Raw genomic sequence first — 41197 nt, 5'->3', positions numbered from 1 at the left:
GCCCTTCATCACACGCTTGCCACAGATACGAATTTTCATTGATTTCACACTCACTTTCAGATGTAGATTTTATGTGTTCACCTCGGGCCGAGGCGTTCTATTAGCAGTGTAAATCAACAAGCGCATTTCCAAGCGCAATGCAAGTTTGACATCTGCGCGATTTTGTATTACAATAAATTGCCTATTGTCAAAAGACAGCAAAGCGGAGCTCCGCTTTTTCAATTTGCAAAAGGAGGTAGCGCAATGGAAGGGAAACACGAAGCCGCCCGTGCGCCTCGAAGAAACCACAGAAGGAGCGGCGCCGGCATGACGGCGCTGAAGGTGCTCGGCACGCTCCTGGCCATCGGCGTCTGCACGGCGCTGATGTTCTTCGGCATTTTTATGAAGTATGTCCACACCACGCTCGAGCCGGTGCTGGACGTGGATATGAGCGCCATCACGCTCAACCAGAGCTCGGTCATCTATTATCAGGACAAGAGCACGGGCGAGTGGAAGGAGCTGCAGAAGATCCACGGCACCGAGGACCGCACGAACATTGAATTTTCCGACATCCCCGACCATGTCTGGCAGGCTCTGGTGTCCATCGAGGACCAGCGCTTCTTCCAGCATCACGGCGTGGACTGGAAATCGACCGGCAAGGCGGTGTTCACCATGCTCACCGGCGGCGGAACGCAGCGCGGCGGCTCGACCATCACCCAGCAGGTCATCAAGAACGCCACCGGCAACGATCAGCCGACCATCAAGCGCAAGGTGACGGAGATCTTCCAGGCGCTGCGCTTCTATAAGAATTACTCGCGTGAGGAGACGCTGACATTCTACCTCAATCTCGTCTACTTCGGCAACCGCTCCTACGGCATTCAGGCGGCCGCCGAGAACTACTTCGGCAAGGACGCCAAGGACCTGACCGTCGCCGAGGGCGCGGCCATCGTCGGCATCACGCAGTACCCCTACCTCTACGACCCCTCCCGTCAGGGCACGCTCGACAGCGGCAAGACCTTCCGTGAGAAGAACAAGGAGCGGCAGGAGACGGTGCTCGACAAGATGCACGAGCTCGGCTATCTGGACGACGCGGAATACGAGGCGGCGGTCAACGAGCCGTTGGTGTTCGTGTGGGACGACAACTATGTGCCCTCCGACAGCTCGAAGGAGAAGGTGGCGGAGACCGCCGCGGAGGAGTTCGATCCGTATCTCGTCGAGCAGGTCTTCAACGACGTGGTCGACGCGCTGCACCGCGAGAAGAATTACTCTGAGGAGGTCGCCAAGAAGCTGCTCTACACCGGAGGCTATCAGATCTACGCGACCATCGACCCCGAGCTGCAGAGCATCGTGGAGAAGGTCTACGCCGATACGAGCAACCTGCCCTATACCTCGTCCAAGGGCGAGCAGCTGCAGTCCGGCATGACTGTCATCGACAACGCCACGGGCAACATCGTGGCGATGGCGGGCCGCGTCGGCGAGCGCGAGGGCCGCTTCCTCTTCAACTACGCGACCGCCACCCGCCCCTGCGGCAGTGCCATCAAGCCCATCGCGGTCTACGCGCCCGCGCTGGATACCGGCATCATCACGCCGGCGACGGTGCTCGACGACTATCCCGTGCGCCTGCAGGCGAACGAGAACGGCACGGAAAAAGCGTGGCCGAAGAACTCCTACAGCGGCTACAAGGGTCTTATCACGCTCCAGACCGCGCTGCGCGTGTCCACCAATACCACGGCGGTGCGCGTGCTCGAGGCGCTCTCTCCGTCCGTGTCCTACGACTTCATGACGCAGAACCTCGGCTTCACCACGCTGGTCAACAGCGATCTCAACTCCGCAGCGCTCGGCCTCGGCGGCCTGACCTACGGCGTGAACACGGTCGAGATGGCGGCGGCGTACTCCGCCTTTGCCAACAACGGCGTGTATACAAGGCCGCGCACCTACATCGAGGTGCGCGACAACAAGGGCAACCTTGTGCTGGAGAACAAGCAGGAGTCGTGGGTGGCGATGAAGGAGTCCACCGCGTACTCGATCAATGAGCTGCTCAAGGGCGTGGTGCGCAGCGGCACCGGCACCGAGGCGGCCTTCTCCGGCATGACCATCGCCGGCAAGACCGGTACGACCTCCAGCAACTATGACCGCTACTTCGTCGGCTATACGCCGTACTACACCGCGGCGGTGTGGATCGGCTACAACCATAATGCCAGCATCCGCGCGAACGGCAATCCCGCCGCGCAGCTGTGGAAGAAGGCCATGAGCGAGGCGCACGAGAACCTGCCCAATCAGAATTTCAATGGGAGTACCGCCGACATGACGCAGGTGACGGTCTGCACCCGCACGGGGCTTCTGCAGGGCCCGGGCTGCACCGATGTGCAGACGGTCTGGGTGGCGGCGAGCAACGCGCCCGCGCTGGTGTGCGACGGTCATGTGGCGGTGAACCTCTGCACCGAGAGCGGCAAGCTCGCGACCGAGTATTGTCCCGCCGAGTGTGTGCAGAGCGTGAATGCGATCGACTTCACGACTGAGAATCTGACGGCGGCGTGGGGCTATGAGCGCACGACGATCCTCCTGCCGCTGAGCGCGGCGGAGTACGAGGCGTATGCCGCGCAGCAGGCCGCCGATCCGACGTTTGTGATCCCTGCGGGCAAGCCCGTTCAGGCGAACGACAGCGGCAGCGTGTTCAGCGATCTGATGATGCTCGGCCCCTGCACGCTCCACCAGTACGTCGAGCCGGAGCCGACGCCGGGCGAGGGCTATTACGACGAGAACGGCAACTGGGTTCCGGCCGGCGAGACCGACCCGACCGACCCGACCGATCCGGAGGGATCGGAGGAGGTGTCGCCGGAGCGGGGAACGGATTTCCTCAACTGGCTGCTCAACACCGCGGCGTAAAATTGAACGGAAAAAGGAAGGCTCACATCGAGCCTTCCTTTTTTGTACGCAGCACCTGGGCGGCGAGCAGCAGGAGCAATGGAAAGAGCACCATGCCCGCTACGCCGAAGGCGCGGGCGCCGAGGTACATCGCCATGAGCGAGGCGATGGGCGGCAGCCCCGCCTGCGCGGCGACGAGCTTCGGCTCGGTGATGCTGCGCACGGTGAGTGTGCAGAGGTAGAGGATGACGAGCGCGGCCCCGCGCGGCATCGAGCCGAGCAGCAGCTCGGCGAGTGCCCATGGAATAAGCACCGTTCCGGTGCCGAATACCGGCAGCGCGTCCACGAGCGTGATGAGAAAGGCGGCGAGCAAGGAGTAGCGCTCGCCCAGCAGCCAGAAGCCGGCGAGGAGCTGGCAGAAGGTGAGGGAGCAGAGGATTGCCTGTGCGCGCAGCCAGCGCGTGAGCGAGTGCGTCACGCCGTCACGCCAGAAGCGCAGCCGCTGCTGCGCGCGAGGACTCAGGCGGCGTTTCGCCGCCGCGCAGAGCGTGGGATAGGAGGCGGCGAGGAAGAAGACGGCAAGCAGCGTTGTTGCGGCGAAGAGTACCAGCGCCGGCACGGCGGCGGCCATCGAGCCGAGCAGGGCGAGGGCGCGGGAGGCGAGACCGGCGAGCGCCGTGCTGCCGTAGGCCGCCCAGTCGGAGAGCTCGGCGGTCAGAAGCTCCCGCAGCCAGTCAGGACAGAGCGCGCCGTAGGCGCGCAGCCGATCGAGCAGTCCGCCGGTCAGCGCGGGCAGCGCGTCGAGCAGCGTCGGGAGCTGGGTGAGGAAGGCGGTCGCCTCGGTGAAAAGCGCCGAGAGCAGCAGCGAGAGGAGACCGCCGAGGAGAAAGAGCAGAAAGAGCGTCAGCAGCGCGGCGGAGAAGCCGCGCTTGAAATGAACGGTCCGCCGCAGGAGGAGAATGACCGGCTCCATCGCGCGGGCCGCGGCGAACGCGAGAAGAAAGGGCAGCAGCCACCAGAGAAGATAGCGGAGAAAGAGATAGAGCGCTGCGGCGAGCACGGCATAATAGGCGCCGGTGAGCAAAAACTCCTTTTTTTGTTCGCTCTGCAAAAAGACCGGCCTCCTTCCTGTCGAATGTTATAGGAAAAAGCTACTTGCTCTCTGTGGATCGTTATGGTATCATATCTCCATAAAAGGACAAATGCCCACGGGAGGAGAACGGGACATGGGGAAAAAGACAAAATTCTATCTGGTCGCTGCGGATGCGCTGCCGGAGATCTTTCTCAAGGTCGCCGAGGCCAAGCGGATGCTTCACGCGGGCGAGGTGAGCACGGCGGGCGAGGCCGCGAGGCAGGTCGGCATCAGCCGCAGCGCCTTTTATAAGTATCGCGACAGCGTGCAGCCCTTCAACGACATGAAGACCGGACGCATCATCACGTTCTACGCTCTGCTCAAGGATAACCCGGGCGTGCTGAGCAACGTTCTTTCTATTTTTGCCGGTTCGGGCGCAAATATACTCACCATCAACCAGAGCATCCCGACAAACGGCTGCGCCGCCGTGACCATCTCGGCGGAGACGAGCGATATGCGCGAATCGCTCGAGGAGCTCATCGCCAGCGCTGCGGAGACGGCGGGCGTGGTCAAGTTTGAGATCCTTGCGGGCTGAACCCGCAGGGAGGGTACGGCATACAATGAGTCAGCAGACTGCTTGCAGTTTGCCGACTCATTTTTTTGCTGGGTAGAGAAGGGGGCTGCTATGGGCCTTATCGTACAGAAATTCGGCGGCAGCAGCGTGCGTGACCGCGAGCGGCTGCTGCGCGCCATGAGGATCGTCCGGCGCACCTGGGAGCAGGGGGACGACGTGGTGGTCGTGCTCAGCGCGCAGGGCGACACGACCGACGCGCTGCTCGCGCGCGCCCGCGAGCTGACGGAGGAACCGCCGCTGCGTGAGCTGGACGCTCTGCTCGCCACGGGGGAGACCGCGAGCGTGGCCCTCGGCGCGATCGCGCTTGCCTCGCTCGGTGTGCCGGCAGTCTCGCTCTCCGGCTGGCAGGTGCCGGTCGGGACGGACGGCACGCACGGCGGCGCGAACGTGAGAAGCGTGGGCGCGGAGCGCATCCGGCAGGAGCTGGCGCAGCGGCGCGTCGTGCTCGCGGCAGGCTTTCAGGGCGTTGACGCGGCGGGAGACGTCACCACGCTCGGGCGCGGCGGCAGCGACACGAGCGCCGTGGCGCTCGCGGCCTTTCTCGGCGCGGAGCGTTGTATCATTTATACGGACGTGGACGGCGTTTATACCACCGATCCGCGCGTGTGCCCGACGGCGCGGCGGCTCGCCGCCGTCTCCTGCGACCAGATGCTCCGCCTTGCCGCGAACGGCGCGCAGGTGCTCCATGACCGTTCGGTCGCGCTGGCGGCAAGGCACGGCGTGACCGTCGAGGTGCGCTCGTGCGAGGAGGGGAGCGTCGGCACGCTCGTCGTGCCCCGCGCGGAGAGCGGGGAGGTCACGGGCGTCACGCGCTCGCGCCGCGGGGAGGTCACGCGCGTGACGGCCATCGGGCGCGCGCTGCCGTCGCTCGCGGCGATCCGTGCGGCGGTCTCGGCGCTGGAGACGGCGGGCATTACGGTCCTCGGACTCGAGGAGGGCGAGCAGCGCGTCACGCTGCTGGTGAAGCGGGACGACGAGGACGCGGCGCTCTGCGCCGTACACGACGCGCTTGTGCCGTGGTGAGGGAAAGCGGCGGTTTGCGCGGCGAAGGCCGCCGCAAACCGCCCTTTCCTGTGCCTGCCCCTGTTGACCGATGGCGAAAAAAACGGATTTTTCATCCGCAGAAAAGAATCCGTTGCAATTTCGACGGGAATATGTTATCCTACGCTAAACCGGTCTGCGCTGCGCGAGCAGCCAATCTCAACAGGCCGGATGCTTAGGAGGTTATCTACTTGGACCCTGCTGACCCGTTATTGCCAAAAATTCTGGTACTGGTCATACTTATTCTCATCAACGCATTCTTTGCCGCGGCGGAGATCGCGGTCATCTCGCTTTCGGAAACGAAGCTGCGCAAGCAGGCGGAGGAGGGCGACAAGAAGGCGAAGAAGCTGCTTGTGCTCATGCAGGCGCCGGACAGCTTTCTTTCCGCCATTCAGATCGCCATCACACTCGCCGGCTTCCTGTCCTCGGCCTTCGCGGCGGACAGCTTTTCCGATCCGCTCGTGCATTGGCTGACGGTGGACAAGGGCTTCACGGCCATTCCCACCTCGACGCTCAACACGATCATGGTGGTGCTCATCACCATCGTGCTCTCGTACTTCAGCCTTGTGCTCGGCGAGCTGGTGCCCAAGCGCATCGCCATGAAAAAGACCGAAGCGGTCGCCCGCTTCACGGTCGGTGCGGTGACGAGCGTGGCGGCGGTGTTCCGACCGGTCATCTGGCTGCTCTCCAAGTCCACGAACGGCGTATTGCGCCTGCTGCACATCGACCCCAAGGCCGATGAGGAGGACGTGAGCGAGGACGAGATCCGCATGATGGTGGACCTCGGCGAGGAGCGCGGCGCAATCGAGTCCAATGAGAAAGAGCTCATTGACAACATCTTTGAATTCAACAACACGACCGCCGAGGACGTGATGATCCACCGCACCGACATGGTGATGCTGTGGGTCGAGGACACGCGTGAGGAGATCCTCGCGACGATCCGCTCGTCCGGCCTGTCCCGCTTCCCGGTCTACGAGGAGAACGCGGACGATATCATCGGCATTCTCTCCACGCGCGAGTATCTGCTCAACGCGCAGGCGGAGGCGCCCAAGCCCATGCGTGAGCTGCTGCGCCCCGCGTATTTCGTGCCCGAGTCCGTGCGCACGGACGTGCTGTTCCGCGATATGCAGAGCAAGAAGGTGCACATGTCCATCGTGGTGGACGAGTACGGCGGCACGAGCGGCTTGGTGACGATGGAGGATCTTCTCGAGGAGATCGTCGGCAACATCTATGACGAGTTCGACCCGCAGGAGGAAAAGGACATCGAAAAGGTGGGCGACAATCTCTGGCGTGTGGCAGGCTCGTGCGAGCTTGAGCGCGTCGCCGAGGCGACGGGCGTGCAGTTCCCCGAGGACGAGGAGTCCGACACGCTCGGCGGACTGGTGTTTGCCCAGCTCTCGTTCATTCCCGAGGACGGCAGCCAGTTCACGGTGGACGCCTGCGGCCTGCACATCGAGGTGCAGAGCTTCAACGAACGCCGCGTGGAATGGGCGCTGGTCTCACGGCTCCCGGAGGAGGAAACGCCCGAGGAGCAGGAGAAATAAACAAAAAAGAAACAGCAGCTTGAAAAAGCTGCTGTTTTTTTGCAGAAAGCACTTGACTTACGTGCTTGACTTTGATAAAATAAGGCGCTTATATGTGAGAGTATGCGCAAAGCGAACCCTCACCCATTGCCACAAGGATAGCACAGGAAACAAAAAAGCACAAGAGCAAATGCAATATTTCTATCAACAAAGCCGTGCGTGTCGCGCGGCACACCAATACATTCCCCGCCGGAGACAGACCGGCGGGAAAGGAAAGGCGTGAAGAGCAAAAATGGCCAAAGACAAGATGTACGGCAAGACCCTTCGCAAAAACTTCGCTCGACATGAGGAGATCATGGAGATGCCGAATCTTCTGGAGCTCCAGAAGAAGTCCTACCGGTGGTTCCTCGACGAGGGACTGCAGGAGGTGTTCACCGACGTCGCCTCGATCACCAACTACGCGGGCAATCTTGAGCTGAGCTTCATCGGCTACAAGATGGATGAGGCCCCCAAGTACGACGTGGAGGAGTGCAAGGCGCGCGACGCCACCTACGCCGCTCCGCTCAAGGTCAACGTGCGGCTGTACAACAACCAGACGCAGGAGATCAAGGAGCAGGAGATCTTCATGGGCGATTTCCCGCTCATGACCCAGTCCGGCACCTTCGTCATCAATGGCGCCGAGCGCGTGGTCGTCAGCCAAATCGTCCGCTCCCCGGGCGTGTACTACGGCAAGGAGATCGACCTCAAGACCGACCTGCCCCTGCTCACCAGCACCGTGATCCCCTACCGCGGCGCATGGCTGGAGTATGAGACCGACACCAACGAGGTGTTCTGGGTCCGCATCGACAAGAACCGCAAGATCCCCATCACCGAGCTGATCCGCGCCATCGGCGGTCAGGCCGAGCAGTACGCCGACCTCAAGACCGACACGGGCATCCTCGACCTTTTCGGCGACGACGACCGCATCAAGGTCTCGCTGGAGAAGGACGCCTGCAAGACCTATGAGGAGGCCATGCTGGAGATCTACCGCAAGCTCCGTCCGGGCGAGCCGCCCACGGTCGAGGCCAGCGAGAGCCTGATCAAGAACCTCTTCTTCGATCCGCGCCGCTATGATCTGTCCATGGTCGGCCGCTACAAGTTCAATAAGAAGCTCTCCCTGTGGACCCGCATCCACGGCCAGAAGCTCGCCTATCCCGTCGCCGACCCGCGCACGGGCGAGATCCTCTTTGACGCCGGCCATGTCATGACCAGCGACGAGGCCCGCGAGCTTGACGCCATCGGCGTCAACGACGTGACGCTCGACCTCGACGGCAAGACGCTGCGCGTCTTCTCGAACAACATGGTCGACCTCTCCCGCTTCGTGGACTTCGACCCCGTCGCCGAGTGCGGCATCAAGGAGCGCGTGTGCAAGAGCGTGCTCGAGGAGCTGCTGGCGAAGTACGAGGGCGAGGAGCTCAAGGAAGCCATCCGCGACAATGCCGACCGCCTTGCGCCCAAGCATATCCTTGCGGACGATATTCTCGCCTCCATCAACTACATGAACGCGCTGGCGCACGGCATCGTCACGAAGGACGATATCGACCATCTCGGCAACCGCCGCCTGCGCTGCGTGGGCGAGCTGCTGCAGAACCAGTTCCGCATTGGCTTTTCCCGCATGGAGCGCGTGATCCGCGAGCGCATGACCATTCAGGACCTCGACATCGTGACGCCGCAGAGCCTTATCAACATCCGTCCGGTCACCGCGGCCATCAAGGAGTTCTTCGGCTCCAGCCCGCTGTCCCAGTTCATGGATCAGACGAACCCGCTCGCCGAGCTGACGCACAAGCGCCGTCTTTCCGCGCTCGGCCCCGGCGGCCTTTCCCGTGAGCGCGCGAACATGGAGGTCCGCGATGTCCATTACAGCCACTACGGCCGTATGTGCCCCATCGAGACCCCCGAAGGTCCGAACATCGGCCTGATCTCCTACCTTGCGACCTACGCCCGCATCAACGAATACGGCTTCATCGAGGCGCCCTTCCGCGCTGTCGATCACGCGACGGGCCATGTCTCCGACGAGGTCACCTACATGACCGCCGACGTTGAGGATCAGTTCATCGTCGGTCAGGCGGCCGAGCCGGTCGATGAGAACGGCTGCCTCGTCAACCCGCGTATCACCTGCCGCCACCGCGACGAGATCGTCGAGGTCGACCGCGACCGCGTCGATTACATCGACATTTCCCCGCGCATGATGGTCTCCATCGCGACCGCGATGATCCCGTTCCTGCCGAACGACGACGCGAACCGTGCCCTGATGGGCGCGAATATGCAGCGTCAGGCCGTTCCTCTGCTCCGCCCAGAGGCTCCCATCGTCGGCACCGGCATGGAGCACAAGATCTGCATGGACTCCGAGGTCGCCGTCCTCGCCGAGGGCGACGGCGTCGTGACCAAGATGGACGCCCGCGCCATCACCGTGGCTTACGACAACGGCGAGACGAAGGAATACAAGCTCACCAAGTTCCTGCGCTCCAACCACGGCACCTGCATCAACCAGCACCCGATCGTCGACGTCGGCGAGCGCGTGCACGGCAAGTATGTCAATGAAAACGGCGAGACCGTCGACCCCACCGTGCTGGCGGACGGCCCTGCCACCGATCAGGGCGAGCTGGCGCTCGGACGCAACATCCTCGTCGGCTTCATGACGTGGGAGGGCTACAACTACGAGGACGCGGTGCTCCTCAACGAGCGCCTTGTCCGCGAGGACCTGTATACCTCCATCCACCTCGAGGAGTATGAGCTCGACTCCCGCGACACCAAGCTCGGCCCCGAGGAGATCACCCGCGACATTCCCAACGTCGGCGAGGACGCTCTCAAGGACCTCGACGAGCGCGGCATCATCCGCATCGGCGCGGAGGTTCACGCCGGCGACATTCTGGTCGGCAAGGTCACGCCCAAGGGCGAGACCGATCTGACCGCGGAGGAGCGCCTGCTGCGCGCGATCTTCGGCGAGAAGGCGCGCGAGGTGCGCGATACCTCCCTCAAGGTGCCGCACGGCGAGAGCGGCATCGTGGTCGACGCCAAGGTGTTCTCCCGCGAGAACGGCGACGACCTCGGCCCCGGCGTGAACATGGTCGTGCGCGTTTACATCGCGCAGCGCCGCAAGATCCAGCCCGGCGACAAGATGGCGGGCCGCCACGGCAACAAGGGCGTCGTCTCCCGCGTTCTGCCGCAGGAGGATATGCCCTTCCTGCCCGACGGCACCCCGCTCGACATCGTTCTGAACCCCCTCGGCGTTCCGTCCCGTATGAACATCGGCCAGGTGCTCGAGGTCCATCTCGGCTACGCCGCCAAGACGCTCGGCTGGAAGGTCGCCACGCCCATCTTCGACGGCGCGACCGATAAGGATATTTCCGAAGCGCTCCAGCTTGCCGGCCTCGATCCCGAGGGCAAGAGCTGGCTGTACGACGGCCGCACCGGCGAGCGCTTTGACAACAAGGTCACGGTCGGCTACGTTTACTTCCTCAAGCTGCACCATCTGGTCGACGATAAGATCCATGCCCGTTCCACCGGCCCGTACTCCCTTGTCACGCAGCAGCCGCTCGGCGGCAAGGCGCAGTTCGGCGGCCAGCGCTTCGGCGAAATGGAAGTCTGGGCGCTCGAGGCCTACGGCGCGAGCTATACGCTGCAGGAGATCCTGACCGTCAAGTCCGACGATGTGACCGGCCGTGTGCGCACCTACGAGGCCATCGTCAAGGGCCACAATGTCCCGCAGCCCGGCGTGCCGGAGTCCTTCAAGGTCCTGGTCAAGGAGCTGCAGTCTCTCTGCCTCGACATTCAGGTGCTCGACCGCGACGGCAACCAGATCGAGCTCAAGGAGGACGAGGATGCGCTCGACACCTTCAACCTCGCCCGCATGGATGCAGACGACGAGCGCAGCCGCAACCCGTTCGCTGACGAGGCGGAGCTGGAGGACGCAGGCTTTGAATACGTTCCCGACGACGAGGTCGAGGCCGACCTTGCCGACGACAAAGACGAGTATTGAGAAAAGGAGGAGCATGAATTATGAGTTACGCAACGTTTGACGCCATCAAGATCGGTATCGCTTCTCCCGAAATGATCCGTGAGTGGTCTCACGGCGAGATCAAAAAGCCCGAGACCATCAACTACCGCACCCTCAAGCCCGAGCGCGACGGATTGTTCTGTGAGCGTATCTTCGGGCCGACCAAGGACTGGGAGTGCCACTGCGGCAAGTATAAGAAGATCCGCTACAAGGGCAAGATCTGCGACCGCTGCGGCGTCGAGGTCACCCGCGCGAAGGTGCGCCGCGAGCGCATGGGCCACATCGAGCTGGCGACGCCCGTTTCCCATATCTGGTACTTCAAGGGCATCCCCTCCCGCATGGGCCTGCTGCTCGACATCAGCCCCCGTATTCTGGAGAAGGTGCTGTACTTCGCGGCCTATATCGTCACCGACCCCGGCGAGACGCCGCTGATCCGCAACCAGATCCTCAGCGAAAAAGAGTATCGCGATATGCGCGAGAAGTATGAGGACGATTTCGACGCCGGCATGGGCGCCGAGGCCGTCAAGAAGCTCCTGCAGCAGATCGACCTCGAAGCGCTCTCCGAGCAGCTCCACGCCGAGCTCAAGGGCGCGAGCGGCCAGAAGAAGGCGCGTATCGTCAAGCGCCTGGAGGTCGTGGACGCCTTCCGCCTGAGCGGCAACAAGCCCGAGTGGATGATCATCGACGTGCTGCCGGTCATTCCGCCGGAGATCCGCCCGATGGTCCAGCTCGACGGCGGCCGCTTCGCGACCAGCGACCTGAACGACCTCTACCGCCGCGTCATCAACCGCAACAACCGCCTCAAGAGGCTCATGGAGCTCAAGGCGCCCGACATCATCGTGCGCAACGAAAAGCGTATGCTGCAGGAGGCTGTGGACGCCCTGATCGACAACGGCCGCCGCGGCCGCGCCGTCACCGGCGCGAACAACCGCGCGCTCAAGAGCCTGAGCGATATGCTCAAGGGCAAGCAGGGCCGCTTCCGTCAGAACCTGCTCGGCAAGCGCGTCGACTATTCCGGACGTTCCGTTATCTGCGTCGGCCCCGAGCTGAAGATCTATCAGTGCGGCGTGCCGAAGGAAATGGCGCTCGAGCTGTTCCGCCCGTTCATCATGAAGAAGCTCGTGGAGGACGGCGCCGCCAACAACATCAAGTCCGCCAAGAAGATGGTCGATAAGGGCCGCCCGGAGGTCTGGGACGCGCTGGACTTCGTCATCAAGGATCACCCCGTCATGCTCAACCGCGCGCCGACGCTCCACCGCCTCGGCATCCAGGCGTTCGAGCCGGTGCTCGTCGAGGGCCGCGCGCTCAAGCTGCACCCGCTGAACTGCACCGCGTTCAACGCGGACTTTGACGGCGACCAGATGGCCATTCACGTTCCTCTGTCCGCCGAGGCGCAGGCCGAGGCCCGCATCCTCATGCTCTCCGCCAACAACCTCCTGCGTCCGCAGGACGGCGGCCCCGTCACCGTTCCGACGCAGGATATGGTGCTCGGCTCCTACTACCTCACCTTCGACCGCTTTGAAAACGGCGTGAGCCAGCTCGACAACGACGAGTTCTGGCCGTCCAACGTCGATTTCTCCCTCGCCGGCAAGAGCCTGAGCGAGCTGACCGACGAGGAGCGCGCGAACACGCACCTCAACGTCTACCGCGACGAGGACGAGGCGATGCTCGCCTTCAAGGATCACCTCATCGGCACCCACCAGCCCATCCGCGTGCGCGTGGAGAAGGCGCTGCCGGACGGCACGATGGGCCACAAGATCGTCGATACGACCATCGGCCGCATCGTCTTCAACCACAACATCCCGCAGGATCTCGGCTTTGTCGAGCGTGTGGACGAGAACGGCAACCCCACCGAGCATTACTTCGATTACGAGATCACGTTCACCTGTGGCAAGAAGCAGCTGGGCAAGATCGTTGACCGCACCATCAAGAAGCACGGCTTCACCGTTGCCGCCGAGGTGCTCGACAACATCAAGGCGACCGGCTACCACAACTCCACCATCGCCGCCATCACCATCTCCATCGCGGATATGACCATCCCCGACGAGAAGTACACCCTCATCGCCGAGACCGAGCAGCGCGTCGTGGACATCGAGGACCAGTTCAAGATGGGCTTCATGACCGAGAACGAGCGCTACCGCGCGGTCGTCGCCGAGTGGGAAAAGACCACCGCCGACGTTACCGACGCCCTGCAGAAGAACATGGACCGCTACAACCCCATCTTCATGATGGCGGACTCCGGCGCCCGTGGCTCCATGAAGCAGATCCGTCAGCTGACCGGTATGCGCGGCCTGATGGCCAACACCGCCGGTAAGACCATCGAGATCCCCATCAAGGCAAACTTCCGCGAGGGTCTGTCCGTGCTGGAATACTTCATCTCCAGCCGCGGCGCCCGTAAGGGTCTGGCCGATACGGCGCTGCGTACCGCGGACTCCGGTTACCTCACCCGCCGCATGGTCGACGTCTGCCAGGACGTCATCATCCGCTCCGACGACTGCGGCGCGGATCGCGGCATCATCGCCAGCGAAATCAGCGAGAACGGTCAGGTCATCGAGAAGTTCTCCGAGCGCATCCACGGCCGCTATCCCGTCCACGACATCCTCAAGCCCGGCACCGACGAGGTGCTGATCTCCAAGGATCACATGATGGACGCCTCCGACGCCGATCTGCTTGAGAAGTTCGACATTCACGAGGTCGAGATCCGCACCGTCCTGACCTGCCGCGCCCATTCTGGCGTGTGCGCCAAGTGCTACGGCATGAATCTGGCGACCAGCAAGCCCGTCGGCCCCGGCGAGGCGGTCGGCATCATCGCCGCACAGTCCATTGGCGAGCCCGGCACGCAGCTGACGATGCGTACCTTCCACACCGGCGGCGTTGCCGGCGGCGACATCACGCAGGGTCTTCCGCGTGTTGAGGAGCTGTTCGAGGCGCGCCGTCCCAAGAAGATGGCGACGCTTTCCGAGATCGCCGGTAAGGTCAGGTTCGAGGAGGCCACGAAGGGCAGCCTGCTGAACATCATCGTGACCGCCGACGACGGCGACACCCGCACCTACTCCGTGCCGCACACCGGCCTGCGCGTGAAGGACGGCGACGTGATCGAAAAGGGCTGCCAGCTGCAGGAGGGCGCGCTCAACCCGCACGACGTGCTGCGCATCCGCGGCGCTTCCGCCGTTCACAACTACCTCATTCAGGAGGTTTTGAAGGTCTACCGTCAGCAGGGCGTTGACATCAACGATAAGCATATCGAGGTCATCGTCCGCCAGATGATGCGCAAGGTGCGCGTGGAGGAATCCGGCGACACCAACCTGCTCTCCGGCGCGATGGTCGACGTTCTAGAGCTGATGGACGCCAACGAGGACATTGCGCGCCGCAATGCCGCCGGTGAGGTCAATGCCGAGACCGGCGAGCCGCTGCGTGAGGCCGAGGCCACCCAGCTTCTCATGGGTATCACCAAGGCGTCCCTCGCCACTGACTCCTTCCTCTCCGCCGCGTCCTTCCAGGAGACCACCAAGGTGCTCACCGAGGCCGCCATCAAGGGCAAGGTCGACCATCTGCTCGGCCTGAAGGAGAACGTCATCATCGGTAAGCTCATTCCTGCCGGCGCGGGCCTGAACGCCTATCGTGAGTTCGCCGAGGAGATCGTCCCCGACCGCGAAAAGCCGGTCGAGGAGGAGACCGCGGCAGAGCCGTATGACGGCGAAGCCGCCGAAACGGCCTCCGAGGCCGCCTCGACTGAGGCGGGCGAGAGCTCCGAAGAGGTCTAAATATCGCAGAAGAAGAGCCGACCGCACCGGTCGGCTCTTCCTTTATACATTAGTACTGAAAAGAAAATGAAAAAATCGTACATTTCAGAGAAAATTTTAGGCTGCGAAGAGCAAATATCGCTTGACGGTGGGGGACAACTATGCTATAATTCTACCTTGCGCGAGACTGTTTCGCGGATTTTGTTATGCCGTGAGGAGGGCGTGCCGTGTTAGAAGAGCTCAGCACCGCCCAAAAGGTCGTCGGCGTGAAGCAATCGCTCCGTGCGCTGCGCGAGGGGAGGGCCGGAAAGGTCTTTCTTGCCTGTGACGCAGACCCCGCTGTGACCGGACGGGTCGAGGACGCCTGCGCGTCGGTCCCCGTGGAGCGGGACTTCACGATGGCGCAGCTCGGCAGCGCGGCCGGCATCGCCGTCGGCGCCGCGGTCGTAACGCTCCTGAACGGATAAATATGGTTTTTTCGGGATATTTTACCGATATCCTGTAAAAAATAAATTGAGCCTCCGGCTCGCAATTTTTCAGAAAGGAGAACTTTTGAATGCCTACTTTTAATCAGCTGGTCCGCAAGGGCAGAGAGCAGGCCACCTACAAGTCCAATTCTCCCGCCATGCAGTATAGCCTCAACACGCTGAAGAACAAGGAAACCAACCTTCCTTCTCCTCAGAAGCGCGGCGTCTGCACCGCTGTGAGAACCGCGACCCCCAAGAAGCCGAACTCCGCTCTTCGTAAGATCGCCCGTGTGCGTCTTACCAACGGCTACGAGGTCACCGCTTACATCCCCGGCGTCGGTCATTCTCTGCAGGAGCACTCTGTGGTCATGATCCGCGGCGGCCGTGTCAAGGACCTCCCCGGTGTGCGTTACCACATCATCCGCGGCACTCTGGACGCGCAGGGCGTGCAGGGCCGTATGCAGGGCCGTTCCAAGTACGGCGCGAAGCGCCCGAAGCAGAAGTAAGGTCTGCATGAAAGTAGAGCTTTGCCAAAAGGTCTTATCATATAAGGATACCTCTTTGGCAGGCCGAAACACGGCGGGGCAAGCCCCGTCCGCGAGTACCTATGATTTCTATATTATAAGAAGGAGGGAAGCAAAGTGCCCAGAAGAGGTAATGTTCCCAAGAGAGAAATTTTGCCCGATCCTATGTACAACAGTGTCCTCGTGACCAAGCTCGTCAACAGCATCATGCTCGACGGCAAGAAGGGCGTTGCACAGAAGGTCGTCTACGGTGCGTTTGACATCATCAAGGAAAAGACCGGCAATGAGCCGCTCGATGTCTTTACCCAGGCGATGGAAAACATCATGCCCGTTCTCGAAACCAAGACCCGCCGTGTCGGCGGTGCCAACTATCAGGTCCCTATGGAGGTTCGTCCCGCCCGTCGTCAGACCCTCGGTCTGCGTTGGCTGACGGCCTACTCCCGCGCCCGCGGTGAGCGCACCATGGCCGAGCGTCTCGCCGGCGAGCTCATGGACGCCGCCAACAACACCGGCGCGGCTGTGAAGAAGCGCGAAGATACCCACAAGATGGCCGAGGCCAACAAGGCGTTCGCCCACTTCCGCTGGTAAGAAAGCAAGGAGAATCTTATGCCGAGAAAAGTATCTCTGGAGAAAACAAGAAATATCGGCATCATGGCCCACATCGATGCAGGCAAGACCACCACGACCGAGCGTATCCTGTACTACACAGGCGTCAACTACAAGCTCGGCGAGACCCACGAGGGTACTGCGACGATGGACTGGATGGAGCAGGAGCAGGAGCGCGGCATCACCATTACGTCTGCCGCCACGACGTGCTTCTGGAAGAACCATCGCATCAACATCATCGACACCCCGGGCCACGTCGACTTCACGGTCGAGGTGGAGCGCAGCCTCCGCGTGCTCGACGGCTCTGTGACCGTCATGTGCGCCAAGGGCGGCGTTGAGCCGCAGAGCGAGACGGTTTGGCGTCAGGCGGATCACTACCATGTGCCCCGCATGATCTACGTCAACAAAATGGACATCATGGGCGCGGACTTCTATAACGTCCTGCGCATGATCGACGAGCGTCTCAAGTGCAATGCGGTGCCCATCCAGCTGCCCATCGGCAAGGAAGCCGAATTCCGCGGCATCATCGACTTGGTCGAGATGAATGCGGACGTCTACTACGACGAAATGGGCAAGGATATGCGCGTGGAGGAGATCCCCGAGGATATGCGCGAGCTCGCGGAGGAATACCGTGAGAAGCTGCTCGACGCCGTTTCCATGTTCGACGATGAGATCATGGAGATGTATCTCGAGGGCAAGGAGATCCCAACCGCCAAGATCCGCGCAGCGATCCGCAAGGCGACCGTCGCGGTCGAGATGATCCCTGTGGTCTGCGGTACATCCTACCGCAACAAGGGCGTGCAGAAGCTGCTCGATGCCATTGTGGACTATATGCCCGCGCCGACCGATATCCCCGCCATCGAGGGTATCAACCCGAAGACGGACGAAGAAGACAAGCGTGAGCCGAGCGATGACGAGCCTTTCTCCGCCTTGGCATTCAAGATCATGACCGACCCCTATGTCGGCCGCCTGAGCTTCTTCCGCGTCTATTCCGGTACACTCAACACCGGCTCCTCCGTTCTCAACTCCACCAAGAATGTTCGTGAGCGCATGGGCCGTATCCTGCAGATGCACGCCAACCATCGTGAGGATATCGAGACCGTTTACTCCGGCGACATTGCCGCGGCGGTCGGTCTCAAGAACACCACGACGGGCGACACGCTCTGCGATGAAAAGCACCCGATCATCCTCGAGAGCATGGAGTTCCCCGAGCCCGTGATCCGCGTTGCCATCGAGCCCAAGACCAAGGCCGGTCAGGAGAAGATGGGCATTGCGCTGATGAAGCTCGCTGAGGAGGACCCCACGTTCAAGACCTACACGGACGAAGAGACCGGTCAGACCATCATCGCCGGTATGGGCGAGCTCCATCTGGAGATCATCGTCGACCGTCTGCTCCGCGAGTTCAAGGTCGAGGCGAATGTCGGCGCGCCGCAGGTCGCCTATAAGGAGACCATCACCAAGGCCGTCGATCAGGACACCAAGTATGCCCGCCAGAGCGGCGGTAAGGGCCAGTACGGTCATGTCAAGATCCACGTTGAGCCCAATGAGTCCGGCAAGGGCTACGAGTTCGTCAACGCCACGGTCGGCGGCAGCGTTCCCAAGGAGTATATCCCCGCGGTCGATGCCGGTATCCAGGGCGCGATGCTCGCGGGCGTGCTCGCCGGTTATCCGGTGGTCGACGTCAAGGTCACGCTGTACGACGGCTCCTACCACGAGGTCGACTCCTCGGAGATGGCGTTCAAGATCGCCGGCTCCATGGCGTTCAAGGAAGCCTGCCAGAAGGCCGGCCCCACGCTGCTCGAGCCGATCATGAAGGTCAGCGTCATCGTTCCCGACGAGTATATGGGCGACGTCATCGGCGACCTCAACAGCCGCCGCGGTCAGATCCAAGGCTTCGAGGCCCGCTCCGGCGCGCAGCAGATCGACGCGTTCGTTCCCCTCGCCGAGATGTTCGGCTATGCCACCGACCTCCGTTCCCGCACGCAGGGACGCGGTCAGTACACGATGGAGCCCTCGCACTACATCGAGATCCCGAAGAGCATTCAGGAAAAGATCATCGATCAGCGCACCGGGCGCCACATGAGCTGAGGCACGAAAATAACAGTTGCAAATCAGCTCGATTTACGGTAAAATCATGGTGTTATGCAAGTGACACCGAAAACAATGAAAAAATCATAATAGGAGGATCACTCTAATGGCTAAGCAGAAATTCGAGAGAACTAAGCCCCACGTAAACATCGGCACCATCGGTCACGTCGACCATGGTAAGACCACCCTGACCGCTGCCATCACCAAGTGGCTCGCCATGCAGGGCAAGGCCCAGTACACCGACTACAGCTCCATCGATAAGGCTCCCGAAGAGCGCGAGCGCGGCATTACCATCAACACGGCCCACGTTGAGTATGAGACCGAGAAGCGTCACTATGCTCACGTTGACTGCCCGGGCCACGCCGACTATATCAAGAACATGATCACCGGTGCTGCCCAGATGGACGGCGCGATTCTGGTCATCGCTGCTTCCGACGGTCCTATGGCCCAGACCCGCGAGCACGTCCTGCTCGCCCGTCAGGTTGGCGTTCCCGCCATCGTTGTCTTCCTGAACAAGTGCGACCAGGTCGACGATGAGGAGCTGCTCGAACTCGTCGAGATGGAAGTCCGTGAGCTGCTCTCCAGCTACGAGTTCCCCGGCGATGAGATTCCCATCATCAAGGGCTCCGCTCTGAACGCTCTCGTTTCCGAGTCCACCGATCCCAACGCCCCCGAGTATGCCTGCATCAAGGAGCTCATGGACGCTGTTGACGATTATATCCCCACTCCCGACCGTAAGGCCGACATGCCCTTCCTGATGCCCGTTGAGGACGTCTTCACCATCTCCGGCCGCGGCACCGTCGCCACCGGTAGAGTTGAGCGTGGTCAGCTCAAGCTCGGCGAGGAAGTCGAGATCATCGGCCTGACCGACGAGCGTCGTAAGACCGTCGTCACCGGTATCGAAATGTTCCACAAGCTGCTCGACTACGCCGAAGCCGGCGATAACGTTGGTACTCTGCTCCGCGGTGTTGCCAAGACCGAGATCGAGCGCGGCCAGGTCCTCTGCAAGCCCGGCTCCATCCACCCCCTCACCAAGTTCGTTGGCCAGGTCTACGTTCTGACCAAGGATGAAGGCGGCCGTCACACCCCGTTCTTCAACAACTATCGTCCTCAGTTCTACTTCCGTACCACCGACGTCACCGGCGTCATCACTCTGCCCGAGGGCACCGAGATGTGCATGCCCGGCGATAACGTCGACATGAACGTTGAGCTGATCACCCCCATCGCGATCGAGAAGGGCCTCCGCTTCGCTATCCGTGAAGGCGGCCGTACCGTCGGTTCCGGTGTTGTTATCGAGTGCAAGGACTAATTCCTGAATGAGATAGAAGAAAGACAGCCGAAAGGCTGTCTTTCTTTTTGCCCTGTGAAGAAGCTCCGCCGGAAAACGAGAGCGAAGCGGGGAAGGTGAGCGCTCAGGCGTCCTTCGGGAAGGCCAGCGGCGCAATGAAGCCGCCTTCGCCGGTGCAGAGGATATCGCCCGCGGCGATCTCGCCGCCGCAGATGTAGAGGTCGGCCTGACAGACCTTGCCCGAGGGATGGTTTTTCACCGTGTAGGTGCAGCGCTCGACCGTTTTGCCGCAGCAGGGCTCCAGATCAAAGCCCTGCGCGCGCTGGAGCACATTGTAGCTCAGATAGGGCTCCTCCAGCTCCTTGGGCAGGGTGAGCGAGAGCGTTTCGACCGGCTCCGGCTCGACCTGCCAGCCGAGGGAGTTCAGGTAGGCGACGCGCTGCTCGTTCGTTGCGGCGGCAGCGGTACGGTCCGAGCCGCATGAGCGAAGCAGGAGAAAGCCGAGAAAGGCAAGCAGCAGCAGCCACAAAACGCCGAGCAGCCGGCGGCGGGAATATTTCATCGTGCAGATAAACACAGCGTCACACCCTTTCACAAAAGGCTATTCCCAAACGGGGCAAAGTATGATAGGATGGGCGCAGAAATGAAAGTGAAAGCAGAGGAGAACGGGTATGGCGAAGGAACGGCTGGACAAGCTCATCGCCTCGACGGGACGCTGGTCGCGCCGCGAGGTCAAGACGCTCGTGCGCGAAGGCCGCGTGCTGGTGGACGGGAGGATCGCCGGCAGCGCGGAGGAGAAGTATGACGCGGAGAGCTGCCGCGTCGCGGTCAACGGGGAGGAGCTGGTGCTCCAAAGGTACACCTACGTCATGCTGCATAAGCCTGCGGGCGTGCTGAGCGCGACCGAGGACGGGCGGGGCAGGACGGTGCTGGACCTGCTCACGCCGGAGCTGCGCAAGATCGGCGTGTTTCCGGTCGGACGGCTCGATAAGGATACGGAGGGGCTGCTGCTTTTGACGGACGACGGCGAGCTGGCGCACGCGCTGCTCAGTCCGAAAAAGCACGTCGATAAGGTCTATTATGCCCGCGTGTCAGGCCGACTGGCGCCTGAGGACTGCGCGGCGTTCGAGGCGGGCATGATGCTCGGCGACGGGCTGGAGTGCCTGCCCGCAGGACTGGAGATCCTTGCCGCAGGGGAGACGAGCGAGTGTCTCGTTACGCTGCGCGAGGGGAAGTTCCATCAGGTCAAGCGGATGCTGGCTGCCCGCGGCAAGCCGGTGACGTATTTGAAGCGCCTTTCGATGGGGTCGCTGCGGCTCGATGACACGCTCGCGCCGGGCGAATTCCGCCTGCTGACGGCAGCAGAGGAGGCGCAGCTTCAGCGGTAGACAAAATGCCCAACGAAATTTGCGGGAGATTGAACACTTGTCCCAATATCCTTTACGCTTTCCACAAAAAAGAAAAAGTTTTTTGTGGAAAAAAGAAAAAATAGCTTGCAAATTATGTCGAAGCCAAGTATAATAATTTCATTCAATCAGCAAGTTGCACAAACTACCCGCGTAAGGGTTTCGGGAGGTACACCATGTCAGGGAGAGTTTTCCAGAACATCGTTTTGCAATTCAAGGATGCGGTCGATACCGAGATCGGCGTGATCGACGCCGAGGGCACTGTCATTGCCTGTACGGAGCTGAGCGAGATCGGCAGCCATTGGAACGAGCTTGTGAATAGCATCAACGACGCGGAGGAGAGCGTGATCCCAGTCGGCGGCAAGACCTTCAAGGCGCTGTCCGGCTGGAACGGTCACTTTGATTTTGCGGTTTTTGCCTATGGCGAGAACGAGATGAGCCGCGCGGCCTGCTCCATGGCGGCGGTCGCGCTCAACGCGGCCAAGAGCTATTATGAGGAGAAGTACGACAAGGTCTCCTTCATCAAGAACATCATCTCCGACAACATCATGCTCAGCGACCTCTATATCCGCGCCAAGGAACTGCACGTTGAGACCGAGCTCAACCGCGGCGTGTTTCTGATCCGCCGTCTGGACGAGCACTTTGAGGGCTTGACCGTGGAGGCGGTGCAGAACATCTTCCCGGACCGCCAGACCAGCTTTGCGCTTTCCATGGGCGAGAGCGACGTGGTGCTCATTCAGCAGCTTGGCGAGAATGTCAGCACGCGCGATCTGGAGAAGACCGCCCAGCTCATTGAAGAGACGCTGCGTGAGAACGGCGAGAGCATGGTCGTCGTCGGCATCGGCACGGTCGCCGCGCACCTGCGCGACCTCGCCAAGAGCTACAAGGAGGCGCAGATTGCCATCGAGGTCGGCAAGGTCTTCGATACGGAGAAATATGTTGTCAGCTACGAAAACCTCGGCATCGGCCGTCTGATCTATCAGCTGCCGACTACCCTGTGCGAGATGTTCCTGCAGGAGGTCTTCAAGAAGAACCCCATTGACTCGCTCGATAAGGAGACGCTTTTCACCATCAACAAGTTCTTTGAGAACAACCTCGTCCTCTCCGAAACGGCGCGCAAGCTGTTCGTCCACCGCAACACGCTCGTCTACCGTCTGGAGAAGATCAAGAAGCTCACCGGCCTTGACCTGCGTGAGTTCGACGACGCCATCACCTTCAAGGTGGCGCTGATGGTCAAAAAGTACCTTGCCTCCCGCGGCATCGAGGCGTAAGAGAATAGCGAAGGAGGCTTTCCGAAGGGAAAGCCTCTTTTTTGCGCCTTGGGAACTTTTTCCGCTGGGGAGCGTCAAAAAAACAGCGGCTGTTTACATAATTTTTGTTGCCATTTCTTCGCCGCTCGCGTATAATAGAATAAAATAGGCAAACTTGGAGAAAAAGGGGAGAACACGGCGATGATCCGCTTGACCGACGTGCAGAAGGAATATGAGAACGGGACACACGCGCTGCGCGGTGTGACGATGGAGGTCAACGACGGCGAATTCGTCTTTCTCGTCGGTCCCTCCGGAAGCGGCAAATCGACCATCATCAAGCTCCTCACGGGCGAGGTTCTGCCGAGCGGCGGCCGACTGATGATCAACGGCTTCAACCTCAACAACATTTCCGACCGGCAGATCCCGCTGCTGCGCCGGTCCATCGGCGTGATCTTTCAGGATTTCCGCCTGATCGAGAAGAAAACGGTCTATGAAAATCTGAGCTTTGCCATGCGCGCCGTGGGGTCCTCGCCGCGCGAGGCGAAAAAGCGCATCCCCTACGTCCTCAAGCTGGTGGGACTGGACGGCAAGGCCAATCAGTTCCCCAACCAGCTCTCCGGCGGCGAGCAGCAGCGCGTGGCCATCGCGCGCGCGCTCGTCAACAACCCCTATACCATCATCGCCGACGAGCCGACCGGCAACCTCGACCCCGCCCGCTCGCTGGAGATCATGATGCTGCTCGAGCGCATCAACCAGCTCGGCACCACGGTGCTCGTCGTGACGCACGAAAAGGATCTGGTCAACAAGTTCCAGAAGCGCGTCATTACGCTTGAGCGCGGTATCGTCGTGAGCGACGGCATCGGCTACAATATGAGGTGAGGCGCGATGAGAAGACACGATTTTGGTTACTTTTTCCACGAGGGCGTGGTGAACCTGTTCAGCCACGGCTTTATGTCCTTTGCGGCTGTCGGCATCACCGTGGCCTGCCTGCTCGTCATGGGCACGTTTTCCCTTGTGGCCTACAACGTCAACGAGCAGCTTCGTCAGCTGGAAAGTGAAAACGAGATCCTTGCCTTTGTGGACGATACGCTCACGGAGGCACAGGGGCGCTCGCTCCAGTCCGCCGTCGAGGCGGTGCCGAATGTGAGGAGCGTGCGCTTTATCACGCGCGAGGAGGCGTGCGAGACCTTCGAGAAAAAGTACGAGGGGAAATACGCCCTCGGCGATCTGGACCCGGAGATCCTGCGCGACCGCTTTGCCATTAAGGTGATCGACCTCGGCCGGATGGAGGAGACGCGCGAGGCGGTCAAGAAGGTGACCGGCATCGCGGACGCCCGCGCGGACGAAAATCTGGCGGAGGGCTTCATCACGCTGCGGAACGTGGCGGGCGTGGTATGTATTGCGCTCATTGCGATATTGCTGGTCGTTTCCGTGTTCATCATTTCCAACACCATCAAGCTCACGACCTTCGACCGGCGTGACGAGATCGCCATTATGAAGATGGTCGGTGCGACGAACGGCTTCATCCGCTGGCCCTTTGTGTATGAGGGCTTCATCATCGGCTTTTTGAGCGCGGGCATCGCCTTCGGTCTGCAATGGCTGCTGTACGCGACCGTCGCGCGGAGCATTTCCGTGTCCGACGTGCTGAACCTCTTCAGCGTTGTGGACTTTGCGACGATATGGAAGCCGGTCGCGCTGGTGTTCGTCGGCGTGGGGATGCTCGTCGGCGTCGGCGGCAGCCTGACGGCGATCCGCAAATTCCTGCAAGTCTGAAAAGGAGGGCGGCTGCCCATGAAAACAAAACGGATCCTGCGCGCGGCGGTCGCGCTCCTGTTCGCTTTCGGCGTGCTCGCGGCGGATCTGACGCCGCTGCGCCTGCCGCCGCAGACGGCCTCCGCCGTCACGCAGGCGGACATCGACAAGCTGAAAAAGGAATCCAACGCGCTCTCAAGCAAGAAGAGCGAGGTGAACAAGCAGCTCAGCGCGCTCAAAAAGGACAAGGCCAACACGCTCAAGCGCAAGGCGCTGCTCGACCAGCAGATCGACCTCATCAGCGCGGAGATCGCCAACACCGAGCAGCAGATCGCGCAGTATGAAACGCTCATCGAGCAGACCGAGCAGGAGCTCAACGAGACGCAGGCGCAGGAGGCGGACCAGTATGAGCTGTTCTGCAAGCGCGTGCGCGCGATGGAGGAGCGCGGGACGGTGTCCTACTGGTCGGTGCTCTTTCAGGCGTCGAGCTTTGAAGAGCTGCTTGGCGCGATGGACTTCATCAGCGAGGTGATGGAGGCGGACCAGCGCGTGATCGACGACCTGCGTGTGCTGCAGGCGCAGATCGCGGAAAAGCAGCAGACGCTCGAGACCTCACTCGCCGAGCAGCAGAGCGCCAAGGAGGCGCTGGCGGCGAAGAACAACGAGCTGCGCGATCAGCGCACCGAGGCGACCGGTCTCATCAAGGAAATGGAAGAGAACGAGGCGGATTATAAGGACGTGCTCGCCGAGATCGAGGCCGAGGAGGAAAAGACACAGGCGGAGATCGTCCGGCTGAGCAAGGAGCTTGCCGCGCAGCAGGGCAACACGACGGTGACCTACGGCGGCTACATCTGGCCCGTGACGACCAGCAAGCGCGTCACATCGCCCTTCGGCAAGCGCAACACCGGCATCAGCGGGGCTTCCACCAATCACCGCGGCATCGACATCGGCGGCGTGTACTACAGCTCCACCGTCTACGCCGCCAAGGCGGGCACGGTCATCATTTCGTCGAGCAACAATGTGCGCGGACAGTACATCGTCATCAGCCACGGCAGCGGCAACACGACCACCTATCAGCACCTTTCCAAGCGCTCGGTGAGCGTCGGTACAGTGGTCAAACAGGGACAAGCCATCGGCGTGACCGGCTCGAGCGGCGTCGGCAGCGGCCCGCATCTGCATTTTGAGATCACGGAAAACGGTCAGCTCGTCGATCCGCTCAAGTACCTGACGGACTACGTCAAGGCGTGGAACTGAATTTATCGGTATGGAAACAAAGGACTCTCCCATAGAGTAGGGAGAGTCCTTTTTGCGTCGTGGGGCAGGGGAGAGAGGGGAACCATGTTTGGATTAGTGGAATGGCGCGGCGCGGGCGAGCGCTGCGGCGCGAGGGAAAAGCGCCTGGGCGGCGTGCGGTTCCTTGCCGCAGGCATCCGGCACGGCGATGGTCTGCGCGCGGCGTGGAGCCTGCGTACCGCCGCGCGGACGCTGGAATGGTACGGTGTGACGCAGACGGTCTTTCCGCGGGGGTTTTCCGCGTATGAGCGCTTTGCCGCGCGGGGGATCGTCCCGGTGGATGTGCGGCCTCTGCGCGAGGCGGCGGCTGCCGCCATCGCGCGCCGTGTGATGGCACAGCAGGAGATCGCACCGCGCAGAGCGACCGTCGCGCTCTGCGCTCTGCGCGTCACGCGCGCCTATGCCGCGGCGGCGGAGACACTGGCGGCGGACACGCGCTATTTGCAGCTCTGCACGGCGCAGGGCGGCTGGGAGCTGTCGCAGACGCTGCGCAGCCGCTTCGGCGTCGCGGCTCCTGTCCTGCGCGTGCCGGAGGGCGCGGACATCGTGCTCTGCTTTGACGATGCGGCAGAGATTTCTGCGGCGAGGGGCATTGTCCTGCCGCTCGGCGCTGCGTCGCTGCGCGTGACCTACGGAGGTGAGCGGGCAGAGAAATGCGGCGGAGAGCCGGAACAGTTCCTCGCCGCATGGTATGCCTCCCTCGCGCTGCGCGCGGAGGAGATCTGCGTCAAAAGGGTAGCGTGGGATCAGTCTGCGAACATCGGGGTGGAAAGGTAGCGGTCGCCGGTGTCGGGCAGCAGGACGACGATGCGCTTGCCCTGATTCTCGGGACGCTTGGCGAGCTGGGCGGCGGCCCACACTGCCGCGCCGGAGGAGATGCCGACGAGCAGACCCTCCTTGCGCGCCAGCTCGCGGCCGGTGGCAAAGGCGTCCTCGTTCTCCACCGTGATGATCTCATCGTAGATCTTGGTGTTGAGCGTGTCGGGCACGAAGCCCGCGCCGATGCCCTGGATCTTGTGCGCGCCCGCGACGCCCTTGGACAGGACCGGGGAGCCGGCGGGCTCGACCGCTACGACCTTGACGTTGGGGTTCTGGCTCTTGAGGTATTCGCCCACGCCGGTCAGCGTACCGCCGGTGCCGACGCCCGCAACAAAGATGTCCACGGTGCCGTCGGTGTCGTTCCAGATCTCGGGGCCTGTGGTCGCGCGGTGCGCGGAGGGGTTCGCGGGGTTGGTGAACTGACCGGGGATGAAGCTGTCCGGCGTCTGGGCGGCCAGCTCCTGCGCCTTGGCAATGGCGCCCTTCATGCCCTTGGCGCCCTCGGTGAGCACCAGCTCCGCGCCGTAGGCCTTCATCAGCTGACGGCGCTCGACGCTCATGGTCTCGGGCATAACGATGATGATGCGGTAGCCGCGTGCGGCGGCGACGGCGGCAAGGCCGATGCCGGTGTTGCCGCTGGTCGGCTCGATGATGACGGAGCCGGGCTTGAGCGCGCCGCTCTTCTCGGCGTCAGTGATCATGGCATAGGCGATGCGGTCCTTGACGGAGCCGGCGGGATTGAAGTATTCGAGCTTTGCGTAGACCTCAGCGCCGAGGTTTTCCGCAGCGGCGAAACGGTTGAGCTTGAGCAGGGGAGTGGAGCCGATCAGGTCGGTAATGGTATCATAGGTCTTCATAACGGTAAACTCCTTTTATTGTAGGTTGTATATTTTTTTGAAAGAGAAGTAATTTTAAGAGAGAGGAAAGGCGTTTACCGGCGACATCGGAGCATGAAAAAGGACAGCATAGGCTTACCTCATTTCTGATTCATATATTTCCTATCTGATTAATAGGCATTGTAACACGAGGTTACCTACTTGTCAAGTAGGAATATGAAAAATTTGAGAAAAGAGAACGACACGACTTTCGTCGTGCCGTTCTCTTGGCGCGGAGCAATGCGGCTCGAACGCACGGCCCCACATCCCGAGCACATCGGGACATTATGCTCGCCTTCCGCAGTATCAGAATGTGGAAGAATGTGCTGCCGCTGGAGAATCACTGTTTGCTGGTATTTTTTCGGGACGGTGCGGTGAAGAAATGTGATTTGCAGAAGTACTTTGAAAGGACGAAAGCGTTTCAGATCCTTCTCAAGAAGCCAGATTATTTTCAGCATGTGCAGATGCAGACGGGCGGATACGGCGTTGCGTGGGATGTGAACATGACCGTTTCGGATGCGATGCTCTACCGGATCGGCAAAAGTGTTCCGCTGAAAATGGAGGACTTCCGGAACTTTGCCGCGCATAGAGTTATCAACGAGATATTAGGCTGCTCCCGGCAGAATATCATCGACCTGACAAAGCGCGGAAAACTTCATCCGATCAAAGCGTCGGAAAAGAGTACGCTGTACCTCAAAAGTGAGATCCTGAAACGGAATTGGCAGTAAATATGAGTTATACCCCTTATGCTCTTTTGGAAAGAGTATAAGGGGTATAAAAGATTTTTGGGTATCGTGCAGGCATTCTTATCAATTTGATGATTGATACACCCAATGCCCGTTCGCGCGAGTTTTGTATGAGCGATGCCCTTAAAACTGCATCAATTAGGGTGCGAAAGCCTCTGTTTTCTCCTCTCAGACCGCCGCAAGCGGGTGGGCGTGGGTGTTTTCCTATGGAACACATCCGAGAGGCAAAACAGAGGCTTTTTTATGAAAATCGACATTTTTCAAAAACCGGGCAAAGAGAGTATTTTTCTCAGAAATATTTTCAGATTCTTCCCTTGGGTACCTTTTCAAATGGATTCCAATCCGTTATAATATATCTACCAACCTAACGAATAACGCGAGGTACCTCTATGAAAACGAAAGACAAGCCGCAGGCGAAGCAATACGTCATCTACTCCCGCAAGTCCAAATTTACCGGCAAGGGCGAGAGCATCGAGAATCAGATCGAGCTGTGCCGCCAGTACATTGCCATGCACTTTGGCGAGGACGCGGCGGAAAATGCGCTGGTGTATGAGGACGAGGGCTTTTCCGGCGGCAATCTGGAGCGCCCGCAGTTCAAGAAAATGATGAAGGACTCGCAGAAGATCGCCTTTGCCGCCATCGTGGTCTACCGCCTTGACCGCATCAGCCGCAACATCGGCGATTTTGCCAAGCTCATCGAGGACTTGGGCGACCGACACATTGACTTCATCTCCATCCGCGAGCAGTTCGATACGTCCTCGCCCATGGGCCGCGCCATGATGTATATCGCGTCGGTCTTTTCCCAGCTGGAGCGGGAGACCATCGCCGAGCGCATCCGGGACAACATGCACGAGCTGTCCAAGACCGGACGCTGGCTGGGCGGCACAACGCCCACGGGCTACGCCTCGGAAAGCCTGTCCAGCGTGACGGTGGACGGCAAGGTGAAAAAGGCCTGCAAGCTCAAACCCATCCCGGAGGAGATCCAGCTGGTCAAGACGATCTTCGAGGTGTTTATGGAGACTGGCTCTCTCAGCAAGACCGACCAGTACCTGTTGGAGCACCGCTGCGTCACGAAGCGCGGCAAGCAGTTCACCCGCTTTGCCATCCGGGGCATTCTGACCAATCCAGTCTATATGATCGCCGACGAGACGGCGTATCAGTATCTGAAAGAGAACAATGTGGATTTGTTTGCCGAGCGCGCAGAATTCGACGGCGAGCACGGTGTCATGGCATACAACCGCACGCTCCAGCGCCCCGGCAAGGCGAATCAGATCCGTCCCATGGAGGAATGGATCGTGGCGGTGGGCAAGCATCCCGGCATCATCGCGGGCAGCGATTGGGTGCGGGTGCAGGCCATGCTGGATGTCAACAAATCTAAGAGCTACCGCAGACCCCGCAGCAATGTGGCGCTGCTGTCCGGGCTGCTTCGCTGCGGCGAATGCGGCGATTACATGCGCCCGAAGCTGACCAACCGCCGTACCGCGGACGGCGAGCTGATCTACACCTACATGTGCTCCACCAAGGAGCGCAGCCACGGCACGGTCTGCTCTATGAAAAACTGCAACGGCAACACGCTGGATGCCAAGATCATCGAGGAGATCCGCAAGCTTTCCGCCGACAAGGAGACCCTTACCCGGCTGCTGGCGCAGACCAAGAAGGTCATCAGTGGCAGCAAGGAGGGCTACGACGCAGAGCTGGCGCTGCTCCGGGAGAAACACGCCGAGACGGAGGACCGCATCAAGCGGCTAGTAGAATCCCTGTCCGTTGCCAGCGAGACCTCCGCGAAGTACGTCATGGAGCAGATCGACGCGCTCCATCAGGAGAGCGAGACCCAGCAGATGCGCCTTGCCGAGCTGGAAGCCCTGACTGAACAGAGCCGAATGCTGCATCAGGAGTTCGCCTTCCATCAGGAAATGATCGAGTCGTTTGCCAGCGCGGTGGATTCTGCCACGCTGGAGGAAAAACGCCGCCTGCTGCGCACCATCGTCAAAAAGGTGGTCTGGGACGGCAAAAACGCCTATGTGTACCTCTTTGCGGAGGATGGAGAGGCGGATTTGCCACCCATTGACCAACCTATATATCCGTTGGGAGAGGATAGCGAATGAGATCCTGATGTATTTCCGCTCGCGTAAGAAGCTGCAGGGCGAGGTCTCGCTCTCGGACTCCATCGAGACGGATCAGGACGGCAACGACCTCATGCTGATGGACGTGGTCGGTGTGGACGACACGATGCTCTCCGACCTGCAGGACCGGGAGGACAGCGTGCTGGTCCGCCGTCTGGTGTGCGAATGCCTGACCGACCGCGAGCGCGAGATCGTCACGCTGCGCTACGGCCTCGGCGGCCGGATGCCGCGCACCCAGCGCGAGATCGCAAAAAAACTCGGCATCTCAAGAAGCTATGTCTCCCGCATCGAAAAGCGGGCGCTGGAAAAGCTCGAAGAAGCCATCGGCGAGCGCGGCTGACCCCTTGCAATTCCGCGCCGCAGCGGGTATAATACGACTGAAAATTTTGCCGGTGGGGAGGACTGTTCCATGTACTATATCGGCATTGACCTTGGCGGAACAAACATCAAGGGCGCGCTTGTGAGCGAGACGGGCGAGATCGCGCGGGAGGTGAGCCGTCCCACGCGCGTCGAGCTGGGCGCGGAGGCGGTCTGCGACGGCATCGCCGCGGTCATCACAGAGCTTTCATCCGGCGAGGACCGGACCTCGCTCGGCGGCGTCGGGCTCGGCTGCCCGGGAACGGTGGACGACGAGACCGGCCGCGTGCTCTATGCGAACAACCTCGGCTGGAAGAACTTTGACCTGCGCGCGGCGGTCAAGTCGCGCACGGGCTTTGACCTGCGCATCGGCAACGACGCGAACGTGGCCGCGCTGGCGGAGGCGCTGGTCGGCTGCGCCAAAGGTGCGCAGAGCGCCGTGATCGTCACGCTCGGCACAGGCGTCGGCGGCGGCGTGGTGCTGGACGGCAAAATGCTCACGGGCTACACCGGCGCGGCGAGCGAGCTGGGCCACATGGTCATCCGCGCGGGCGGCGAGGAATGCACCTGCGGACGGCGCGGCTGCTTTGAGGCTTATGCCAGCGCGACCGCGCTCATCCGCGAGACAAAGCGCGCGATGGCTGCGCATCCCGAGAGCCGGATGCACGCCGCTGCCGAGGAGAACGGCGCGGTGGACGGACGCACGGCGTTCATCGCGGCGCAGCGCGGCGACGCCGCCGCGCAGGCGGTGGTGGATCGCTATCTGGACGACCTTGCCTGCGGCGTTGCCAACATCGTCAACATCTTTTTCCCGGAGGTCATCGCGCTCTCCGGCGGCGTGGCCAATCAGGGCGACGCGCTGCTTGTCCCGCTGCGGGAGAGGGTGCGGGCGCTGAGCTACGGCTCGCGCTATGCCGTGCGTCACACGCGCATCGAGCTCTGCACGCTCGGCTACCGCGCGGGCGTCATCGGCGCGGCGCTGCTGGCGAAGCAGAGCTGAAAGGAAGAACAGAACAATGGCAAGGAGGGCAGCCGCTGCGGCGGCTGCCCTCCTTGCTGCACCAGATGATGAAATTTATCCTGCGGCCCTTGACGCGGCGAGCCCGTAGAGCCCATTCGTCGGGTCCTGCCAGAGCGGGAGGCGGATGGGGCGGTAGGTGAAGAACACGAATGCGAAGGCCAGTGCCCACAGCAGGAGAAAGCCGGCGAGCTGCCACGCGCCGCCGCGCAGCGCGCCGCGCGTGAGCAGACGGAAGCTCATAAAGTAGAGCAGCGCGTCCGCGAGGAAGAAAATGGCGATGTTCACCCAGTCCGGCGTTTTGCCGAACATCCCGCCGAGCGAGTAGAAGAGCACGGGGATCGCGAGCAGACCGAGCAGAATGGACGCGGCCTTGGCGGCAAAGAAGCTCCGCAGCGGCTCGGCAAAAACGATGAATTCAACCATGGTGAAGAGAAAGAACGGCACGAACAGCAGCTTCATGTGCTCCCAGGTGGACTCATTGACGGCACAGAACGCCGCGATGAGCGGATCGCCTCCGGTCCACTCGTACACGAAATGCAGCAGCGTACCGACCGCGCCGGTGAACGCGAAGCCAATCAGCTCCCAACGCAGCAGCCTTTTTTGCATAAGGACACCTCCGTTTATTTGCTTTGTCCATTGTATGGATTTCAGCGTCATTTTATCCCACGCGATACAAAAACCGCCCGGCCGTCCTTGACGCGGCGGGCGAAAACCGCTATACTCATTATGGTTATCTGCCGCGCGGCGGTGCCGGACAAAGAAAGAGAGGCTTCGGCGGAGCTCGCCGATGATTTCGGAATGGATGAGCAGATGTCCCCGCTCGCGGGGAGACAAAATATTGAATTTACCAACCGTCAGCTCGTGAGCCTGATTTTGCCGATGCTGGCCGAGCAGCTGCTCGGCATCACGGTGGGTCTTGCGGACTCGCTGATGGTCGCGACCGTGGGCGATGCGTCGATCTCGGCGGTGTCGCTCGTGGACAGCGTCAGCGCGCTGATGATCTACATTTTCTCCGCCATGGCGACCGGCGGCGCGGTCGTGGCCGGTCAGTACCTCGGCCGGCGCGAGCGGGAGGAGGCCTGCCGCAGCGCGCAGCAGCTCATGGTGCTGCTCGGCGTGGTGTCGCTGGCGGTGACGGCGCTTTTATACATGTTCCGGGACCTGATCGTCACCCGCCTTTTCGGGCACATCGACGCGGACGTCATGGAGGCGACGAACATCTATTACAGCTACGTTATGGCCTCCATTCCGGGCATCGCGCTCTACAACGGCGGCGCGGCGCTCTTCCGCACGATGTCGCGCTCCGGTGTGTCGCTCAAGGTCTCGCTGCTGATGAACGGCATCAACGTGGCGGGCAACGCCATTTTGATCTTTGGCCTCGGCTTCGATGTGGCGGGCGTCGCCATTCCCACGCTCGTCTCGCGCACGGTGGCGGCGGTCGTGATCGTGTGGTTGCTCTTCAACGAAAAGCTCGAGCTGCATCTTTCCGACATCCGCGCGTTCCGCTTTGAAAAGCGCGTCATGCGCAACATATTCCGCATTGCCATCCCCAGCGGCGTGGAGAACGGGATGTTCCACTTCGGACGGCTCATCCTCTTCAGCCTCATCTCCACCTTCGGTACGGCGAGCATCACGGCCAACGCCATCGGCAATACGATGGGCAATTTCCATGTGTTTGCCGGGCAGGCCATCTGCATGGGCCTGACTACCGTGGTGAGCCAATGCGTCGGCGCGGGCGCCTATGACCGCGCGCGGTACTATATGAAAAAGCTGACCGTCGCGACCTATGCGGTCATGGCGTTTATCAACATCACGCTGATCCTCTGCATCCCGCTGATCCTGCGCGTGTACGATGTTGCGCCCGAGGCTGCCGTGCTGGCGCGCAAGATCATGCTGCTCCACGGCAGCAGCGCCATCGTGCTGTGGATGCCCTCGTTCATGATTCCGTACTTCCTGCGCGCCGCGGGAGACGCGACCTTCACGATGGTCGTGAGCATGATCACCATGTGGCTCGTGCGTGTGCTGGGAGCCTATGTCATCGGCCGCTATCTCGGCTATGGCGTAGTCGGCGTGTGGTTCGCCCACGCGATCCTCGACTGGGCGACGCGCAGCGTCATTTTCTACGCCCGCTACCGCAGCGGAAAATGGGAGCGCATGGCGATCCGATCATAGCGAAAGTGCAAAAAAAGAAAAGCCGCGCGGTCACGGCGTTTCTTTTTTCCGGTCTTACATTTCCACGGTGATGTTGTCGGTCCCGTGCTGCTCAAATTCACCTAAGTACACATCCATGCGCTCGCGCAGCTCGTCGTAATTTTCCGGCGTGGGCGCGTCGGAGTCCATGTCGCGCAGGGCAAGCTCCTGCGCGAGGATCTCGAAGAACATCGTGTCCTCGTAGGCGAGAATAGCCTCGTGGATGCCGCCCTCGGCGAAGGCGCGCGAGGGGATCAGCTCGCCCTGATAGGACTCGACCAGCGGCACCATGCCGTGGTTGATGCAGTTGGAGAAAACGGTGCTCTCCACCTCGTCGTACTCGCGGATGCGGTCGTCGCCGCGCGTGGAGTTGAGCACCCAGTTGCCGATATAGACCAGATCAAGAAGACGGCGGAATTGCTTTTCCGTCAATTCGATTTTCATGCTGCGCCTCCTGTGATGCAGATTTCAGTTTCCATGATGATAGCACACTCTGCGTCAAAATGCCATAGCAAAAACAGGCAGAATGTGAAAAAAGAAAGGGGGATCGCTTGTGAAAGAGGACGTTTCCGTCCGCGTGTGCGGCGTGCAGCGCTGCCCCGGCGCGGAGGAGGATGTAAGCGAGCTGGTGTGCGAGGGCGTCTTCAAGCATACGGCGGACGGCTGGCTGCTCGCCTACGAAGAGCCGTCGGAGGCCGGTACCGTCAAAACACTGCTCCGCTTCGCGGACGGCCGAGTCACGCTCACGCGCCGCGGCGCGGTGCGCAGCGAGATGACCTTCGCGGCGGGAGAGTGCCATACCATATTCTATGAGCTTCCCCTCGGACGCTTGACAATGGAGCTTCACACGGACAGCGTTTGCGCGTCCTTTGACGGAGCGTGCGGCACGCTGGAGCTATGCTACCGCCTGACGGTGCGGGACGAAACGGTGAGCGAGAACCGGCTCACGGTCACGCTGGCTCCGCGCTGAGTGGAAAAACGCTGCATTCAGGCCAATTCTGCCAAAGGACCAAATCGGAGAGCACCGATGTGGTCATTTTGCTGTGACAAACGGGAAAAACGGGCGGAAATACCAAAAAACGGCGCTTGAATTTGAGCCAAATGCACATAAAAAGAGGCAGAAGTGCTGCTGAATTCATGACTGGTATACAATCTGCAACTACAACTGGTACTTGCGAACCTGTTAATTTAGTATAAAGTAGTAAATGACAGCGAATTGACCAAAAAAAGACGGGAAGGAAGATCGGTTTTTGGCTCTCGCGTCAATCTATCTTTTAAGGAGAGAGAAGAAAGTGGAAAATAACACCACGAAAAGCAGAGGCAGCCTGAAGGCTCTGTTCCTCATCCCCTCGATCATCGGCGTTATCCTGTTCATGATCCCCGTCAAGAATGCGGACGGTGATTGGACGGTCGTCGTCAAGATCATCGCGGACATCATCTCCGGCGCCATCGGCGGCTTCCTGCCCCTGCTGTGCGTCATCATCCTGACGGTCTCCGCCGTCATGTGCCTTGTTGCGTTGGGAAAGCCCAAGTTCATCATGGACAGTCCCATCCTCAAGGAATGCTTTGCCTGCGGCCCCATCTGGGTCGTCATCCGTGTGCTGGCCGCCATCTTCGTGTGGCTGACCTACCTCGGTGTGGGCTCTGAGGGCACCGGCCTTGTGAGCCTCATCACCAGCGGCGATCAGGGCGGCTTCGTGCTCTACGACCTGCTCACCACCCTCGTCATCATCTTCGTTATTGCAGCCATCCTGCTGCCCCTGCTGCTCGACTTCGGTCTGCTCGAGTTCGTCGGCGCAAAGCTCACCAAGGTCATGCGCCCGCTCTTCAAGGTCCCCGGTCGTGCCGCGGTCGACTGCATCACCTCATGGATCGGCGACGGCACCCTCGGCGTTATGCTCACCTGCAACCAGTACGAGGGCGGCTACTACACCGCCAAGGAAGCGAGCATCATCGCGACGCTCTTCTCCGCTGTTTCCATCACCTTCACCCTCGTCGTTCTCGATACGGTCGGTATGCTCGACAAGTTCGGCATCTACTACCTGATCGTCTGCCTCGTCGGCATCGTCTGCGCCATCATCTGCCCCTATCTCTACCCGCTGCGCAACAAGCCCAACACCTATCTGGTTCCCGGCAAGGCCGCTCCCGACACCCTGCCCGAGGGCTACAAGAACTCCACTGAGTACGGCATGGACCTCGCGCTCAAGCGCGTCGCGCAGCACAAGGGCATCGGCGAGTTCTTCGCCAGCGGCGCCAAGAACGCCTGCAGCATGTGGTTCGGCGTTCTGCCCACCGTTATGGCGGTCGGTACCGTTGCTCTGATCCTTGCCAACCACACCCCGATCTTCGCCTGGCTGGGTCTGCCCTTCAAGCCCCTGCTGGAGCTGCTCGGTGTGCCCGAGGCCGGTGCGGTTGCCTCCACGATGATCGTCGGCTTCACCGATATGCTCACGCCCGCCATTCTGATCGCGGAGTGTGCCAGCGATATGGCCCGCTTCATCGTCGCGGTCGTCTCCGTCACGCAGGTGCTCTACCTCTCCGAGGTCGGCGGTCTGATCCTCGGCTCCAAGCTGCCCCTCAACATCTGGGAGCTGTTCGTGATCTTCCTTGAGCGTACTATCATCAGCCTGCTGATCGTCTGCCCCATCGCGCATTTGCTGTTTTAAGTAAGACGGGCAGGATCATCGTTACATAGCAAACGAGAGCCGGAGCACCGTAGAGGTTCTCCGGCTCTTATTTCACCAGGCGCTGCGCACGGAAGGAGAAAGCATGGACGTCAAGCTGGATAAACAAAGCAAAATACCGGTCTATCTGCAGATCGTGGATCAGCTTCGCGCGCAGATCATGTGCGGTGCGCTGCCGTCCGGCAGCGTGCTGCCCTCGGAGCGCGGCCTGGCTCAAATGCTTGAGGTCCACCGCAACACGGTCGTCAAGGCGTATGGCGAGCTCAAGAGCGACGCATGGATCGAGTCCCGGCAGGGCATCGGCTACGTCGTCGCCGTCCCGCCCGCGGCGGAGGACGGCGGGAAAGGGGAGGCGGGAGCCTCCGACAAGCCGAGCCGCCGCGTGAACTGGATCAATGAGATCAAGGATCGCCACCTCGACATGGAAAAGACCTTTGACGATCTTTTCCAGCGCTTTACCGACGAGAGCAAATACTCCCTCGGCAGCGGCATCTCCACCAACGAGGTGTTCCGTCCCGAGCGCGTCGCGCACGACATCGCGCCGCTGATGACGAGCGCGGGCTGCTGCCAGTATTTCTACAGCCCCTATAAGGGCGACAAGTTCCTGCGGCAGAAGCTTGTCTCCTTCCTCAGCACCAAGGGCGTCAAGGCGTCCACCGGCGAAATACAGATATTGTCCGAGACGAATCAGGCGGTGGACTTCATCGTGACGCTCCTCGTCCAGCCCGGCGACACCGTGGTCATGGAGGAGCCGGTCCACCCGGATATGTCCCGCGCGATGGAGCTGGCCGGCGCGAAGATCCTCACCGTGCCGGTGGATCAGGACGGGATGCGCGTGGACCTGCTTGAAAAGCTCATCCTTCACAAGCATCCGCGCTTCATTTTCGTCAATTCGAGCTTTCACGATCCCACCGGCCACATCCTCTCGCTGGAGCGGCGGAAGAAGATCATCGAGATCTCCAACACCTACCGTGTTCCCATCGTGGAGGAGGACGCCGCGAGCGAGCTCGTTTACGAGGGCGAGAAGCTGCCGCCCATCAAGGCGTTCGACACGCTGGAAAACGTCATTTACATCTATTCCTTCTCGCTGACCTTCGTCACGGGCCTGAGCATCGCGGTCGTTGCGGCGAATGCCGACGTCATCCGCAGCCTGAGCTATCTGGTCTCCGTGCGCCTGATGGCGTCGGACTGGATGACGCAGAAGCTGCTGGGCCGCTATCTCGACGACGGCACCTACTATAAGGCGCTCGATGAGTTCCGCGCCAGCTACAGCCGCAAGCAGCGGCTCGTGTGTGAGAAGCTTGACGAGATGGCTGCCCTCGGCGTGTCCTATGAGCGACCGCGCGGCGGCGTGTACATCTGGTGCCGCCTGCCCGACGGGGTGGACAGCAAGCGGTTCATCAACCGGGCCTACAACATGGGCCTGATCCTCATTCCGGGCTATGTGTTCTACCCGTTCAAGAACGGCGGGCGGAACTATGTCCGCATCAACTACTCCTATGAGTCGGACGAGCGCCTGCTCGCCGGCATGGAGGTCTTTCGCGCGGCGCTGCTGGAGTCGCTTGAAGGCTGACTGGCACATGAAAAACGCAAAACACTGATACTACCATTTTTCGCGCGGCCGAGTATACTGGTTTTAGTGAAAAGCTATGAGAAACGCGCGAGCATCCAGATAAAAATTGTTGAACCTGAATAAGCAAGCCGACGGATTTTCGGCTGCTGTTCAGACCGTTGGGAGTGGCGCGTGCTGCGCGCTGCCGTCCCGGGAAAGGAGCAAGTATGTACCCCGGTATCCATAATTTTTCAGAGATCGGTAAGCTCAATAAGGTCCTGCTGCATCGCCCCGGCAAGGAGCTGGAGGCGCTGACGCCCGCTACGCTCGAGCGTCTGCTGTTCGACGACGTGCCCTACCTCAAGATCGCGCAGGAGGAGCATGACAACTTTGCCCGCGTGCTGCGTGAGAACGGCGTCGAGGTCGTCTACTATGTCGACGAGGTCGCCAAGGCCATCGCCGATCCCGCCCGCCAGATCCAGTTGGTGAACGACTTCCTGAACATCAGCAAGATCCATGCCAAGGGCCTGCGCGCGTCCATGACGAGCTATCTCCTGAATATGCCGCCCAAGCAGATGGTCGCCGAGCTGATCGCCGGCATCAAGCGCAGCGAGGTCGCCACCAAGGAGGCCACCTCCCTCATGGACCTCGTTGAGGACGACTATCCCTTCGTCTCCGATCCGATGCCCAACCTCTACTTCACCCGCGACCCCGGCGCCTGCGTCGGCAACGGCATCAACATCCACCGGATGCACACGCCCGCCCGCAAGCGCGAGAGCCTGCTGCTCAAGTATATGTACCTCTACAACCGTGACTTTGCCACGGAGGAGAACAAGCAGTGGTACGACCTTTCCGACAGCTACTCCATCGAGGGCGGCGACGTGCTCGTGCTCTCCAAAGACATCGTGGCGGTCGGCCTGTCCCAGCGCACCACCGTCTCCGGCGCGGAGACCTTTGCCCGCAACCTGCTGCAGAACTCCGGTTTCAAGAAGGTCCTTGCCTTCGATATCCCCGAGACCCGCGCGTTCATGCACCTCGATACCGTCTTTACGATGGTCGATTACGACAAGTTCACCATCCATCCGGAGATCGAGGGCCCGCTGAGCGTCTACGAGATGATGCTCGACGAGCACGGTGAGCTGAAGTTCGCCGCCCTCAAGGACGAGCTGAAGGATATTCTGGCTCTTGAGCTCAAGTTGCCTGCGGTCGACCTGATCCGCTGCGGCGGCGGCGATCTGCTGGCTGCGCAGCGCGAGCAGTGGAACGACGGCTCGAATACCCTCTGCATTGCGCCCGGGCGCGTCATCACCTATGACCGCAACTACGTCACCAACGAGCTGCTCGTCAAGAAGGGCATCGACGTCATCACCATCCCGTCCGCGGAGCTTTCCCGCGGCCGCGGTGGTCCGCGCTGTATGTCCTGCCCAGTCAACCGCGACGACCTGTAAGCGTCTGGCGAGCTTTTCAAGCGGAAAGCAGGCGTCGGCGGCGAATCCCGCCGCTGACGCCTGCATATTTTATCGGATGAAAGTGCCCGCTGCGGTATAATCAAACGAAAACAGTAAAAAATTTGAAAAAGGGCTTGCATTTTGCGCTTCACAGTGCTATACTGCCTTTGTTGTCTGAAAGGACACGCGCCGTTAGCTCAGCTGGATAGAGCGTCTGGCTACGGACCAGAAGGCCGGGGGTTCGAATCCCTCACGGCGTACCAAAAGTCCTCGAAATCGTCTGATTTCGAGGACTTTTGCTTTTCATAAGTTCCGTTTTTAGTGTGCCGCTTTTTTCTGACCCAAACGCTGACCCCAACGGGAGCGGGTAGCGGAAAGCATCAGACGGCACGGGATAGGATATTGCCCATCGTCTGGGCAGCCTTGAGTTGGGCGTCGGTGGTGACGTGGGCGTAGGTGTCCAGCGTGAACCCCGCCGAGTAGTGGCCCAGCATCGAGGACACCGTTTTCACGTCCACGCCGTTCTGGAGCGCCATCGTCGCGAAGGTGTGACGGAGATCGTGGAATCGGATGCGGGGCAGCCCAGCCCGTTTCAGCACCCGCTGGAGCATGTGCAGGACGCTGTCCGGCGACATGGGGCCTCCGGTGGGGGACGGGAACACCCACTCGCTATTTCCGATCTTACATTTTTGCATTTTCAGAACGCTTATCGCGTCTGCCGACAGCGGCAGCGTGCGGTAGGCGTTTTTCGTTTTCAGCGGTGCCTCGACTACCTTGCCGTTCTGCCGTGAGATGGCCCGTTGGATTTTCAGCACACCACGGTCGAGGTCGACATCCGTCCACTTCAATCCCAGCAGTTCCCCACGGCGTAGTCCTGTGGCGAGGTCGAGGTAGTAGAGCTCGTACACGCCGCTGTCTCTGGCTTCTTGGAAGAAGGCGCTGAGTTGATCCGAGGTCAGCGTCCGCATCTCCTTGTGCTCCACCTTTGGCAAGGCGCAGCCCTGCGTGGGATTTTTTGTGACGAGGCGCTGTTCCTCGGCGAGGTTGTATGCCGAGCCGATCATCTGGTGGATGTTGCGCACTGTTTTGGGCGCCAGACCTTTCGGTTTCTTTTTCGCTTCGATGCGGTCTACCCGGCCGCCGTCCAACAGATGTTTGTAGAAGCGCTGTAAGTCCAGAAAAGTCAAGTCTGCCAGCGGAATGCTGCCGATTTGCGGTTTGATGTGGTTTTTCAGAAAGCCTTGCGAGGTTTTGAAGGTCGATGGGCGCAGCTTGATTTTTGCGTAGTTTTCCATCCAGACCTCCAGCCAACTCCCCACCGTGTAGGTCTTGGCCCGTCCGTAGTCGATACCGACGTTTTCCTCGATGGCTTTTTTCAGCTTTTCTTTTACTTCCGCTTGCGTCTTGCCGAGGACATTTTTGATGATGGCCTTTCCGGTTTCCGGATCGTGACCGACAGTGTATCTTCCCTCCCAGCGTCCGTCCTTGCGCTTTCGGATATTCCCTTCGCCGTTTGCTCGTCGTTTTGGCATGGTATCAGCCCCTTTCGCAACGAACAATACCGTAACCAAGGGAACAAAGCTACCGAAAAGCCGAACTGTTATCAGAAAGTTATCATTTGCACCTCGGAGCCGCGCCGCCTTATCTTTGTCTATGGCGACGCAATTTTTGCGCTGCCGGAGGCGTTCTTCTTTGGTTGGTACAAAATAAGCATAGCACCCGAAGCGTATAGGAAGCCTCGGAAGCTATGCTTATTTTTGTTATAATGGGAGGGCAATGGATGGACGGTTTCTTTGGTGAGCCAAGCGCTCGAGC

32 protein-coding genes and 1 tRNA gene are annotated in these 41197 nt (G+C 60.8%); 27 read left to right on the top strand and 6 right to left on the bottom strand.

Going from position 1 to position 41197, the window contains the following annotated elements; all coding sequences use genetic code 11:
• Positions 1-306 precede the first annotated feature (306 nt).
• A complete protein-coding gene (locus KQI17_RS11095) occupies positions 307-2865 on the top strand; it encodes a transglycosylase domain-containing protein (protein ID WP_216496289.1) in 2559 nt (852 codons plus the stop codon).
• Positions 2866-2887: 22 nt separating this feature from the next.
• Here the strand turns inward: KQI17_RS11095 and ytvI are convergent, their stop codons facing one another.
• A complete protein-coding gene (gene ytvI / locus KQI17_RS11090; RefSeq protein ID WP_216496288.1) occupies positions 2888-3955 on the bottom strand; it encodes a sporulation integral membrane protein YtvI in 1068 nt (355 codons plus the stop codon).
• A 115-nt stretch (positions 3956-4070) separates the two neighbouring features.
• Between ytvI and KQI17_RS11085 the strand changes: the two genes are divergently transcribed.
• The 10 genes from KQI17_RS11085 (at position 4071) to tuf (ending at position 19887) form a co-directional block, all read left to right on the top strand.
• Complete coding sequence (locus KQI17_RS11085; protein ID WP_022017931.1) at positions 4071-4511, top strand: ACT domain-containing protein; 441 nt, start codon at positions 4071-4073, stop codon at positions 4509-4511.
• 90 nt (positions 4512-4601) lie between these two features.
• Positions 4602-5573, top strand: coding sequence for an aspartate kinase (locus tag KQI17_RS11080; RefSeq protein WP_216496287.1), 972 nt, complete (start codon positions 4602-4604; stop codon positions 5571-5573).
• Between the two features lie 209 nt (positions 5574-5782).
• A complete protein-coding gene (locus KQI17_RS11075) occupies positions 5783-7135 on the top strand; it encodes a hemolysin family protein (RefSeq protein ID WP_253285797.1) in 1353 nt (450 codons plus the stop codon).
• Positions 7136-7406: 271 nt separating this feature from the next.
• On the top strand, positions 7407-11132 hold the full coding sequence (gene rpoB / locus KQI17_RS11070; RefSeq protein WP_216496286.1) for a DNA-directed RNA polymerase subunit beta: 3726 nt from the start codon (positions 7407-7409) through the stop codon (positions 11130-11132).
• Between the two features lie 20 nt (positions 11133-11152).
• Positions 11153-14914: a DNA-directed RNA polymerase subunit beta' gene (gene rpoC, locus KQI17_RS11065; protein WP_216496285.1), complete on the top strand. Its 3762-nt coding sequence runs from the start codon at positions 11153-11155 to the stop codon at positions 14912-14914.
• Positions 14915-15120: 206 nt separating this feature from the next.
• The gene (locus KQI17_RS11060) at positions 15121-15360 is read left to right on the top strand and encodes a ribosomal L7Ae/L30e/S12e/Gadd45 family protein (protein ID WP_216496284.1); all 240 of its coding nucleotides are present in this window, start codon (positions 15121-15123) and stop codon (positions 15358-15360) included.
• Positions 15361-15449: 89 nt separating this feature from the next.
• On the top strand, positions 15450-15866 hold the full coding sequence (gene rpsL, locus KQI17_RS11055; RefSeq protein ID WP_022017880.1) for a 30S ribosomal protein S12: 417 nt from the start codon (positions 15450-15452) through the stop codon (positions 15864-15866).
• Positions 15867-16001: 135 nt separating this feature from the next.
• Positions 16002-16472, top strand: coding sequence for a 30S ribosomal protein S7 (rpsG, locus tag KQI17_RS11050; RefSeq protein WP_022017879.1), 471 nt, complete (start codon positions 16002-16004; stop codon positions 16470-16472).
• 18 nt (positions 16473-16490) lie between these two features.
• Positions 16491-18578 carry an elongation factor G gene (gene fusA, locus KQI17_RS11045; RefSeq protein ID WP_216496283.1) on the top strand — a complete coding sequence of 696 codons (2088 nt, stop codon included), beginning with the start codon at positions 16491-16493 and terminating at the stop codon, positions 18576-18578.
• Positions 18579-18684: 106 nt separating this feature from the next.
• Complete coding sequence (gene tuf, locus KQI17_RS11040; RefSeq protein ID WP_022017877.1) at positions 18685-19887, top strand: elongation factor Tu; 1203 nt, start codon at positions 18685-18687, stop codon at positions 19885-19887.
• 103 nt (positions 19888-19990) lie between these two features.
• On the opposite strand, the gene KQI17_RS11035 is transcribed toward tuf, so the two are convergent.
• Entirely contained in the window at positions 19991-20428 is a 438-nt protein-coding gene (locus KQI17_RS11035) for a DUF4830 domain-containing protein (RefSeq protein ID WP_216496282.1), read from the bottom strand.
• Positions 20429-20537: 109 nt separating this feature from the next.
• On the opposite strand from KQI17_RS11035, the gene KQI17_RS11030 reads away from it, so the two are divergent.
• From KQI17_RS11030 to KQI17_RS11005, 6 genes are all read left to right on the top strand, one after another.
• On the top strand, positions 20538-21254 hold the full coding sequence (locus tag KQI17_RS11030; RefSeq protein WP_216496281.1) for a pseudouridine synthase: 717 nt from the start codon (positions 20538-20540) through the stop codon (positions 21252-21254).
• Positions 21255-21448: 194 nt separating this feature from the next.
• Positions 21449-22543, top strand: coding sequence for a CdaR family transcriptional regulator (locus KQI17_RS11025; protein ID WP_216496280.1), 1095 nt, complete (start codon positions 21449-21451; stop codon positions 22541-22543).
• A 180-nt stretch (positions 22544-22723) separates the two neighbouring features.
• Positions 22724-23401, top strand: a complete 678-nt coding sequence (gene ftsE / locus KQI17_RS11020; protein WP_022017873.1) for a cell division ATP-binding protein FtsE — start codon at positions 22724-22726, stop codon at positions 23399-23401.
• A gap of 6 nt (positions 23402-23407) precedes the next feature.
• Positions 23408-24295 carry a permease-like cell division protein FtsX gene (gene ftsX, locus KQI17_RS11015; protein ID WP_216496279.1) on the top strand — a complete coding sequence of 296 codons (888 nt, stop codon included), beginning with the start codon at positions 23408-23410 and terminating at the stop codon, positions 24293-24295.
• Positions 24296-24313: 18 nt separating this feature from the next.
• Entirely contained in the window at positions 24314-25528 is a 1215-nt protein-coding gene (locus tag KQI17_RS11010) for a murein hydrolase activator EnvC (protein ID WP_216496278.1), read from the top strand.
• An 84-nt stretch (positions 25529-25612) separates the two neighbouring features.
• Positions 25613-26344, top strand: a complete 732-nt coding sequence (locus tag KQI17_RS11005) for a hypothetical protein (RefSeq protein ID WP_216496277.1) — start codon at positions 25613-25615, stop codon at positions 26342-26344.
• Here KQI17_RS11005 and cysK read toward each other — a convergent pair.
• Positions 26314-27243, bottom strand: a complete 930-nt coding sequence (gene cysK, locus KQI17_RS11000) for a cysteine synthase A (protein WP_216496276.1) — start codon at positions 27241-27243, stop codon at positions 26314-26316. The genes KQI17_RS11005 and cysK overlap by 31 nt on opposite strands.
• A gap of 305 nt (positions 27244-27548) precedes the next feature.
• On the opposite strand from cysK, the gene KQI17_RS10995 reads away from it, so the two are divergent.
• From KQI17_RS10995 to KQI17_RS10980, 4 genes are all read left to right on the top strand, one after another.
• Entirely contained in the window at positions 27549-27989 is a 441-nt protein-coding gene (locus KQI17_RS10995; protein WP_371821992.1) for a DUF2442 domain-containing protein, read from the top strand.
• Positions 27990-28396: 407 nt separating this feature from the next.
• Positions 28397-30112, top strand: coding sequence for a recombinase family protein (locus tag KQI17_RS10990; RefSeq protein WP_216496274.1), 1716 nt, complete (start codon positions 28397-28399; stop codon positions 30110-30112).
• Entirely contained in the window at positions 30072-30470 is a 399-nt protein-coding gene (locus KQI17_RS10985; protein WP_253285796.1) for a sigma-70 family RNA polymerase sigma factor, read from the top strand. Before KQI17_RS10990 ends, KQI17_RS10985 begins: the two co-directional genes overlap by 41 nt.
• A 69-nt stretch (positions 30471-30539) precedes the next feature.
• Positions 30540-31487, top strand: coding sequence for an ROK family protein (locus tag KQI17_RS10980; RefSeq protein WP_216496272.1), 948 nt, complete (start codon positions 30540-30542; stop codon positions 31485-31487).
• Positions 31488-31562: 75 nt separating this feature from the next.
• On the opposite strand, the gene KQI17_RS10975 is transcribed toward KQI17_RS10980, so the two are convergent.
• Positions 31563-32114: a DUF6512 family protein gene (locus KQI17_RS10975; RefSeq protein ID WP_216496271.1), complete on the bottom strand. Its 552-nt coding sequence runs from the start codon at positions 32112-32114 to the stop codon at positions 31563-31565.
• 192 nt (positions 32115-32306) lie between these two features.
• On the opposite strand from KQI17_RS10975, the gene KQI17_RS10970 reads away from it, so the two are divergent.
• On the top strand, positions 32307-33680 hold the full coding sequence (locus tag KQI17_RS10970; protein ID WP_253285795.1) for an MATE family efflux transporter: 1374 nt from the start codon (positions 32307-32309) through the stop codon (positions 33678-33680).
• A 54-nt stretch (positions 33681-33734) separates the two neighbouring features.
• Here KQI17_RS10970 and KQI17_RS10965 read toward each other — a convergent pair whose 3' ends face one another.
• Positions 33735-34142 (bottom strand): hypothetical protein, encoded by a 408-nt coding sequence (locus KQI17_RS10965; RefSeq protein WP_022018628.1) that lies wholly within the window; start codon positions 34140-34142, stop codon positions 33735-33737.
• A gap of 109 nt (positions 34143-34251) precedes the next feature.
• Here KQI17_RS10965 and KQI17_RS10960 point away from each other — a divergent pair, with 109 nt between their 5' ends.
• The 5 genes from KQI17_RS10960 to KQI17_RS10940 all read left to right on the top strand — a co-directional run bounded on the left by KQI17_RS10960 (position 34252) and on the right by KQI17_RS10940 (position 39645).
• Positions 34252-34668 carry a DUF1934 domain-containing protein gene (locus tag KQI17_RS10960; RefSeq protein WP_216496270.1) on the top strand — a complete coding sequence of 139 codons (417 nt, stop codon included), beginning with the start codon at positions 34252-34254 and terminating at the stop codon, positions 34666-34668.
• A gap of 322 nt (positions 34669-34990) precedes the next feature.
• Positions 34991-36364, top strand: a complete 1374-nt coding sequence (locus KQI17_RS10955; RefSeq protein WP_371821991.1) for a YjiH family protein — start codon at positions 34991-34993, stop codon at positions 36362-36364.
• 103 nt (positions 36365-36467) lie between these two features.
• Positions 36468-37955 carry a PLP-dependent aminotransferase family protein gene (locus tag KQI17_RS10950; protein ID WP_216496269.1) on the top strand — a complete coding sequence of 496 codons (1488 nt, stop codon included), beginning with the start codon at positions 36468-36470 and terminating at the stop codon, positions 37953-37955.
• A 206-nt stretch (positions 37956-38161) separates the two neighbouring features.
• Complete coding sequence (arcA, locus tag KQI17_RS10945; protein WP_216496268.1) at positions 38162-39382, top strand: arginine deiminase; 1221 nt, start codon at positions 38162-38164, stop codon at positions 39380-39382.
• A 186-nt stretch (positions 39383-39568) separates the two neighbouring features.
• Positions 39569-39645 (top strand) — tRNA-Arg (locus tag KQI17_RS10940).
• A gap of 117 nt (positions 39646-39762) precedes the next feature.
• On the opposite strand, the gene KQI17_RS10935 is transcribed toward KQI17_RS10940, so the two are convergent.
• Positions 39763-40914: a site-specific integrase gene (locus KQI17_RS10935; RefSeq protein WP_216496267.1), complete on the bottom strand. Its 1152-nt coding sequence runs from the start codon at positions 40912-40914 to the stop codon at positions 39763-39765.
• Positions 40915-41197: the final 283 nt, after the last annotated feature.

The organism is Oscillibacter sp. MSJ-31, assembly GCF_018918025.1.
GTDB lineage: Bacteria > Bacillota > Clostridia > Oscillospirales > Oscillospiraceae > Hominicoprocola.
Note: the sequence above shows the minus strand (reverse complement) of the source record. Positions and strands in the feature narration are given on the sequence as shown.

Coding starts and splice junctions, on each gene's coding strand:
- KQI17_RS11095 (WP_216496289.1), top strand. CDS start 307: ATGACGGCGCTGAAGGTGCTCGGCACGCTCCTGGCCATCGGCGTCTGC.
- KQI17_RS11085 (WP_022017931.1), top strand. CDS start 4,071: ATGGGGAAAAAGACAAAATTCTATCTGGTCGCTGCGGATGCGCTGCCG.
- KQI17_RS11080 (WP_216496287.1), top strand. CDS start 4,602: ATGGGCCTTATCGTACAGAAATTCGGCGGCAGCAGCGTGCGTGACCGC.
- rpoB (WP_216496286.1), top strand. CDS start 7,407: ATGGCCAAAGACAAGATGTACGGCAAGACCCTTCGCAAAAACTTCGCT.
- rpoC (WP_216496285.1), top strand. CDS start 11,153: ATGAGTTACGCAACGTTTGACGCCATCAAGATCGGTATCGCTTCTCCC.
- rpsL (WP_022017880.1), top strand. CDS start 15,450: ATGCCTACTTTTAATCAGCTGGTCCGCAAGGGCAGAGAGCAGGCCACC.
- fusA (WP_216496283.1), top strand. CDS start 16,491: ATGCCGAGAAAAGTATCTCTGGAGAAAACAAGAAATATCGGCATCATG.
- tuf (WP_022017877.1), top strand. CDS start 18,685: ATGGCTAAGCAGAAATTCGAGAGAACTAAGCCCCACGTAAACATCGGC.
- KQI17_RS11035 (WP_216496282.1), bottom strand. CDS start 20,428: ATGAAATATTCCCGCCGCCGGCTGCTCGGCGTTTTGTGGCTGCTGCTG.
- KQI17_RS11030 (WP_216496281.1), top strand. CDS start 20,538: ATGGCGAAGGAACGGCTGGACAAGCTCATCGCCTCGACGGGACGCTGG.
- KQI17_RS11025 (WP_216496280.1), top strand. CDS start 21,449: ATGTCAGGGAGAGTTTTCCAGAACATCGTTTTGCAATTCAAGGATGCG.
- ftsE (WP_022017873.1), top strand. CDS start 22,724: ATGATCCGCTTGACCGACGTGCAGAAGGAATATGAGAACGGGACACAC.
- ftsX (WP_216496279.1), top strand. CDS start 23,408: ATGAGAAGACACGATTTTGGTTACTTTTTCCACGAGGGCGTGGTGAAC.
- KQI17_RS11010 (WP_216496278.1), top strand. CDS start 24,314: ATGAAAACAAAACGGATCCTGCGCGCGGCGGTCGCGCTCCTGTTCGCT.
- KQI17_RS11005 (WP_216496277.1), top strand. CDS start 25,613: ATGTTTGGATTAGTGGAATGGCGCGGCGCGGGCGAGCGCTGCGGCGCG.
- cysK (WP_216496276.1), bottom strand. CDS start 27,243: ATGAAGACCTATGATACCATTACCGACCTGATCGGCTCCACTCCCCTG.
- KQI17_RS10995 (WP_371821992.1), top strand. CDS start 27,549: ATGCTCGCCTTCCGCAGTATCAGAATGTGGAAGAATGTGCTGCCGCTG.
- KQI17_RS10990 (WP_216496274.1), top strand. CDS start 28,397: ATGAAAACGAAAGACAAGCCGCAGGCGAAGCAATACGTCATCTACTCC.
- KQI17_RS10980 (WP_216496272.1), top strand. CDS start 30,540: ATGTACTATATCGGCATTGACCTTGGCGGAACAAACATCAAGGGCGCG.
- KQI17_RS10975 (WP_216496271.1), bottom strand. CDS start 32,114: ATGCAAAAAAGGCTGCTGCGTTGGGAGCTGATTGGCTTCGCGTTCACC.
- KQI17_RS10970 (WP_253285795.1), top strand. CDS start 32,307: ATGGATGAGCAGATGTCCCCGCTCGCGGGGAGACAAAATATTGAATTT.
- KQI17_RS10965 (WP_022018628.1), bottom strand. CDS start 34,142: ATGAAAATCGAATTGACGGAAAAGCAATTCCGCCGTCTTCTTGATCTG.
- KQI17_RS10950 (WP_216496269.1), top strand. CDS start 36,468: ATGGACGTCAAGCTGGATAAACAAAGCAAAATACCGGTCTATCTGCAG.
- arcA (WP_216496268.1), top strand. CDS start 38,162: ATGTACCCCGGTATCCATAATTTTTCAGAGATCGGTAAGCTCAATAAG.
- KQI17_RS10935 (WP_216496267.1), bottom strand. CDS start 40,914: ATGCCAAAACGACGAGCAAACGGCGAAGGGAATATCCGAAAGCGCAAG.